46 protein-coding genes and 2 CRISPR repeat arrays (2 of these 48 cut by a window edge) are annotated in these 57671 nt (G+C 72.9%); of the genes, 25 read left to right on the forward strand and 21 right to left on the reverse strand.

All coding sequences use genetic code 11. The features are described from left to right. Positions 1–238 carry the end of a helix-turn-helix domain-containing protein gene (locus ACWDCZ_RS01015; RefSeq protein ID WP_449814869.1) on the forward strand. Its footprint begins 803 nt before the window's first position, so 238 of the gene's 1041 nt are visible here — the last part of the coding sequence; its start codon lies beyond the left edge, outside the window; the stop codon is at positions 236–238. Between the two features lie 45 nt (positions 239–283). Here the strand turns inward: ACWDCZ_RS01015 and ACWDCZ_RS01020 are convergent, their stop codons facing one another. The 3 genes from ACWDCZ_RS01020 to ACWDCZ_RS01030 all read right to left on the reverse strand — a co-directional run bounded on the left by ACWDCZ_RS01020 (position 284) and on the right by ACWDCZ_RS01030 (position 2686). Beyond that, positions 284–682 carry a hypothetical protein gene (locus ACWDCZ_RS01020; protein ID WP_375873604.1) on the reverse strand — a complete coding sequence of 133 codons (399 nt, stop codon included), beginning with the start codon at positions 680–682 and terminating at the stop codon, positions 284–286. A 609-nt stretch (positions 683–1291) separates the two neighbouring features. Further along, positions 1292–1930: a hypothetical protein gene (locus ACWDCZ_RS01025; RefSeq protein ID WP_449814870.1), complete on the reverse strand. Its 639-nt coding sequence runs from the start codon at positions 1928–1930 to the stop codon at positions 1292–1294. 132 nt (positions 1931–2062) lie between these two features. Continuing rightward, positions 2063–2686 (reverse strand): helix-turn-helix domain-containing protein, encoded by a 624-nt coding sequence (locus tag ACWDCZ_RS01030; RefSeq protein ID WP_074003770.1) that lies wholly within the window; start codon positions 2684–2686, stop codon positions 2063–2065. 112 nt (positions 2687–2798) lie between these two features. Between ACWDCZ_RS01030 and ACWDCZ_RS01035 the strand changes: the two genes are divergently transcribed. Then, a complete protein-coding gene (locus tag ACWDCZ_RS01035; protein ID WP_449814871.1) occupies positions 2799–4253 on the forward strand; it encodes an aminopeptidase P family protein in 1455 nt (484 codons plus the stop codon). Between the two features lie 69 nt (positions 4254–4322). Here ACWDCZ_RS01035 and ACWDCZ_RS01040 read toward each other — a convergent pair whose 3' ends face one another. From ACWDCZ_RS01040 to paaK, 3 genes are all read right to left on the reverse strand, one after another. Beyond that, entirely contained in the window at positions 4323–5729 is a 1407-nt protein-coding gene (locus ACWDCZ_RS01040; protein WP_449814872.1) for a pyridoxal phosphate-dependent aminotransferase, read from the reverse strand. 243 nt (positions 5730–5972) lie between these two features. Next, the gene (locus tag ACWDCZ_RS01045) at positions 5973–6692 is read right to left on the reverse strand and encodes a class I SAM-dependent methyltransferase (protein WP_449814873.1); all 720 of its coding nucleotides are present in this window, start codon (positions 6690–6692) and stop codon (positions 5973–5975) included. Positions 6693–6803: 111 nt separating this feature from the next. Then, positions 6804–8138: a phenylacetate--CoA ligase PaaK gene (paaK, locus tag ACWDCZ_RS01050; RefSeq protein ID WP_449814874.1), complete on the reverse strand. Its 1335-nt coding sequence runs from the start codon at positions 8136–8138 to the stop codon at positions 6804–6806. A gap of 318 nt (positions 8139–8456) precedes the next feature. Between paaK and ACWDCZ_RS01055 the strand changes: the two genes are divergently transcribed. The 3 genes from ACWDCZ_RS01055 to ACWDCZ_RS01065 all read left to right on the forward strand — a co-directional run bounded on the left by ACWDCZ_RS01055 (position 8457) and on the right by ACWDCZ_RS01065 (position 11878). Then, complete coding sequence (locus ACWDCZ_RS01055; RefSeq protein WP_449814875.1) at positions 8457–10052, forward strand: hypothetical protein; 1596 nt, start codon at positions 8457–8459, stop codon at positions 10050–10052. A 38-nt stretch (positions 10053–10090) separates the two neighbouring features. Further along, positions 10091–10468, forward strand: a complete 378-nt coding sequence (locus ACWDCZ_RS01060; protein ID WP_449814876.1) for a hypothetical protein — start codon at positions 10091–10093, stop codon at positions 10466–10468. 246 nt (positions 10469–10714) lie between these two features. Next, on the forward strand, positions 10715–11878 hold the full coding sequence (locus tag ACWDCZ_RS01065; protein ID WP_049649337.1) for an ROK family protein: 1164 nt from the start codon (positions 10715–10717) through the stop codon (positions 11876–11878). A 27-nt stretch (positions 11879–11905) separates the two neighbouring features. On the opposite strand, the gene ACWDCZ_RS01070 is transcribed toward ACWDCZ_RS01065, so the two are convergent. Both ACWDCZ_RS01070 and ACWDCZ_RS01075 read right to left on the reverse strand, forming a co-directional pair. Further along, on the reverse strand, positions 11906–12331 hold the full coding sequence (locus ACWDCZ_RS01070) for a hypothetical protein (RefSeq protein ID WP_375873598.1): 426 nt from the start codon (positions 12329–12331) through the stop codon (positions 11906–11908). Between the two features lie 193 nt (positions 12332–12524). Beyond that, entirely contained in the window at positions 12525–13298 is a 774-nt protein-coding gene (locus ACWDCZ_RS01075) for a GntR family transcriptional regulator (protein ID WP_380744369.1), read from the reverse strand. A 324-nt stretch (positions 13299–13622) separates the two neighbouring features. On the opposite strand from ACWDCZ_RS01075, the gene ACWDCZ_RS01080 reads away from it, so the two are divergent. Beyond that, positions 13623–14426 (forward strand): exodeoxyribonuclease III, encoded by an 804-nt coding sequence (locus tag ACWDCZ_RS01080; RefSeq protein WP_449814877.1) that lies wholly within the window; start codon positions 13623–13625, stop codon positions 14424–14426. A 300-nt stretch (positions 14427–14726) separates the two neighbouring features. Next, a CRISPR array of direct repeats spans positions 14727–17623; the repeat unit is 28 nt; unit sequence GTCGGCCCCGCGCTCGCGGGGGTTGCTC. A 237-nt stretch (positions 17624–17860) separates the two neighbouring features. On the opposite strand, the gene ACWDCZ_RS01085 is transcribed toward ACWDCZ_RS01080, so the two are convergent. Next, on the reverse strand, positions 17861–18124 hold the full coding sequence (locus ACWDCZ_RS01085) for a hypothetical protein (RefSeq protein ID WP_143204726.1): 264 nt from the start codon (positions 18122–18124) through the stop codon (positions 17861–17863). Then, entirely contained in the window at positions 18088–18276 is a 189-nt protein-coding gene (locus tag ACWDCZ_RS01090) for an eL43 family ribosomal protein (RefSeq protein ID WP_074006003.1), read from the reverse strand. The genes ACWDCZ_RS01085 and ACWDCZ_RS01090 overlap by 37 nt, the downstream gene beginning before the upstream one ends. A 203-nt stretch (positions 18277–18479) precedes the next feature. Here ACWDCZ_RS01090 and ACWDCZ_RS01095 point away from each other — a divergent pair, with 203 nt between their 5' ends. Then, positions 18480–19757 (forward strand): helix-turn-helix domain-containing protein, encoded by a 1278-nt coding sequence (locus ACWDCZ_RS01095; RefSeq protein ID WP_449814878.1) that lies wholly within the window; start codon positions 18480–18482, stop codon positions 19755–19757. Between the two features lie 352 nt (positions 19758–20109). Here ACWDCZ_RS01095 and cas2e read toward each other — a convergent pair whose 3' ends face one another. The 11 genes from cas2e to ACWDCZ_RS01150 form a co-directional block, all read right to left on the reverse strand. After that, positions 20110–20388 carry a type I-E CRISPR-associated endoribonuclease Cas2e gene (gene cas2e / locus ACWDCZ_RS01100; protein WP_117486717.1) on the reverse strand — a complete coding sequence of 93 codons (279 nt, stop codon included), beginning with the start codon at positions 20386–20388 and terminating at the stop codon, positions 20110–20112. Further along, the gene (cas1e, locus tag ACWDCZ_RS01105; protein WP_449814879.1) at positions 20385–21407 is read right to left on the reverse strand and encodes a type I-E CRISPR-associated endonuclease Cas1e; all 1023 of its coding nucleotides are present in this window, start codon (positions 21405–21407) and stop codon (positions 20385–20387) included. Before cas1e ends, cas2e begins: the two co-directional genes overlap by 4 nt. Before the next feature lie 3 nt (positions 21408–21410). Beyond that, positions 21411–22184 carry a type I-E CRISPR-associated protein Cas6/Cse3/CasE gene (cas6e, locus tag ACWDCZ_RS01110; protein WP_449814880.1) on the reverse strand — a complete coding sequence of 258 codons (774 nt, stop codon included), beginning with the start codon at positions 22182–22184 and terminating at the stop codon, positions 21411–21413. 4 nt (positions 22185–22188) lie between these two features. Continuing rightward, complete coding sequence (cas5e, locus tag ACWDCZ_RS01115) at positions 22189–23043, reverse strand: type I-E CRISPR-associated protein Cas5/CasD (RefSeq protein ID WP_449814881.1); 855 nt, start codon at positions 23041–23043, stop codon at positions 22189–22191. Beyond that, complete coding sequence (gene cas7e / locus ACWDCZ_RS01120; protein ID WP_449814882.1) at positions 23043–24185, reverse strand: type I-E CRISPR-associated protein Cas7/Cse4/CasC; 1143 nt, start codon at positions 24183–24185, stop codon at positions 23043–23045. Before cas7e ends, cas5e begins: the two co-directional genes overlap by 1 nt. Positions 24186–24322: 137 nt before the next feature. Then, positions 24323–24925 carry a type I-E CRISPR-associated protein Cse2/CasB gene (casB, locus tag ACWDCZ_RS01125; protein ID WP_449814883.1) on the reverse strand — a complete coding sequence of 201 codons (603 nt, stop codon included), beginning with the start codon at positions 24923–24925 and terminating at the stop codon, positions 24323–24325. Further along, positions 24915–26645 carry a type I-E CRISPR-associated protein Cse1/CasA gene (gene casA / locus ACWDCZ_RS01130; RefSeq protein WP_449814884.1) on the reverse strand — a complete coding sequence of 577 codons (1731 nt, stop codon included), beginning with the start codon at positions 26643–26645 and terminating at the stop codon, positions 24915–24917. The genes casB and casA overlap by 11 nt, the downstream gene beginning before the upstream one ends. A gap of 232 nt (positions 26646–26877) precedes the next feature. Next, on the reverse strand, positions 26878–29787 hold the full coding sequence (gene cas3, locus ACWDCZ_RS01135) for a CRISPR-associated helicase Cas3' (protein WP_449814885.1): 2910 nt from the start codon (positions 29785–29787) through the stop codon (positions 26878–26880). Between the two features lie 158 nt (positions 29788–29945). After that, a CRISPR array of direct repeats spans positions 29946–30705; the repeat unit is 28 nt; unit sequence GTCGGCCCCGCGCTCGCGGGGATTGCTC. 158 nt (positions 30706–30863) lie between these two features. Then, positions 30864–32003 carry a nucleotide disphospho-sugar-binding domain-containing protein gene (locus tag ACWDCZ_RS01140; RefSeq protein WP_449814886.1) on the reverse strand — a complete coding sequence of 380 codons (1140 nt, stop codon included), beginning with the start codon at positions 32001–32003 and terminating at the stop codon, positions 30864–30866. Positions 32004–32054: 51 nt separating this feature from the next. Further along, the gene (locus ACWDCZ_RS01145) at positions 32055–33410 is read right to left on the reverse strand and encodes an ATP-grasp domain-containing protein (protein ID WP_449814887.1); all 1356 of its coding nucleotides are present in this window, start codon (positions 33408–33410) and stop codon (positions 32055–32057) included. A gap of 131 nt (positions 33411–33541) precedes the next feature. Continuing rightward, a complete protein-coding gene (locus ACWDCZ_RS01150) occupies positions 33542–35602 on the reverse strand; it encodes a PEP/pyruvate-binding domain-containing protein (protein ID WP_449814888.1) in 2061 nt (686 codons plus the stop codon). Positions 35603–36190: 588 nt separating this feature from the next. Between ACWDCZ_RS01150 and ACWDCZ_RS01155 the strand changes: the two genes are divergently transcribed. The 18 genes from ACWDCZ_RS01155 to ACWDCZ_RS01240 all read left to right on the forward strand — a co-directional run. Beyond that, positions 36191–37930 (forward strand): peptidoglycan-binding protein, encoded by a 1740-nt coding sequence (locus ACWDCZ_RS01155; protein ID WP_449814889.1) that lies wholly within the window; start codon positions 36191–36193, stop codon positions 37928–37930. Positions 37931–38039: 109 nt separating this feature from the next. Then, entirely contained in the window at positions 38040–38420 is a 381-nt protein-coding gene (locus tag ACWDCZ_RS01160; RefSeq protein ID WP_234348186.1) for a hypothetical protein, read from the forward strand. Between the two features lie 192 nt (positions 38421–38612). After that, positions 38613–40460 (forward strand): phage tail sheath family protein, encoded by a 1848-nt coding sequence (locus tag ACWDCZ_RS01165; RefSeq protein ID WP_449814890.1) that lies wholly within the window; start codon positions 38613–38615, stop codon positions 40458–40460. 7 nt (positions 40461–40467) lie between these two features. Then, positions 40468–40992: a phage tail protein gene (locus ACWDCZ_RS01170; protein WP_049649365.1), complete on the forward strand. Its 525-nt coding sequence runs from the start codon at positions 40468–40470 to the stop codon at positions 40990–40992. A gap of 14 nt (positions 40993–41006) precedes the next feature. Continuing rightward, positions 41007–41738, forward strand: a complete 732-nt coding sequence (locus tag ACWDCZ_RS01175; protein ID WP_449814891.1) for a T4 family baseplate hub assembly chaperone — start codon at positions 41007–41009, stop codon at positions 41736–41738. Continuing rightward, entirely contained in the window at positions 41731–42417 is a 687-nt protein-coding gene (locus ACWDCZ_RS01180; protein ID WP_449814892.1) for a hypothetical protein, read from the forward strand. The genes ACWDCZ_RS01175 and ACWDCZ_RS01180 overlap by 8 nt, the downstream gene beginning before the upstream one ends. Positions 42418–42493: 76 nt before the next feature. Further along, on the forward strand, positions 42494–43762 hold the full coding sequence (locus ACWDCZ_RS01185) for a DUF4255 domain-containing protein (protein WP_449814893.1): 1269 nt from the start codon (positions 42494–42496) through the stop codon (positions 43760–43762). 41 nt (positions 43763–43803) lie between these two features. After that, positions 43804–45813, forward strand: coding sequence for an AAA family ATPase (locus ACWDCZ_RS01190; RefSeq protein WP_449814894.1), 2010 nt, complete (start codon positions 43804–43806; stop codon positions 45811–45813). Next, positions 45804–46157: a hypothetical protein gene (locus ACWDCZ_RS01195; RefSeq protein ID WP_449814895.1), complete on the forward strand. Its 354-nt coding sequence runs from the start codon at positions 45804–45806 to the stop codon at positions 46155–46157. The genes ACWDCZ_RS01190 and ACWDCZ_RS01195 overlap by 10 nt, the downstream gene beginning before the upstream one ends. Further along, positions 46154–52501: an eCIS core domain-containing protein gene (locus ACWDCZ_RS01200; protein WP_449814896.1), complete on the forward strand. Its 6348-nt coding sequence runs from the start codon at positions 46154–46156 to the stop codon at positions 52499–52501. The genes ACWDCZ_RS01195 and ACWDCZ_RS01200 overlap by 4 nt, the downstream gene beginning before the upstream one ends. Beyond that, positions 52498–53112, forward strand: a complete 615-nt coding sequence (locus ACWDCZ_RS01205; RefSeq protein ID WP_449814897.1) for a hypothetical protein — start codon at positions 52498–52500, stop codon at positions 53110–53112. The genes ACWDCZ_RS01200 and ACWDCZ_RS01205 overlap by 4 nt, the downstream gene beginning before the upstream one ends. Further along, entirely contained in the window at positions 53109–53756 is a 648-nt protein-coding gene (locus ACWDCZ_RS01210) for a CIS tube protein (protein WP_375873555.1), read from the forward strand. The genes ACWDCZ_RS01205 and ACWDCZ_RS01210 overlap by 4 nt, the downstream gene beginning before the upstream one ends. Continuing rightward, positions 53753–54115: a hypothetical protein gene (locus ACWDCZ_RS01215; RefSeq protein WP_449814898.1), complete on the forward strand. Its 363-nt coding sequence runs from the start codon at positions 53753–53755 to the stop codon at positions 54113–54115. The genes ACWDCZ_RS01210 and ACWDCZ_RS01215 overlap by 4 nt, the downstream gene beginning before the upstream one ends. Further along, positions 54108–55265: a hypothetical protein gene (locus ACWDCZ_RS01220; protein WP_074006029.1), complete on the forward strand. Its 1158-nt coding sequence runs from the start codon at positions 54108–54110 to the stop codon at positions 55263–55265. Before ACWDCZ_RS01215 ends, ACWDCZ_RS01220 begins: the two co-directional genes overlap by 8 nt. A gap of 119 nt (positions 55266–55384) precedes the next feature. Beyond that, positions 55385–55894, forward strand: a complete 510-nt coding sequence (locus ACWDCZ_RS01225; RefSeq protein ID WP_049657827.1) for a phage baseplate assembly protein V — start codon at positions 55385–55387, stop codon at positions 55892–55894. A 15-nt stretch (positions 55895–55909) separates the two neighbouring features. Beyond that, complete coding sequence (locus ACWDCZ_RS01230) at positions 55910–56242, forward strand: hypothetical protein (RefSeq protein ID WP_074006030.1); 333 nt, start codon at positions 55910–55912, stop codon at positions 56240–56242. A gap of 44 nt (positions 56243–56286) precedes the next feature. Further along, a complete protein-coding gene (locus ACWDCZ_RS01235; RefSeq protein WP_049657840.1) occupies positions 56287–56676 on the forward strand; it encodes a GPW/gp25 family protein in 390 nt (129 codons plus the stop codon). After that, positions 56673–57671: the 5' end (the start) of a putative baseplate assembly protein gene (locus ACWDCZ_RS01240; RefSeq protein ID WP_449814899.1), read on the forward strand. 2289 nt of this gene lie beyond the right edge of the window; the window shows 999 of its 3288 coding nt (coding positions 1–999); the start codon lies at positions 56673–56675; its stop codon lies beyond the right edge, outside the window. The genes ACWDCZ_RS01235 and ACWDCZ_RS01240 overlap by 4 nt, the downstream gene beginning before the upstream one ends.

The following is a 57671-nucleotide window of genomic DNA, read 5'->3' on the forward strand; positions in this document are numbered from 1 at the left end:
CACCCGCCTCAAGGAGATCCAAGCCATGTTCCCCATCGCGACGGTCAAGCCCGCCTCCTGGTTGAAGTCCTCGTACAGCGACGGCGGCGGCCAGTGCATCGAGGTCGCCCCCGGCCTCCCGGGCATCCTCCCCGTCCGCGACAGCAAGGACCCTGACGGCCCGCAGCTCGCCTTCGGTACGGACGCCTGGCAGTCCTTCATCGCGGGCGTCAAGTCCGGCGAGTTCGGGAGCGTCTGACTCCCTCGCCGCCCTGCCGCTTCGGCAGGGCGGCGGCACCACTGCTCAGCGGGCCCCGGCGACGAGGAAGCGGCCGGAGCGCCAGTGCAGTCGGGCCGGGCCGCCGGTGGGCCAGTCGTGGTTCAGGTGGCGGCGGTCGCGGCCGAGGGCGCCGAGGGCGTGGGGGCGCAGGGTGCCGCTCCTCAGGCCGGTGGCCTCCTCAGGGGTCACCGGCATGATCGTCACGTACTGGGCGTCGTCCCCGCCCATCCAGTCGACGACCTCGGTGAAGATCCACACGAACCGCTGCGAACACCCCAGGCAGCGCCGCAGGTTGACGGCGAAGCGCGAGCCGTCCACCACTTCCGCCTCGTGCTCGAAGCCCTCCCGCTGCCGCCCCCACACCGCCCGTTCGTCCTCGCCGTAGCACTTCGCGCAACCGAACTCCGCCATCGGCCTACCCATCGGTCGACTCCCTGTTCCGCGACGTCCCGTGTCGCGGCCCATGATGCCCGCAGGGCCCCACCGACCGGCCGCACCGTCACCCGACCGGGGAACAATTCACGGGCCGTTCCCGCGCAGTTCGCGCCCCAGGGCGGACATCCGCACGGCGGGTTGACGCACCCGGGGCCCGGCTCGGCCCGGTTCGTCCCGGCCCGAGCCGGTTCGCCCCGGTTCACCCCGGCTCGGGCTTCGGGCCGCACACCTCGGAGTCCAGGCCGACTGCCCTCGCGCCCGAACGGGCCTTCACGGCGAAGGGTGGCACGGACATGTCCCAGATTTCTGGGATTCTCCTCGCCCACCGACCTCGCGCAGAATCGGCGTCAGGCACCCCGGTGAGCACGGGAGCCCGCCAAGTCACCCGTCGGAGAGGGGAGTTGATCAGCGATGTCACGCTCCTTCAAGCGCGCCGATGACAAGGCCTGGCGGACCCGCTCCCGGTCGCTGACGCTCGGCTGACGAACGGCTCTGACCCCGCACCCCACCCCGCCCGGCGCGCCGCCTCCGCGGCCGCCGGGGGATCAGGGTCAGGGCAGGGGGCGCGCCGGCCGGAGCCTCGGCCGGCCACCCCCGTCAGTCGGTCTCCAGCAGGAGGGCCGGGAGGGCTTCCTCCCGCACCAGGTCGCGCGGCAGGGTGAGGCCGAAGTGGCGGCCGAGCACCTCCAGGCAGGTGCGGTGGAGGTCGTCGCCCGCGCGGTCGTGGTCGGGCAGGCCGACGGCGGCCAGCTCGGCCGTCAGGGCGGCGGCGGTGGCCGGCTCGCCCTGGACGTCGCCGGGGCCCCAGGAGGGGTCCAGGTGGAGGTTGAGGGAGCAGACCTCCCGCCCCTCCCGGTGGGCGCTGAAGAACGGCGGCACCGGCTTGCCGTTCTCCTCCTCGAACTCCAGGTGGTAGACCTCGGCGCCGCCGCGCGAGACCTCCGGCCGGACGCTCAGCTCCCCCTGCCAGTAGCCGTACGCCACCGCGAAGGCGAGGTCGCCGCTGCGCCCGTGGTGCAGCGCGATGTCCTCGATGCCGCCGGCGAACTCCAGCTCGTACTCCTCCACCAGGTCCTCGGCGGTGAGCTCGTCGAGCGGCCGCGCCGTGCGCTCCGGGAGCCCTTCGGCGAGCCGGGCCGCCAGTTCCTCCGGCTCCAGGCCGCGGGCGAGCACGACGCTGTAACCTCCGTAGGCGATCGATTCGGGTTCGGCGAGCCAGGTGAGTGCGTCCGTCATGATGATCATCCTGCCGCACCCACCCGCTCGTTCGGTATTCCGAACGATCCGACCGTCCATCGAACCGCCCGCCGAGCCGGCCACCGAACCGCCCGTCAGGCCGTCCGATACCGGAGCCCCGGCGCCGGAGCGTCAGTGCCAGAGCCCCCACGCGGCCGGCCGGACCGGCGAGGCCTCGGCGAGGTGGCCGTGCTGCTCGGCCCGGTACTGCAGCACCAGCACCGAGCGGACCGGCTCGCCGTCCAGCGCGGTGTAGGCGTGCGGGAGCGCGGCGTCGAAGCCGATGTAGTCGCCCGGGCCGAGCTCGATCTCGCGGCCGTCCACCCGCACGCCCAGCCGGCCGGCCTGGACGACGGTGTGCTCGGTGCCGGTGTGGCCGCCGGACTCCTGCGCGGCGCCGGTGCGCACCACCTGGTCGTAGAGCTCGAACACGGTGTCCCCGGACTCGATCCGGCGCAGCGGCCGCAGGTCGACGCCCCGCCCGCTGAGCACCTCGGCCTCGGCCGCCCGCACCACCGTCACCTCGCCGGCCGGCCGGGCCTCGACCAGGTCGGAGATCGGCACGCCGAGCACCCGGGACAGCCCGAGCACCGTCTCCAGCGTCGGGTTGCCGGCCCCGGACTCCAGCTGGGAGAGCGTCGCCTTGCCGACCCCGGCCCGCCGGGACAGCTCGGACAGCGACAGTCCGCGCTGGGCCCGCACCCGCTTCAGGTTGGCGGCGAGGACGCCCCGGACGGATTCCTCGGCGTCGTTCACGCTGGGCCTCTTCTCTTGCGGCAGTGTTCGATATACCGTACGGGACGCACACCGACGGACGGGGCAGCGTAGCGAAACACCCCGCTGCCCTCACCCTCACCAGGAGACCGCAGTGACCGAGCCCGCCGAGACCACCGAGCCCGCCGAGACCATCAAGTACCGGAAGAACGGCCTGACCCGCGGGGTCACGGACGAGCTCGCGGAGAGCATGAAGCAGGGCTGGGCCGACACCGAGCGCACCGCCCTGGAGCCCGTCCCGCAGGCCGCGCACACCGCCCGCCGCCGCGCCGCGCTGTCCGCCGCCTACCCCGGCGAGCTGCTGGTCGTCCCGGCCGGCAACCCCAAGGTTCGGGCCAACGACACCGACTACCCGTTCCGCCCCTCCTCCGACTACGCCTACCTGACCGGCGACCAGTCCGAGGACGGCGTCCTGGTGCTCGCCCCGACCGGGGACAGCGGCCACGAGGCCGTGCTCTACCTGCGCGACCGCTCCCGCACCGACAACGGCGAGTTCTGGCTGGACGGCCACGGCGAGCTGTGGGACGGCCGCCGCAACAGCCTGACCGAGAGCGAGCGGCTGTTCGGCCTGCCCTGCCGGGACGTGCGCACCGCCCGCGCGGACCTGCGCGCCGCCACCGGCCCGGCGCGCGTGCTGCGCCGCCACGACGCGGGCGTCGAGGAGGCCCTCGCGGACCGGATCACCGCCGAGCGGGACGAGGAGTTCGAGGTCTTCCTGTCCGGGCTGCGCCTGGTCAAGGACGCGTTCGAGATCGAGGAGCTGCGCTTCGCCTGCGCCGCCACCGCCCGCGGCTTCGAGGACGTGGTCCGCGTCCTCGGCACCGACTCCGACACCGCCGAGCGGCTGATCGAGGGCACCTTCTTCGTCCGCGCCCGGGTCGAGGGCAACAGCGTGGGCTACAGCACCATCGCCGCGGCCGGCCCGCACGCCACCACCCTGCACTGGGTGCGCAACAACGGCCACGCCCGCCCCGGCGACCTCCTGTTGCTCGACGCCGGCGTGGAGACCAACCACCTCTACACCGCCGACGTCACCCGCACCCTCCCGGTCAGCGGCCGCTTCACCGAGCTCCAGCGCAAGGTCTACGACGCCGTGTACGCGGCCCAGGAGGCCGGCATCGCGGCCGTCCGGCCGGGCGGGCGGTTCCGCGACTTCCACCACGCCGCCCAGCGCGAGCTCGCCGAACACCTCACCGCCTGGGGCCTGTTCGGCGACCTGAGCGCCGACAAGGTGTACGAGCTGGGCCTGCACCGCCGCTTCACCCTGGCGGGCACCGGCCACATGCTGGGCATCGACGTCCACGACTGCGCCCACTCCCGCACCGAGGAGCACGTCGACGGCCCGCTGGAGCCGGGCATGGTGCTCACCGTCGAGCCGGGCATCTACTTCCAGGAGAACGACCTGACGGTGCCGGAGGAGTACCGGGGCATCGGGGTGCGGATCGAGGACGACATCCTGGTCACCGAGGACGGCAACGAGAACCTCTCCGCCGACCTCCCGCGCCGCTCCGACGAGGTCGAGGCCTGGCTGGCCCGGCTGCGCGGCTGAGCAGCGGAAGAGCGGCACCGGGGCGTACCCGGTGCCGCTCGCGCCGTACGACTACCTGAGCCGCTCCGGCTACTTCAGCTGCTGCAGCGCCACGCCCACCCGCCGCACGGCGGCCTCGACGTCGTCGGGCATCCGGCTGGTGAAACAGAGCCGGAAGAAGCCCGGCTCCGCGTTGTGCATGGTCCCGCCGGGCAGCAGGGAGACCTCGGTGGGCTTGGCGGCGAGGTAGCGGAACAGCCACTCCTCGTTCGGGTCGAGCCCGTCCGGCCCGATGGCCGGCAGCCCGTTCACGTGCTCGCCGGGCGCGCGCTTGCCGAGGTACCTGGTGAGGTCGAGCCAGAAGAACATCGCGGCGTTGTCGCCGTCCTGGTGGACGCACTCGATCCCGGCGGCGTCCAGGGCGTCCTTGGTCCTGCGGAAGCTCGCGCTCAGCAGCGTGCGGTACTCGCGCATCGCGTACACCGGGTAGGGCTCCCCGTCGACGGTGGCCTTGAACAGCTCCCCGATGACGTAGGTCTTCAGCGAGTCGAACGGGGTGAACCAGGGCAGCGCGCGGGTCTGTTCGGCCGGGTCGTCGCTGCCGAGCATGGCGCGGTGCACGGCCTCGTTCTTGGAGATGACGAACCCCGTGCGGAAGCCGGACAGCCCGAAGTCCTTGGCGAAGCCCCAGACCACGTGGACCCGGTCGGTGTGCTCCTGGTACGCGTCCAGGGCCACCGCGCTGGTGAACGGCGTCGTCCCGGTGTCGAGTTGGGAGTGGCAGTAGATCTCGTCGGAGATGATGTGGAGGTCGGTGTGCGCGAGCGCCCAGCCGTAGATCTCGTCGAGCAGTTCCTTCGGGTAGTTGACGCCCAGCGGGTTGTGCGGATTGGTGAGGACGAGCAGCCGCGGGTTGTGCCCGGCCTCCTTCCGCGCCTCGTAGGCGTTCACGATCAGGTTCAGGGTGAGCCGGTAGCGGTCCTCCCCGTGGGTGGGCAGGTGCACCGGGACGCACTTCAGCTTGGGCCGTTCCTGGAACGACCAGTTGAAGCCCTGCCAGTACGGCGCCGGGATCAGCACCTCGTCCCCCGGCTTGAGCGGCACGCCGCCCGTCCCCTGCCGCCGCATGAGCCCGTAGGCGATGCACTCCAGCGCGGAGGAGACCCCGGCGCAGCCGAAGACGTCCTCCATCACGACCGTGCGGCCGAACGCCCGGGTGAGCAGGTCCGCCGCCTGCTGACGGAGCCACGGGATGCCGACCGGGGCCATGTACTTGATGTTCAGCTCGGGGATCAGCCGGATCTTCTCGAAGACGTCCCGCTGCATCGAGTCGTGGTAGAGCAGGACGTTCTCCGCGACGGACAGGTCGACAGCGGTGTCCGGCGCCAGGTGCTGGTGGTAGAAGGCGAGGGCCTGCTCGAAGTCGGGCAGGCCGGCGTGCAGGTCGGCGATCGCCTGGGGCGAGGCGATCCTGAGTCCGTTCTCGGTGATGGTCATGGTGGGTCCCCTGTCGGGTGGGCGGGTCCGGCAGCGCGCCAGCAAGGGTGCCGGAAGGGTGCCGAACGGCGCCGGACACGGCCGGACGATGCCGTTCGCACACGCATCGGCCCCAGCCGACCACGCCCCGGAAGCGGCCGCCAGCGCTCGGCGGCCGTCCGGACGGCGGGCGCGCCCCGGCCCGCCGTCCGGACCGGGGACCCGCTTCAGCCCGCCGTCCGTGATGCCGGTGCCCTTGGCCGGTCAGCCCAGTCGCCACACCGTCGTGGTCTTGACCGCGGTGTCCTCCAGGTCCGCGACCACCGGCACCTGGTACGCCGCCACCGCGGTGAACCGGTCCCGGGGCAGGTAGGCCCGGCCCGGGTCGCCGACGACGACGGTCGCGCCGCGCGCCACGGCCCGCTCCAGGAAGGGCAGGAAGCGGGCGGCCATGGCCCGTTCGTAGAAGACGTCACCCGCGAGCACCACCTCGGCGGGCCCGCCGTCGCCGTCCACCAGGTCCACCAGGGCGCCGTCCACCCGGACCCCGTTGGCCTCGGCGTTCAGCCCGATCGCGGCCACCGCGTAGGCGTCGATCTCGGCGGCGCGCACCTCCGTCGCCCCGCGCAGCGCGGCGGCCACCCCGACCAGCCCGGAGCCGGCCGCGACGTCCAACACCGTACGGCCGTCGACCAGTTCGGGGTGGTCCAGCACGTAGCGGGCGACCGCCACCCCGCCCGCCCAGGCGAAGGCCCAGAACGGCGGCGGCAGCCCGGCCCGCCCGCGCGCCCGTTCGGTGGTCTCCCACAGGGCGATGGCGTCCTCGGCCATGTGGAGGCTGATCTCGGGCACGAAGGGGACGGGCTTCAGCTCGGTCTCCCGCCGGATGAAGGCGAGGTCCTCGGCGGTCCGAGGACCGGACTGAGGATCGGGCTGAAGGGCGGGCGGGAGAGCGGATCGGAGAGTGCGCAGCTCACTCGGCATGTCCGCAGCATAGGGCCCGCGCGGGGGTGCTCCCCGCCACCCGCCCGGCGGGACGCCCCCGCCCGTGTGCCCGACGGCCGGGTTCACCACCGCTCGTTCACCTCCGCTCGTTCAACCCCGCTCGTCCACCACCCGCTTGATCTTCCCGACCGACCGCTCCAGCGTGTACGGGTCCACCACCTCGGCCGCGACGGTGATCCCGACCCCGTCCTTCACCGCCCGGACGATCTCCGCCCGCGCCGCCTCCCGCCGCTCCGCGGAGGCCTCCGGCCGGGCCTCCACCCGGACGGTCATGGTGTCCAGCCGCCCCTGCCGGCCGAGCCGCAGCTGGAAGTGCGGCGCGACGCCCGGGGTGCGCAGCAGGATCTCCTCGATCTGGGTCGGGAAGACGTTCACCCCGCGCAGGATGATCATGTCGTCGCTGCGCCCGGTGACCTTCTCCATCCGCCGGAACGCCGGCCGCGCGGTGCCGGGCAGCAGTCGGCTGAGGTCGCGGGTGCGGTAGCGGATGATCGGCAGCGCCTCCTTGGTGAGCGAGGTGAAGACCAGTTCGCCGCCCTCCCCCTCGGGCAGCACCTCGTCGGTGAACGGGTCGACGACCTCCGGGTAGAAGTGGTCCTCCCAGATGTGCAGCCCGTCCTTGGTCTCCACGCACTCCTGCGCGATGCCCGGGCCGACCACCTCGGAGAGGCCGTAGATGTCGACGGCGTGCAGGTCGAGCCGCTCCTCGATCTCGCGCCGCATCTCCTCCGTCCACGGCTCGGCCCCGAAGATGCCGATCCGCAGCGAGGTGCTCCGCGGGTCGACGCCCTGCCGCTCGAACTCGTCGAGCAGGGTCAGCAGGTAGGACGGGGTGATCATGATGATCTCGGGCTCGAAGTCGAGGATCAGCCGCACCTGGCGGGCCGTCATGCCGCCGGAGGCCGGGATGACGGTGCAGCCGGCCCGCTCGGCGCCGTAGTGCGCGCCCAGGCCGCCGGTGAACAGGCCGTAGCCGTACGCGATGTGCGCCTTGTGGCCGGGCCGGCCGCCGGCCGCGCGGATCGAGCGGGCGACCACGTCGGCCCACATGGAGAGGTCGTTGTCGGTGTAGCCGACCACGGTCGGCAGTCCGGTGGTGCCGCTGGAGGCGTGGATCCGGCGGACCCGCTCCATCGGGACGGCGAACATGCCGAAGGGGTAGCCCTCGCGCAGGTCTGCCTTGGTGGTGAAGGGGAAACGGGCGAGGTCGTCCAGGGTGCGGCAGTCCTCGGGGCGGACGCCGGCCGCGTCGAACTTGCGGCGGTAGAGCTCGACGTTGTCGTAGGCGTGCCGCAGGGTGGCCCGCAGCCGGGTGAGCTGGTGGGCGCGCAGCTCGTCCGGACCCATCCGCTCGCCGGCGTCCAGGAGCTCGGGCGGTAGTGGCTCCCCGAGGTGTCGGCGCGGGACGGGTGCGGTGCCGGTCATCGTCGCTCCTTCGCTGCTCTGCCGATTTCGCTGCTCTGCCGAGGTTCGCCCGCATCGAGGACGCCCAGGCCGAGATCACCGACCGATCGTTCGGTCAGCCCCCTGCGCTCCATTGATCCAGTACCCGAACCACCTGTCAAGGGATCGCGCGGACCTTCCGGAATGTGAAGTTCCGACCGCTTCGCGGCGACTTCGTGTCGAGAGCTTGGCTAGCCGATATGAAAATCATTACAGAAGTTTGACTTGCTTCCGCCCTTCACCGCCCCGCCCCCATGGTTCAGTAGTGCGGTTTCTGTCCCGCACCCCGGAGTGATCACCGTGCCCACGACTCCCGCCCTGGTCAGCGCGCTGCGCGAACTCGGCGACCGACCCGCCGTCGTCGCCGACGGGCGCGCGATCAGCGGCATCGGCCTGCTGCTCGGCGTCTCCCCGCCGGGCGGACTCCCCCAGGCCCTCGCCCGCCGCATAGCCGAGCACGCCGCCCTGCCGCCCTCCGCCGCCCGGGCCGCCGAACAGCGGCTGCGCTACTGGGCCGGCGTCCTCGGCGCGCCCCCGATCCGGCACACCGTGCTGCACCCCGTCACCGACCTCGCCGTCGACCTCGCCCTCGCCACCCTCCTGGCCGGCGGCACCGTACACTGCGGCGACCCCGACCAGCGGCCCGAGCAGCAGCTCGAAGCCGTCGCCACCGCCCGGGCCACCCACCTCAGCCTGCCCTCCGCCCTGCTCTGGCGGCTCAGCGGACAGCCCGGCCTCGCCGCCCACGACCTCGCCGCGCTGCGCCTGGTCCTGCACGTCGGCCCCGAACCCCGGCAGGAGGACGTGTACGCCGCCGTCGACGCGCTCGGCGCCGTCCTCGCCCACGTCCGCGCCCCGGACAGCAACGCCGAGGCCGCCGACCGCCGACTGCGCGCCGACGCCGCCAACGCCGCGGCCGCCGCCTGGAAGTACGGCATCGGCGTCACCGCCGAGCAGGTCCACGACTTCGGGGCCCAGCTCGACCGGGCCGTACTCGCCGCCCTCCTGCACACCCTCCAGCAGAACGGCGTGCTCACCGACCCCGCCCGCGGCTACCCCGAGGCCGAGGTCCTCGCCGCCGCCATGGTCACCCCCGCCCAGCGCCCCCGGGTCGTCCGCTGGCTGGACGCACTCGCCCGGCACGGCCTGCTCACCCGGCGGGACGGCGGGGCCCAGGGCCCGGTCTTCCACGGCCGGCCCGGGCCGGACGCCGCCGAGGTCCGGGAGGCCTGGCGCCCCGCCGCCGAGACCTGGGCCGACGGGCTCGGCCCGGCCGCCGCCCTGGACCGGGTCCGGCGCGGCGCCCTGCGGCTGCCCCGGCTGATCACCGGCCAGGAGGCCCCCCGGCCGGACGCCTCCCCCGTCCGCTGGGCCGCCTCCCGCGGCTTCCTCGGCGCCGCCCTCGGCGCGCTGGTGCGCGGCACCGCCGAGGCCCACCAGGGGCCCGGGCCGCTGCGCGTCCTCGAACTGGACGCGGAGGGCGGCGAGCCCGCCGTCGCCCGCGCCCTCGCCACCCGGCCCCGGCCGAACACCGAGCACCACTCGGCCCCCGACGGCGGCCGCTACGACGTCGTCATCGCGAGCGCGGGCGGGGGCGGGGGCGCGGTGGCGGGCGCGGTGGCGGGCGCGGGCGGGCTGGCGGTGGAACCGGTGCAGGACGTCCCGGCGCTGGTCCGGCTGCTCACCCCCGGCGGCCGGCTCCTGCTGCTCGCCCCCACCACCGAACAGCTCGACCTGCTGATCACCGGCGACGCCCACGGCCTCACCGCCCGCCCGGCCGAGCAGTGGCGGGCGGCGCTCACCGCCGCGGGCTGCCCGACGGTGCTGACCCTGCCGGAGGACGGACACCCGATGGGGTTGCTGGGGCAGCGACTGTTCGCGGCCCGGGTGGACTGACGGGCGGGCGGGGGTGTGGCTGGCTACGCTCAAAAGTCATGACCACTTCCGCGCGTCCGGTCCGACCCGCCCGCGGGTCCACCGACTCCCTCCGTTCCCTCCGCTCGATCCGCTCGATCGTGTCCGTCCGGTCGATCGACTCGATCGGGTCGATGCTGTCGACCGGCTCGATCGGATCCGCCCTCTCCATCGGCTCGATCGGCTCGGTGCTGTCCATCGGCTCGATCGGGTCGGTGCTGTCCATCGGCTCGATCGGCTCCGTCCTCTCCCTCGGCTCGATCGGCTCGGCCTGCTCGACCCTCGGCGTCCTGTCGGCCAGCTCCCGGCGCGGCCTCGGCCCGCTGCTGTCGGAACGTTCCCTCCGGTCGGTGCTGTCCCGGCGGCTCCCCTACCGGCCCGCCGTGGCCGGGCGGTGAAGTCCGGATCACGCACCGCCACCCGATCCGTACCATTTCGATACCGAAGCCTGGATGAGCTGCGGAGATCCTCGCCGCCCGGGCCCGTCCCCGGGTAGGCTCCGCTTGTCCTCCGGCCCTCGCGCAGGCGGCCCCCTGCCGCCCTGCCGCGTTCTCCGGGGGCGCACCCCCGCGGGCCATTCGGTGGGCACCGCGCACTCGACACCGCGCGCCAGGGCAGTCGCGCGAACGGCGAAGGGCATCGCATTGGCGGATCGGCTCACCGGAGGAGACTCCTCGCTGCTGCGGCGGATCAACGCGGCGGTCACGCTTCGGGCGCTGCGGAACGGCCACTCCGTGACCCTCACTCAGCTCGTCGGCGAGACCGGGCTCTCCCGCCCGACGGTCGAGGGCGTGATCGAGGGCCTGGTCGAGACCGGACTGGTCGCCGAGGTCGAGCAGCCGAGGGAGGACGGCCAGCCGGGCACCGGCCGCCGCGGCCGCCCCGCCCGCTGGTTCCGCTTCCGCGCCGAGGCCGGGCACATCCTCGGCATCGAGATCGGCGTGCACGACATCCGGGTCATCCTCGCCGACCTCACCGGCGAGGTGGTGGGCAGTCACTTCAAGCCGGTGGACGAGACCCTCGACGCCGAGGACCGGCTCGCCGCCGTCCGCACCGCCGTCGCCGAGGTGCTGCGCAAGGCCGGCATCTCCCGCGACAACCTGTGGGCGGTCGGCATCGGCACCCCCGGCATCGTCGACCGCGAGGGCACCGTCCAACTGGGCACCGCGATGCCCGGCTGGACCGGCCTCGACCTCGGCGCCAAGCTGCGGCGCTCGTTCCGCTGCCCGGTCCTGATCGAGAACGACGCCAACCTGGCCGCCATCGCCGAGCACTGGCAGGGATCGGCGGTCGGCGCCGACGACGTCGTCTTCGTGATGGCCGGCCTCAGCCCGGGCGCCGGCTCCCTCATCGGCGGCAGGCTGCACCGCGGCTTCGGCGGCGCGGCAGGCGAGATCGGCGCCCTGCACCTGCTCGGCCAGGAGGTCACCCCCGAGCGCCTGCTGTCCACCACCGGAAAGCCCCTCAACCCGCTGGACGAGGCCGCCGTGGCCCGCGTACTGCGGCTGGCCCGGGAGGGCGACGAGGTCGCCAAGGTCGCCATGGACCGCTTCCTCACCCGCCTCGTCCAGGGCGTCGCCGCACTCGTCCTGGCCATCGACCCCCAGCTGGTGGTCATCGGCGGCTGGGCGGCCGGCCTCGACGGCGTCCTGGACCCGCTGCGCGAACGCCTGGCCCAGTTCACCCTGCGCGCCCCCGAAGTCGCCCTGGCGGCCCTCGGCTCGGAGGTCGTGGCGATGGGCGCCCTGCGCGTCGCCCTCGACCACGTCGAGGAGCAGCTCTTCGCCGTCGACCCGCCCCGGGCCTGACGCCGCGCTCAAGGAGCGGGGGTCAGCTCAGGGCGCGAAGTCCGGGTCGGTCAGGTCGAGGGTGAGCGTGCTGCCCCAGTCGTTGACGAAGTGCGCCAGCGGCCAGTCGACGGACGCCCCGACGAACGGGTTGCCGGTCGACGTGGTCAGGAGCCACCGCAGTCCGCGGTCCGGTCCGAGCCGACCGATGAAGCCAAGGTGCCCGAGGCCGCTGTCACCGTGGACCACGTAGCCCAGCCCGTCCGGCAGTTCGACCTCGTCGATGACCTCGACGCTGCCCGCGTCCCACGGCGGATCGGCCACCAGGGCCGCCACGTCCACCGGCCCGCCCAGCTCCAGCCGGAGGTGCTCCGGCCCGTCGATCTCCGCCTCCCGGGCCGTGCCGTCCGCCCGGAACAGGCAGTCGAAGGCCAGCACCTCCGACCTCGCCCACGATGCGAGGACCGCGTTCACCGGTCGCCCCCGTCCTCACCCATTGCGTGGCTGTGCCACTGCCACGCGGGACGCTACCAGGCGACCCGGCCCGGTTGACGGCAGGGCCCCAACGGCAAAGGCCCGGACGCCAGTTGGCGCCCGGGCCTCGACCTGAGGGTTTCCGGAAAATGGTTCAGGGGCTTCAGGGGTTCAGGGATTCACGGGCGGTGCGTCAGGAGGCGGTACGGACCTCGGCCGTCGCACCGACCGGGGTGACCTCGACGAGTCCGGCCTCGCCGAAGGTCAGCTTGCAGGTGTCCGCCCGGTAGGTGGCCACCGCCAGCGCCACCAGCCGGCCGGCCGAGGCGTACTGGGTGGTCATGACCAGGACGGGCGCGCCCGGCGGGCGCTCCAGCAGGGCGGCCTGCTCGGCCTCGGCGACACCCAGCTCGACCGAGCGGGACTCGCCGTCCACCTCCAGGCGCTCCAGCTGGCGCAGCACCGAACGGGCGCGGTCGCTCTCGGCACGGAAGCCCGGCAGGTGCGGCAGCGCGGCGGCCGGGACGTGCAGCGACTCGCTGGCCACCGCGCGGCCCTCCACCAGGCGGACCCGGCGCACGGTGTGCACGGTGGCGCCCTCGGCGATGCCGAGGCCCTTCGCCAGCTGCGCGGAGGCGGGGGCGGTGGTGCAGTCGACCGTCCGCCAGGACTGGCTGCGCGCGGCGCCGGGCCAGCCCTCCTCCTGCCGGTTGACCGGGACGCCGACCCGCGGGGCGGCGATCAGGGTGCCGATCCCCCGGCGGCGCACCAGGCGGCCCTCCAGCTCCAGCTGGTCGAGCGCCTGACGCAGCGTGGCCCGGGCGACGCCGAAGCGGGCCGAGAGCTCGCGCTCGTTGGGCAGCACCTGACCGGTGGAGAACTCCGAGTCGATGGCCCGCAGCAGCACCGTGCGCAGGTGCCAGTACTTCGGCTCCGGCACCGCCGAAAGCTGTCCTGTCGTCCCCACCGCGTCCTCCACCCGTGAGTTTGTCCGCCCTGCGACAAGGAGGGCGGATCCCGAGCCCACTGTCCGCAGTCGCGGCAGGTGGGAGAGCGGGCCTTTATCCGTCCTTCTTTATTAAAGGTCCTTGCAGTAAGTGACCCTAGGTGCTCCGTCCGGAGATGGTCAAGACCAATGGCGGGGCTCGATGGGACTGCCGCACATCTTCATGCCGCGTTCACGACAGCTCCTGTCAGCCGCTGCCACCACCATCGACACCCTCCGACGGGACCCGCCCGACCCCGCGCGTCACGGTTCGGGCCGGGAACGCCCAGTCGGTAGGCTGCTCGGGTGATCGTGGTGACGAGTGTGAACGTGAACGGAATCCGGGCGGCGGCCAGGAAGGGCTTCGTCGAATGGCTGGCCGGCACCGAGGCGGACGTGGTCTGCCTCCAGGAGGTGCGCTCCGAACCCGAGCAGCTACCCGTCGAACTGCGCGACCTGGACGGCTGGCACGCCGTCTGGGCCCCCGCCGCCACCAAGGGCCGGGCCGGCGTCGCCATCCTCTCCCGCGCGGAACCGCAGCGAACGGCGATCGGATTCGGCTCGGACGAATTCGACAATTCGGGCAGGTACGTCGAAATCGACCTGCCCGGCCTGACCATCGCCAGCCTCTACCTCCCCTCCGGCAAAGTCGGCACCGAGCGCCAGGAGGAGAAGGAACGCTTCATGGCGGAATTCCTCGTCCACCTCACCGCCCTGCGCGCCCGCGCCGCCGCCGACGGCCGCGAGGTCGTCGTCTGCGGCGACTGGAACATCGCCCACCGCCCCGAGGACCTCAAGAACTGGAAGGCCAACCAGAAGTCCGCCGGCTTCCTCCCCGAAGAACGCGCCTGGCTCTCCCGCGTCTACGACGAGGCCGGCTACGTCGACGTCGTCCGCGCCCTCCACCCCGACCGCACCGGCCCCTACTCCTGGTGGTCCTACCGCGGCCGCGCCTTCGACAACGACTCCGGCTGGCGCATCGACCTCCAGGTCACCACCCCCACGCTGGCCACCCGCGCCACCGACGCCCGCGTCGAGCGCGCCGACACCCACGCCGAGCGGTGGTCCGACCACGCCCCGGTCACCGTGGCCTACGACGTGGACAACTGACCGACGCATAGCACCACTTGGGCAGGCTGGAGGTGCCCCGGTGCGCGGTTGTACCGCACACCGGGGCACCTCCTCGCCCCGCCGTCCCCAAGCGTCTTCGACCCGGGAACCTCCACCGTGCCCCTGGTCAGCGTCAGCCCGCCTGCGAAGTCCCGCTCGCCACTTGCCATCCAGTCCACCATCACCACAAAGCCAGCCGGCTCCACCACCAACAACCCATGAGCTCTACTATGGATAGCCAACCGAATCGAACTGAATCAAATAGCGCTCGCTGAAGCGAATCACCGCAGGTCAGCAAGCGTCGGCCCCGCGCTCGCGGGGGTTGCTCAGCACGTCGGCGGCCAGGCCATGGTCATGGACTGTCGGCCCCGCGCTCGCGGGGGTTGCTCCTGCGGTCGCTGCGGGCAGTCCTTCCGCAAGGCGTCGGCCCCGCGCTCGCGGGGGTTGCTCTGCGTCGACCTCTACCGGCAGGCCCTCACCGGGGTCGGCCCCGCGCTCGCGGGGGTTGCTCAAGGCCGGCGCCCCTCCCGTCGAGTGGAAGGGGGTCGGCCCCGCGCTCGCGGGGGTTGCTCGGTGAGGAAGCGCTTCTCGCTCATCCCCGACCCGTCGGCCCCGCGCTCGCGGGGGTTGCTCCTTGCTGCCGGTCACCGGACGATCCGCCGCTCGGTCGGCCCCGCGCTCGCGGGGGTTGCTCCGCCCTCGGCGAGGACTGGCCCCGGATCGGCCCGTCGGCCCCGCGCTCGCGGGGGTTGCTCCAGCGCGGCGTCGCGCTGCGGGCCGGGCGGCAGGTCGGCCCCGCGCTCGCGGGGGTTGCTCTGAGGCTGCTGGGGTTGTCGCGCCCCCTGTCGCGTCGGCCCCGCGCTCGCGGGGGTTGCTCCGTCCAGTCCCTGGTCGAGGGGCACGGCCAGTACGTCGGCCCCGCGCTCGCGGGGGTTGCTCCTCCCGCAGACGGCAAGCCAGTTGGCGCAGGGCGTCGGCCCCGCGCTCGCGGGGGTTGCTCCCGGGTGTTGGCGAGAGCGCCGGCAGGGTGGACGTCGGCCCCGCGCTCGCGGGGGTTGCTCTCCCCCGCCCCGTGTCCCCCGTTTTGGCAGGGGGTCGGCCCCGCGCTCGCGGGGGTTGCTCGCCGTCCACCCCGCCGGCCCCGCCCTCCCCCACGTCGGCCCCGCGCTCGCGGGGGTTGCTCCTCACCGAGCGCACCGGCGCGGCGAGAGGCACCGGTCGGCCCCGCGCTCGCGGGGGTTGCTCCGCCCACATCGCCGCGACGCCCGCGAGCTGCGGGTCGGCCCCGCGCTCGCGGGGGTTGCTCCCATGGACATCAACGTCCTGTTCACCGAGCCCGGTCGGCCCCGCGCTCGCGGGGGTTGCTCCTCGTCGCTGCGGGTGGAGAGTTCGCCGACGAGGTCGGCCCCGCGCTCGCGGGGGTTGCTCGCCCGGATTCTTCCGCCGCTGACCGCCACACACGTCGGCCCCGCGCTCGCGGGGGTTGCTCCGGGATCATGGTCTCCAGGACGTGGTAGCCCTCGTCGGCCCCGCGCTCGCGGGGGTTGCTCCGGGATCATGGTCTCCAGGACGTGGTAGCCCTCGTCGGCCCCGCGCTCGCGGGGGTTGCTCCGGGCGTCCGACCGTCGGATCCGCGGCCCGGACGTCGGCCCCGCGCTCGCGGGGGTTGCTCCCTGAGCGTCACCGTGCTGCACGCCGGCCAGGAGTCGGCCCCGCGCTCGCGGGGGTTGCTCGCGATTCGTGGTTGTCCCACGTGGACGTAGACGGTCGGCCCCGCGCTCGCGGGGGTTGCTCGGCGAGCCCGCCAGATAGTCGAAGCGTCGCCGTGTCGGCCCCGCGCTCGCGGGGGTTGCTCCGCCCGCATCGGCCAGCTCCCGCAGGACGCCCTGTCGGCCCCGCGCTCGCGGGGGTTGCTCCGGGGTGCCGGCCGGGCAGCAGCCGCCGGCCAGGGTCGGCCCCGCGCTCGCGGGGGTTGCTCTCGGCTCTGCAGAAAGTGACATGACAGGGCGACGTCGGCCCCGCGCTCGCGGGGGTTGCTCTGCACGGTGCCGACCAGGGCGTGCAGGTCCCGGGTCGGCCCCGCGCTCGCGGGGGTTGCTCCGTCGCCGAAGCCATCGAGCAGATGGCCGACAAGTCGGCCCCGCGCTCGCGGGGGTTGCTCCCTGTACCGGGAGTTCCGGAAGGGCATCCTCGAGTCGGCCCCGCGCTCGCGGGGGTTGCTCTCCCTCTTCCCCGTGTCCAGTGGTGGGGAGGAAGTCGGCCCCGCGCTCGCGGGGGTTGCTCGGCGTAGCGGCTGCGCCGTCGACCGAGCCGGCCGTCGGCCCCGCGCTCGCGGGGGTTGCTCCCTGAACGACTCCTACTTCCCGCTGGGCATCGTGTCGGCCCCGCGCTCGCGGGGGTTGTTCCAGCAGCGGGTCGTCCGGCGGGACGCCGAGCCAGTCGGCCCCGCGCTCGCGGGGGTTGCTCCGGCCCCGTGGCATCCGCGGCGGGGTGGAAGCCGTCGGCCCCGCGCTCGCGGGGGTTGCTCCCCCAGCCACCGCAATTCCGACCCGAATTCAGGTCGGCCCCGCGCTCGCGGGGGTTGCTCCAGGAGCGTCGGGCGCAGCACCTCCGCCTGCCGGTCGGCCCCGCGCTCGCGGGGGTTGCTCCATCGCCCAGCTCGGCATCCACACCTTCCGGCGGTCGGCCCCGCGCTCGCGGGGGTTGCTCCTACGGTGACGACTTCTGGCTTGCCGGGGCCGTGTCGGCCCCGCGCTCGCGGGGGTTGCTCCTACGGTGACGACTTCTGGCTTGCCGGGGCCGTGTCGGCCCCGCGCTCGCGGGGGTTGCTCGACCCGTGGTTGGGCACTCGGCATCGACGTGCGGTCGGCCCCGCGCTCGCGGGGGTTGCTCCGGGTAGTCGTGTCCGCGTCGGTAGGCGAGGTCGTCGGCCCCGCGCTCGCGGGGGTTGCTCCGGGTAGTCGTGTCCGCGTCGGTAGGCGAGGTCGTCGGCCCCGCGCTCGCGGGGGTTGCTCCGACAGCGCGACCGTGCACCGCCCGGTGATCCAGTCGGCCCCGCGCTCGCGGGGGTTGCTCCTCCTCCGGGCCGCGCCGCTGGACCAGCAGGCGGTCGGCCCCGCGCTCGCGGGGGTTGCTCCGGCCGCCATGGGGTGGTGCGGTGGAGCGGGCGGTCGGCCCCGCGCTCGCGGGGGTTGCTCCACAGGACCCACGCTCGCCGACCAAGAGGGCACCCGGTCAAGGGTGAGCGGGTCCCGGACTGCCGCCGAGGAAGTGTGGCAGCCGGACAGGTGCAGCCGGTGTTCTCCGTCGTCGGGATCATCTCGGGCTACTGGCCGCGCTGGTGGCTGTCCTCGCTGGGCTCCGCCTCTGAACTACCGCGCCCCCGCTCGGCTTCGGCCGGGCGGGGACGCGTTCGTCGTGTGGTCGGTCGGCGGCTACCCGAACGGCAACGTCGCAGTGCTTCGGGCGGTCAGGGTACGCGAGTAGTCGGCTGCCGAGGCCGTCAGGGCCCGGTAGTTGATCACCGGGTCACCTGCGGCGACCAGGGCGGTGGCGCACCCCAGGCACCACGGCCGAGGGGGGTCCACGTCCAGGTCCTCGATGACTGCATCCGCTGTGCAGCACTCGGCGCAGATCGGCATGCTGCCGTCCTCCTGCTTGCTCAGGCCCAGGTCGAGCCGCACTGGGTGCAGCCCCACCGGCCGTCCATGGTCTGGTAGGTGGCGCCCGACCCGCACATCGGGCAGGCCATGGCGGCCGCGGGCTGGTCGCTGTGCGGCAGGCTACCGGGCTGCGAGGTGTCGTGGGCCGGATTCTGCACCTCGGGGCGGTCGAGCAGGGCTGCACTCATGACGCACTCTCCTCTGGGTGAGAGGTGGATGGGGAGGCGCCCGGCCGGGGCACTCACCAGGCTTCCCGTCCGTCAGCCGCTCAGGGAGGCATGGAGGCGGCTCCCGCACGCCGTGTGCGTGCTCCGCACACCCTGTGCACGCCCTGCCTGTGGGCGCGGTCCTGCCGATACGGTGGCGGCCCCGCGTAGTCGGAGGGGGCGTCGTGTCGCGTCAGCGCCAACGTCAGCTCGGGACGGCCATCAGGTCCGCCCGGTGCGCACAGCGGATGACTCAGGCTCAACTGGGCCAGGCCTGCGGCTACTCGGCGTCCGCGATCAGCCGGGTGGAGGCGGGCCTGCTGCGGCCGGCCGACCACTCGCTCGCCGTGATCGTCCAGGTGTTGGGTCTGCAGCTTGACGCCCTTGGCCTGGGTGGAGCGGCTACTCTGGCGCGAGATGTGACCCCGGATCAGGAGGACGTCATGCTCCGCAGGCAGCTGCTCGTGGCCGGTATGGCAGCCGCCGGAGCCTCGGCACTCCCGGCGACGGCCGCGGCCCGGCCGGATGCGTCGAACCGGATCGTCGGGGCGCTCTACGAGCCGACAGCTTCGGTGCCTGTGTCGCTGCAGGAGCTCGGCCGAGCGCTGGCCGCAGCGCGCTCGCAGTTCACGGCGGCCCGGTACGAGGATCTCGGTGCCGCTCTGCCTGGCCTGCTGAGCACGGCCCAGGCGACCCGGGACGCGTCGGCCGGCCGGGCCCGGGAGGACGCGCATGCGTACGTGGCCCGTGCCTGGGTGCTGGCGACGGAACTCGCGTTGAAGGGCCATTCGGACGTCGCCTGGCCAGCGGCGGACCGGGCTCTCGCTGCGGCCCAGGCCAGCGGTGACCCCGTGGTTCAGGGAGAGGCGGCCCGCGTCCTGGCGATCACGATGCGGCGCGCCGGCCGCCCGGCCGCCGCGGTCGACCTCCTGCGCCGCACTGCCGGATCGCTTGGCCAGGGCCCGGGCGACACCTCCCGGGCGGTGGCGGCGACGCTGCTCATGACAGCGGCCTACACGGCGGCGTGCGGGCACCGCCGCACGGACGCCCTCGATCTGATGGCGGGCGCCGAGGACGCGGTCGGCCGCTTGGCGGACGCCACCACTCGGCCGCGATCCCAGCTGTTCACGGTCGACGCCACCACCGCGCAGGCCGACCTGTACTGGATCGGCGTGCACACAGCGCTGGGCACCCCGGATGAGGGCGTCCCGTACGCGGCACGGATCACCCCGGGACGGCTGCCGACAGCAGAGCGCCGGGCCCGGTACGGCACGGACTGCGCGCGCATGTGGCACCACCTCGGCGACCACCGCCGCACGGTCGCAGCCCTGATTTTCACCGAGCAGGTCGCCCCGGAGGAGGTCCGCCGACCAGCACTGCGAGCACTGACGGCAGACCTCCTGTATGCACCCGTGACGGTGGCAGGCGTGAGGGAACTGGCCGCGCGTACCGGCGTCTCGTAGAGAGCCATCCCCGCGCGTGCAGGGCCGACGGCGAAGGCCGCCCGGTCGGGCACCCAATCACGGAGCCATCCCCGCGTGTGCGGGGCCGATCTCGTGGTCAACAACGGTGGTGGCGGCGGCCAGGAGCCATCCCCGCGTGTGCGGGGCCGATCCGTTGACGCCCATGCCGATGGCGTGCTCGACGGAGCCATCCCCGCGCGTGCGGGGCCGATTACCTGCAGGGGCTCCGCCCCACGCAGACGACGGAGCCATCCCCGCGCGTGCGGGGCCGATCGCAGTCGCGAGCGCCGACACCGCCTGCGCGGCGAGCCATCCCCGCGTGTGCGGGGCCGATGCTTCGTGACCTGCGGGTCTATCGGCGGGAGCGGGCCGAGAGGATCAGTCCGTCGAAGTCGACGGGTTTCCAGCGGTCCTTGCCTGCGGTACGAACGGTCCAGCCTTGTTCGTTGGTGGCGGGCTCTACGAGGACGGCTTGGCCGTCGCCGATGCGGGTGGCGAGGAGGTCCCAGAGGCGGTCGCGGATGCGGCGGCTGGGGGTGCCGACGAAGACACCGGCGCTGACTTCGACCATCCAGCGGGTGAGGTGGCCGCGGAGGCCTTCGGGGGCGGCGATGAGGAGGATGACGGTCATGGGCTGCTCGTGTCCCGAGTGAACTCCGGGCCGATGATGGCCAGGTGGTCGTCGCCCATGCCCGGGTCGGAGGCGGCGGGCACCGGCGGGCCTTCGGTGCCGGACCAGTTGACGCCGCCTTGGACGGTGCCGACGCGTTCGTCCCAGAGTTCGTTGACCTCGACGTCGGGCATCTCGGTGCCCTCCGGGCTGAGGAGGGTCTTGACGTCGTTCACGATGCGGCCCAGCAGCTTGTCCTGGGCGATGCGGTCGCGCAGGCCGAGGCGGGCGTCGCGTTCCTCGGTGTGGCCCTGCTGGGCGAGGTCGAAGGCGAGGGGGATCGTGTACTCGGCCTTGTAGAGGTCGGCGATGTCGAGGACGAACGAGGTGGCCAGGCCGGTGTGGACGAAGCCGAGTCCGGGGCTGGCGCCCAGGCCGGTGATGACCGCGTGGCAGATCCCGTAGAGCGCGGCGTTGGCCGCCGACAGGAGGCGGTTGAGGTCGTCGCCCGCGGCGTACGCGTCGCCGGCCTTGTAGACCCGTCCGTTCCAGGGGACGCCGGTTCGGCGGGCTTCGGCCTGGTAGAGCTTGCGGATGCGGGCGCCCTCGCGGCCGCGCAGTTGCTGCATGGTGGCGGTGCTGACGTCCTCGCCGGGGAACCGCATGCGGTACATGGTCCGTGCGACGGCCAGGCGTTCCTTCGTCCGACTCACCAGCCAGGCCTGCCGGTTGAGGAGGGCCGCGCCGCGGCTGGGGCCGAGGCCGGCGGCGTACATGCGCACGCCCTGCTCGCCGACCCAGCACACGGTGGTGCCGGAGTCGGCGAGGAGGTTGACGGCGCCGTGGGTGATGCGGGTGCCCGGGCCGAGGAGCATGACGGCGACCATCGCCGCCGGGACGCGGACGGTCTCGCGCTTGTTGATGACGACGACGGCGTTCTCGTCGCGGTCGATGTGGCTGCGCTCGACGTAGACGCTGGAGACCCGGTCGGCGAGGCGGTGCAGGTCGTGGGGGTGGGCTTTCCACCAGATGTCGGCCATCGGTCAGCGGGCTCCGGCGGGCAGCGGCGCGAGGGTGAGCAGGCCGCAGCCGTAGGCCTTGGACGGGCCGATGCCGCCGAGGAGCGCCGTCTGCAGGAGGGCGGGGTCGCTGATGCGCAGGCGGCCTTCGAAGGTGGCCGTGGTGAGCGTGACGGCGGTGCGGGTGCCGGGTTTGGTGAAGCTGCTGCGGCTGCGGTCGGTGATCCGCACCTCACGGGCGGGCCGCGCGTCGGCGGGGGTGTCGGGGTCCGACGGTTCGAGGCCCGGTGCCGGGTGGTCGGTGCGGGCCTCGGGGACGGTGAAGCCCCAGCGCTCGGTGCGGTCCAGGAACCAGGCGAGCTGCTGGGCGGCGGTGCGGTGGGCCAAGCGGTAGGAGCGGTGGTGGAGTTCGGCGGCGGTCTTGGTGTGGTGAGCGCTGGGCTTCTCGGGCTTGGAGGTGTTCTGGACGGGGCTGGCCTTGAGGCGGAAGGCGAACTCGCGGCCGACGGCGAGTTGGCCGAGCAGCGGGCTGTAGTCGCGGATCGCGTAGTGCTCGCCGTCGGCGTCCGGCCATCCCGCTTGTTCGACGATGTGGGTCCAGTCCGGCTTGGAGGGGGTGAGGACCAGCAGCATCGGGCGGCGCGGGTGGTCGGCGTCCAGGCGCCACAGGATCCGGTCGCCGGGCTCGGTGTCGGGGATGCCGGCCGTCACGGCGCCGTGCAGGGCGCGGGGGTTGGCGAGCAGGGTGCGGCTGGCGGCGCGCAGTGGGTTGATGCGGACGCGGGAGAGGTAGGTCATCGGGTCACCAGCCCAGCAGGGCGAACGGGTCGTGGCCGGCGGAGGCAGCGGACGGTTGCGCGGTCGTGGTGGTCGGGGCGAGGCCGGTGGGGACGGTGAGCCAGGCGTGGCGGATCCGCCGGGTGGAGAAGCCGCGTTCGCGGGGGTCGAAGGAGCGCGGGACGTCCTGGAGGGTGTCGTCGCCCGACGGGTCGTCGAAGGTCGCGGCCAGGTCGATCCGGTGCGGCGAGAACGGCTCCGCGGCTCGCTCGGCCCGCCGCCGGTAGGCGCTCTTGGCCGCGTCGCCCGCCTGCCAGGGCTCGTCGGCGAGGACGTCCTCCAGGGTGCCGTCGCGCACGGCGCCGAGGGCGAGCGGCTGGGTGGGCGCGCAGGAGCGCCGACCGAGGGCGAGCGGGAAGGCGGGGCGGCGGATCGCCTCGGCGAGCGTCTCGACGAGGGCGGCCGGGCCCTGGACGGCCGCGACGAACACCGCGTCCTGGAGGTAGTAGCGGTGGGTGACGTGGGTGTCCTTGGCCGGGGAGGTCGGCTTCTGCACGCCCTTGGCGTTCACCCCGGCCTGCGGCAGCGCCCGGCCCCGGTAGTCGCTGACGGTGTGGTAGTCGCGCAGCAGGGTGCCGGGCTGGTCGATGCGCACGCCCAGGCGCAGGCCGACCAGGTCGGTGATGTCCGCTTCGCGCGGGCGGCCCGCGGCGGCCGCGAGCAGGCCGACGACGCCGGACTTGGTCGGCTGGGGCCGGCTGTCGCGGCGGTTGAACGCGCTGCGGTCACCCCAGGACTGGAGCGGCCCGGCCAGGCGCAGCACGAGGACCGCCTGCGCCTCGTCCTTCGGGACCGTAATGGGGGTGGGGTCGGCGGGCATCAGTTGTCGTTCACCCGCTCGATGAGCGCGGTGCGCAGGCCCTCGCGCAGCTCGGGGAAGGTGCGGTTCGCGCCGAAGGCCTCCGCCAGCTGCTGCCCGGTCTCGTCGGCGTCGGCGGTGCCGAGGGTGTGGCAGATGCCGACGTACAGCGGGGTGTCGCCCCACTGCTCTGTGGCGGTGGTGAACTCCCCCGCGAGGCGGCGCGCGGACTCCGCGACGATGCCCCGGCTCGCCGGGACCGGGTTCTCGTACGCGGAGACGAGGTTCACCGGCTGGTCGGCGCGCACGACGACGGCGACCAGGCTCGGGCGGGTGCGGTGGGCGAAGGAGTTGCCGTAACCGGTCGGCATGGAACGGGCGAAGGAGTCGACGAACAGGTCGACGGCGTCGACGGTGGCCTTGTCGTCGCCGAGGTTCTCCCGCAGCTGGTGCAGGCCGACGGTCGCATAGCGGTAGAGCGTGGCCGAGTTGAAGCCGATGGTGCCGATCATCCCGGCGCCCGTCTCGTCGGCCGCGTTCTCGTCGTCGACCGCCGTGTAGTAGTCGAACTCGAGCTCGGCGGCGTGGGTCGAGATCGCGTGCGCGACCTGCGTCGCGGCGTCCACGTTCAGCCCCGGGATGTCCGCGACCATACGGCCGAAGAGCGCGACGTCGGCCGGGTGGCCCGTCTGCAGCTGCTCCTTGACCGGCAGGGCCTTGACCGCCTCGTCGAGGGCCTTGGCGTCGAGGGCGGCGAGGTCGGCGGCCGTGTCGGCGACCAGGGCGGCGATGGCGTCCAGCTGGCGGCGCCCGTAGAAGAGCAGGTAGGCGGTGTCGCCCTCCTTCTTGCCCGCGGAGATCCCGGTCGACTTGATCAGCGCGTCGGCGATCCGCTGCGCATCCTCGGCGGCGAGGCCGGTGCGCTCGGCGATGGCCTTGGCGAGCTGGGCGGCGATCCGCTTGGTGCGGGTGGCGAGGTCCTGCCGGTCGCGGCTCTCGGCGAAGTGGATGCGGGTCGCGCGCTTCCAGGCCTGGGAGGAGACGCGGGAGCGGCGCTTGCCGCCGAAGTAGGCCTCCTTCGGGTTGCCGTTGTCGTCCCGGTTGAGGTTCGCCGGCGGGACGGTCTGCAGGATGTGCACGTCGATGTAGAGGCGGTCGGTCATGCGCTGCTCCTCGAAGGGTGGTGGTCCGGGCGTAGGTCGGCGGGCGATTGGGCGGCGGGTGATTAGGCGGCGGGTGATTAGGCGGCGGGTGACCGATCAGCGTGCGATTGAGCGACGTGCGATCGGTCGGCGGGCGATCAGTCGGCGGGTGCCTTGTCCTTCCAAGCCTGGTAGCCGACGGCCCACTTGAGGCGGACCTGCGGGCGCCGGTCGGTGTGGTGCCAGGCCTGGATGTCGGCCATCAGGTGGTCGTAGTCCAGCGGCTGTCCGACGGTGCGCAGCTGGGTGACCAGGCCGCGCAGGTGGACCAGCAGCGCGGAGACGCTGGTGGCGCCGGCGAGTTGGGCGACGCGGGTGTCGAGTGCCTCCTCGCTGAACTTGCCGCTGCGGCGCAGCGCCCGCAGGGCCTCGCCGAGCTTGACGCCGCGGCGGTGCATCGGCCTGGACTGGCTCTGCTGGTGCAGGCCGTAGAGGGCGAGGGCGGCGTGCTCGGCCTTCTGCTCGTCGGAGACCTCGTCGCGCAGGGCGAGGGTGTCGTTGACCTCGCAGCTGTAGAGCGGCCACATCTTGGGGCTGTCCATGACGGGGCGGCCGAGGCCGGAGCGCATGGCCGCGAGGTCCTCGCCGGGGGGCCGGCGCGGCTGCTTGGTGCGGGGGTCGAGACGCCAGGTGTGGTCGGGGGCGGTGTGCTCGTCCCAGTACCGGCGCTGCTTGGCGGTGGTGGTGTGCTCAGTCGTCAAGGTCCGCTCCAGGGGCGGGATCGGGTTCGAGGGCGCGTCCGGTCCCGGCGGCGCGGGCGGCGGCCGCTTCCCGGACGGCGTCGGCGTACCGGGGAAGGATCTCGTCGAGCCGGTGCCGGAAGTTGGCGCCGGCGGTGCCGAGCTTGTAGGTCTGCGACTTGCCCGCCTTGCCCGACGTGCCTGCCGGGGTGACGGTGCGGCCCGTGAAGGTGGTGGCCGGGGCGGCCAGCAGGAGTTCGTTCGCCGCGTCCCGTGCGCGGTGGTGGGCGACTTCCTCCCAAGCGAGCCTGCCCCGCTCCAGGACCTCGTCGTCGGCTCCGGCGTCGCGGACGCCGGCGAGCAGGCGGCGCACCAGGGGGTCGAGGGTGTGCAGGAGGAGGTCGCCGGGGCGCTGGCCCTTGTCCCAGGGGATGGGGTCGGCGCCGGCGGCCCGGCGCAGGTCTGCGGAGAGGTTGTTGACGGCCCTCGCGAGCTGCTCCGCCTGCTCGGCCACGTCCAGGAGGAGCTGGTGGGCCTCGCTGTCCTGGTGGAGGGCGAGCAGGGGCAGGGGGATGGCGTCGTGGATGACATCCTCGACGATGGCGGACTGGGTGCCGTAGACCATGCCGAAGGTCTCGACCTGCAGCGGGTAGTCGGCGGGGAGCCGGCCGTCCTCCCGCAGGGCGCTGACCTCGTCGAGCAGGACGCTGGTCTCGAAGGCGCCGTCGGAGCTCTGGCGGGTGGGCGCGAGGAGGGCGTCCAGGCCGCGCCAGGCGGCCTTGCCCTGGGTGTGGCGGCGCGGCCTGCGCTCGGGCAGGGCGGCGGCGGACTTCTTGGCGGGCGCGGTGAACGTCCAGGCGGTGTGCGGCTCTTGCTCGGACATCGGCGTGAGCCGGTCACCGGCACTGACGACCACCCGCGCGACCCTCGGCCGACCGGTCTCGTCCTGGTGCGGGATGAGGCGGATCCGCCGCGCCTGCCACGTCCACAGGTCGAGGAGGCCCTCGGCTTTACGGGGCTTCCAGGCGGGTTCGTGCGGGCCGCGCATCCACTGCGGAACGCCGAGGACCTCGGGCGGGGTGACGGGGAGGTTCAGCAGGAGGGTCTCGTACAGGGTGCGCCCGGTGGGGACGATGACGCCGAGCTGGCCGAGCGGGCCGGTCGGGTTGCCCGTGGTCTTGCCCGCCTTGACCTGGTCGTCACCGACGACGCCGGTCTTGATGGCGGCGGTGTCCCAGCAGTGGGCGTGCAGGAGCCAGTGGGCGGCCTGGGCCGGTGTCAGGTCGAGCGGGTCCGCGTCGCTGCGGTTGGCGAACAGCGGGACGTTGTTGCCGCTCGCCGCGGTCGCCACCAGGGCGGCGGAGCCCTTCGTCTCGTCCTTGGCGGTCCGCAGTCCGGCGACCTGCGCGAAGGGATCGACCGGGTCGAAGAGGTCGAACTTCGCATGGTGCTTGTCGAGGTAGATCCGGAGGCTGCCCAGCTCTGCCTTCGTGAACCCGCCCTTCCGGGTGAGCCGTTCGCCTTTCTCCGCGAAGTCCCGGGGTGTTCCGGTGGCGTGGGCGACGACGGGCAAGAGAACCTGGCGCAGGACGGCCGGCAGCTGGGTGGAGAACTCAACGACGAGGCACTCCAGTTCGTGGGCCCGGGCCAGGGCCTCGGCGATCCCCAGCTTCATGGGAGGCCCGCCGACGACGGGGCGCACCGCCAGCCATGGTTCGTCGACAAGGTTGTACCCAGGCACGCGCTGATCTCCCAACTGGCCCTGTTTAGCTTGTTGTTGCTTCATCGTGGCACTGGTGGAGGACCGTTGGGGTGCGAATGCTTGAATTGCCCATCGGCCTCGCGAACTTCGTACGCGGGGATGGCTCCTGGCCGTGTTTCCGGCCTCGTGCCGACCGTATGTCGGCCCCGCGCTCGCGGGGTTGGGGGCGTGTGGGCGGGGCGGCATTGCGTCCGCTGCGCCCACACGGCCCCTACCGCCATGGTCTGCCTCCGCTCACCACGAGGCCGAGCAGGTCGTCGTAGCGCAGCCGGAAGTCACCGAGGACCGCTTCGCCCTGTCTGTCGAGCTCCAGGGCCAGGCTGTGGCGCAGCCAGGGATGGTCCCGCCAGCCCGACAGCGGACCGAGCGCCTGCTCGGCCGCTTCGGTCAGCCTGGCGGGAAGGCGTACCGTGCCGGAGAGCACGTCGTCCACCACCTCGGCCGCGACCTCGCCGTTCGGGCCGAGGCTGCGGCCCGTCACTGCACGGAAGTCGTCCTCCCCGAGGCGGCGCACCAGGACGACCTCCGCGCTACGGTCCCCGTCCCGGACGAGCGCCTCGAACTGGCCCTCGGTGAGCTTGCTTCGGGTTCCGTAGTGGAGGCCGGCCAGGGTCTGCGAGCCGTGCTCCCCGGCGCGGGTGAGCAGGTATTCGCCAGCTGCGTCGCGGCGCTCGTTCTGCCGTTTCTCCCATGCCTGCTGGGCATCGTCCTGCGCTTCGGTCCAGGAGGCGGGGACAAGGGCGTCAGTACCGTAGACCCGGGCAACCAGGTCCGGCACCCGGCCGGGGATGCTCCACGTGCCTCCGCCGGCTGTCGCCGCCCGCTCGACCTCGGCGGCCGTGCGCAGCAGGAGGTAGCGGCCGTAGATCCCCTCGGAGGCCCGCAGGATGTACGGCGCCTTGTCGTCATCGAGGCCGATGCCGGTGACGACGACCGTGGGCCGGGACAGCGCGTGGGGGCGCTTGACGCCGTCGTGGCGATGGAGGCGGCCGATGCGCTGGAGGAGCAGGTCCATGGGCGCGAGGTCGGTGATCAGCAGGTCGGCGTCGACGTCGAAGGACTGCTCCGCGAGTTGGGTGGCGACGACGATCAGCCTGCCGGGGCGGTCGGATCCTTCTCTCGGCGGGCCGAGGAGTTCCAGCACCTCCTGGGTGCGGTCCGCCCGGTGGCCTGCGTGCAGACGGGCGTGCAGGAGCCGCACGTCGGCGCCGTACTCCTTGTGGAGGGCGTCGAACGTGGCCTGGGCGCGGGCCACGGTGTTGCGGATGATCAGCACGCATCCGCCGTCGGCGAGCCGCTCCCGCAGGTAGTCGGTCACGGCGGCATCCGCCGGCCCGGCGCCGTCGTCCGCGGCCCGGGCATCCGTCTCCGCCGGCTGCTCGTGGAGCACTTCGACCCGTACCTGGAGATCGTGGCGCCACGACTCGGTGCTCTCCACGAGAACCTCCGGCTGCCCGTCCCGCCCCGGCCAGACCGCCGTCACGCTCGGATAGCCCTGCGGCCCGGGAAGCTCCGGCGCCGCCGGGGCCTCCGCGGACTGCGTGCCGGCCAGGTAGGCAGCGGCCAGGTCACGCCGCTGCTCGGGCGGCAGAGTCGCCGAGAGCAGCACTACTGGCACGCCGGCCTGCCCGAGCCACCACAGGCCCTCCAGCAGGAACTGCGACATGTAGACGTCGGCAGCATGGACCTCGTCGAGGATCACGACCTTGCCCATCAGGCCGGCCGTACGCAGCATCACGTGCTTGGTGCGGGTCGCGGCGTACAGGAGCTGGTCGATGGTGCCGACCGCGAACGGGCTCAGCAGACCTCGGCGACGGCCCAGGAACCACTCGGCGGGGACCCTGCGCTCCCCGCCCTCGCAGCCATCGAAGCAGTCGGCCGACATCCCGAACTCGTCTTCCCCCACGGACGAGTAGTAGGAGTCGGCCTCCTGCCCCCACTCACCGGTGCCCTCCAGCAGACGGCGCCACTCCGCGTTGACCATCCGCTTGCCGTGCAGCAGCGCGACCTGGTCCTCCAGGCCGTCGCCGACCTCGCGCAGCCACGACCGGACCTGGGTGAACATCGGGTCCGCAGTCGCCTGGGTCGGCATACCCAGGAACACTCCGTCCGCGCCATGACGGGCGGCCATCAGCTCGGCCGCCGCCAGCGCCGCCTTCGTCTTCCCCTCCCCCATCGGCGCCTCGACGATCACCAGGCCCGGCCCGCCCATCCGGCACACCACGTCGAGGACCAACTCCTGCGAAGGCCTGGGCCCGTGGCCGAAACGGTCCCGGAACGCCTCCGGACCGGGCAGTGGCAGCGCTCCCCACCCACCGCGCAGGCCGAGCCGCGCCCACGCTGCCGCAGCCCGCTGCCGCGCCTGCGGCATCGTCACCGCCGCCAGGTCCGACACTCCCTGGAAGTGCCGCTCGTCGCTGGCGATCCAGTCCGCCATCACCACGAAGCCGGCCAGTTGGAGCTGCATCGCTCGGCTCGGCACCATTGCGGGCTCCACCTCAGCCAGCGGCGACTCCTCCTGGTAGCCCAACTCCCGGGAGAACACCTCCACCAGCGCCGACTGCGCCAGCCTCCAGGACGGCCCCTTGCCCTGGAAGTCCTCCCTCTGCGGAGGCAAGTTTCCCAACGTGGGGAACAAGCCGTGATGACCGGCAACCAACGGCCAGACCCAGGCGATCTGTTGCTCCGGCCAGCGGGAGCCCTCCAGCAGTACGCGCAGGACACGCGCGCCCGCCCTGTCGTGCCGCCAGTCCGCCCCCTTGAGTGCGTACTTGTTCCAGTCAAGCCCGGAGCGGCGCACCGCGGCCCCACCAACAGGATCGATGGACTGGAAGACGGGCGTGGCTTTGCCACAGTCATGGATCCCGCACAACCAGGCGAACAGCCGTCGCCCTCTCCCCAGTCCGCCCGCGACAGCGTCCAGACGCCGCCGCGTCACCGGCGGCAGGTATCGGTCCCAGACGATCTCCGCCACCGCCGCCGTGTCCAGCATGTGCGACAGCAGGAGGTTGACCGTCCCTCCGGCCCGCCCGGCAGACTTGCCCCACAGGGCACCCAACCATCCCTCTACCTCAGGCGGGTACCACTGCCAGCGGTCACCGACCATCGCCTCGACCTCCATGTCCGAGTACGCTTCGGAGCGTAGGTCGGGGCACTGACAATCCACCCTGGATTCACGAAGAGACAACGATCGGCGCGTGAGGTCTGCTATGGGAAGCCAACCGAATCGAACTGAATCAACCGGCGCCAGTTGACGCAGATCACCGCAGGTCAGGAAGTGTCGGCCCCGCGCTCGCGGGGATTGCTCCTGCCCGCTACTTCACAACTCCACAGTGAGCCAGTCGGCCCCGCGCTCGCGGGGATTGCTCGGTGCGCGACATCGGGGCCGCGTGACCGTGCGTGTCGGCCCCGCGCTCGCGGGGATTGCTCCCAGCGCCTGGAACAGCGGCTCCGGTCCGGTCTGTCGGCCCCGCGCTCGCGGGGATTGCTCTAGCAGCGCGCCGACGAAGAGCGCCGTGAGTGCGTCGGCCCCGCGCTCGCGGGGATTGCTCCGAGTACCTGGCCGAAGTCCAGATCACGAGCGGGTCGGCCCCGCGCTCGCGGGGATTGCTCCGCGCCAAGGTCGTAGTCGTCGGCCAGCCGGAAGTCGGCCCCGCGCTCGCGGGGATTGCTCCCCATGTGTACGGGGATGTTGAAAACGTGTTGAATCGGCCTCGCGCTCGCGGGGATTGCTCCCACACGGTTCGCCAGCCGTCAGCCTTGGCGGTATCGGCCCCGCGCTCGCGGGGGTTGCTCCGCCCTCGCGTTCGGCGCCAGCTTGGCCAGCGCGTCGGCCCCGCGCTCGCGGGGGTTGCTCCAGATACGCGCACGCGCCGGTGTCGCCGCCGCCGTCGGCCCCGCGCTCACGGGGGTTGCTCCTGAGCAGGCGGATGGGCGAGTTCGGCAACTTCGTCGGCCCCGCGCTCGCGGGGGTTGCTCCCCCAGTTCCCAGTCCGCGGCGCCGTACAGCAGGTCGGCCCCGCGCTCGCGGGGGTTGCTCCCCTGCATGGTAGGCCCGCGCAGAAGGGAGCCCCCCGGCGCGTGCCGGGGGCTCTCATTGTGGCGTCTCGGTGCTGACCGAGTGGGCCCCTGTCGCACGGCGGCCAACTGGTGTGGGGATCTCGGGGCAGGCTCTCGGGAGTTGCCGGGTGGGGTCGCTCAGGGGGTGGGGTGGGCGAGGGTGGTGAGGTGCTTCGCCACTGTGGTCGGGCTGGGCATCGCCGCGATTTCGGTGCTGACCTCGCGGGCGGCGCGCGTCAGGGTGTCGTCGGTGAGGAGGCGGTGGAGCAGGGCCGGGGTGATCTCCTCGGCGGTCGCGCTGAGGCCGGCTCCGCGCTGGTGGACGGCGGCCGCGGTGATGAAGCGGTCGGAGCCGTCGGGCAGGACCAGCTGGGGGATGCCCGCGTCGAGTGCGCCGAGGGCGGTGCTGCTGCCGCCGTGGTGGATGGCGGCGGCGCAGGTCGACAGCAGGGCCTGCCAGGGGACCCAGCCGTACGGGCGGACGTTGTCCGGCAGGCTGCCGAGCGTACCGAGGTCGAGGTCGCCGGTGGCGAGGATGAACTCGGCGTCGATGTCGGCGGCTGCCGCGATGACGCGCTCGATCCTGGTGAGGCCGTCGGTCTTGGGCGGGACGGTGCCCAGCGTCACCGCGATGCGCGGGCGGTCGGCGGGTGCGGCCAGCCGGGCGGGGAGTTCGCCTTCGCCGTTGTAGGCGACGGGCCGCATCGAGGTGCCGTACCGCTCGTCGCCGGCCATGCTGGGCGGCGCGAGGTCGATGGTGTCCGCCGGGTCGGGCAGCCGGTCGATTCCGTGCCGGGCGAAGGTGTCCGCCATTTCGGCGAGCATCAGCGCGCGCAGCTTCGGGGTGCGGGCGAATCCGAGGTCGTGCTGGACGGCGGGCACGCCGAGGCGGGTCGCCGCGAGCAGGGCCACCGGGAACTGGTACTCGTACACCACCAGGTCCGGCCGCCACTGCGCGGCGAGTTCGACCGTCTCGTCGGCGACCCGGCTGTTGACGTGGGCGGCCAGCGGGACGAAGGCCTCGCGGTCGGCCGAGTTGCTCTCGACCACCCGCCGCATCAGGTCGGGCCGCCGGGTGCGGCCGGCCTCCCTGATCTCCTTGCGCCAGTCGACCCCGGGCGCGATGGGCAGGTACGGCAGCCCGGACGCGGCGACCCCTTCGCCGCCGTCCATCGAGGCCACCGCGACCTCGTGGCCGAGCTCGCGCATCGCCCTGGCCAGTGGGACCAGCGGGAAGAGGTGGCCCAGGCCGGGTGCGCCGGCGAACAGTACACGCATGATGGAACCTCGGGGAGAAAGAGAAAGAGAAAGAGGGAGGAGGAAAGGGGGTCAGGAGGCGGCCCGGTGCAGGGCGGCTTCCATGCCGTTCAGCACGGCGTTGCAGTCGCGCTGCAGGGTGGCGGCGTCGACGGCGCTGAGCAGGTAGACCCCGAGCCAGTTGCGCGAGCCGGCGGACGGGTCGAAGGCGGGGACGGGCCGGCCGGCGGGCATCGCGAAGGCGGGGACGGCTTCGATGGTGCTGCCCGGGGAGAGCAGGCTCTGCCATTCGACGGCCTGCGGGTTCCAGAGCGGGGTGCTCTGCCAGGGCACGCCCGAGGCGTCGGCCGGGACGACGGCCAGTGACGCGGCGGCCCGGGTACCGGTGGTGGGCATGGCCTCGGGGTAGTCGACGCGCTCGCCGAGCAGTTGGCGGACCAGCATGCCGATCGGGTCGAGTCCGAAGACCTCGTGGACCTGCCTGGTGGTGAGCAGGCCGCCGAACCTGGCCGCGGTCTCGATGACGACCAGTTCGCCGTCCTTCATCAGCTTCAGCTCGGTGTGGGTGCCGCAGTTCTCCAGCCCGAGCGCGTCGACGGCCTGTCGGGAGACCTCCTCGATCCGGCGCTGGACCGGCACCGTCATGACGGAGGGCGAGGTGCTGGCGACCTCGACGAAGGACGGTACGGTCGGCAGCTTGGCGGTGATGGCCAGGGGGCGGTAGACGCCGTCCGCGACGATCCCCTCCACGCTGACGTAGTCGCCGTAGCCGGGCTCCTCGTACCAGCCTTCGGTGGAGCCCTGGGCGATCTCCTCGACGAGGCGGTCGTGGTCGGTGTCGGCGGCGTAGAGCTCGTTCATGCCGACCCGGCTGCCGGCCTGGAGTCCGCGCTCGATCTCGGCCCACGCCGGGGCGGCGTCCTCGGGCTTGTCCAGCACGATCTGGGCGACCGAGCCGGCGCCCCAGGCCGGCTTGAGCAGCAGCGGGGGCGTGAACTCGGCCAGCGCGGTGTCCAGGTCGGCGAGGCTGTCGACCCGGCGGAACGCGGGTATCGGGACCCCGGCGGCGGCCCAGGCCTCGCGCATCAGCCGCTTGTCCCTGGCGCGGACGATCCCCTCGCCGGGGCCGGCCAGGTTGAGGCGGATCGCGGCCTGGGCGACGGCGAGGACCGCGAACTCGGAGAGGGTCAGCACCGCGTCGGCTCCGATGGCCTTCGCGTACTCGACGATCAGCTCGACCAGGTCGTCCCCGCGCGGCGCCTCGGGCACCAGCTCGATGCTGGTGCAGCTGGGCCGCCACACGTCCTCGCCGGACGCGGGCAGCGGCGCCAGTGCGAGGACGTGCAGCTCCCCGCAGGCGGCGATGCGCGGGAAGGCGTACTCCAGCGGGGCGCCGCCCTTGACGTAGACGTACAGAATCCGGTTCAACGTACTTGCTCCTGAGGGAAGTTCACTCGTGGGCGGCCGCGGGAAAGGGCGCGGAGGGGCACACGGGCGCGCTCGTGCGCGGGCCCGTGCGGTGTTCCGGCGACATCAGCCGACGGTGTCGGCCGGCCGCGTCAGCCGGCGGTGCGGAAGGGGCGCAGCTGCAGCAGGCTGATCTGGTCGCCCTCGATCGCCCACTCGATGTCGACCGGGGTTGCGTACGTCTCGTCGGGCGAGAAGTGCGACTGCAACAGCCTGCTGATCAGGGCCAGTCGGCGTACGAGGTCCTTGGTCCCGGCGTCCAGGTCGGTGCCGGCGGTGCCGAGCGAGACGGTGCGGCTGCCGCCTTCCATGGTGTTGCACAGGTACTGGAGCGGGGCGCCCCGGCCGGAGACCACGTCGGTCACGGAGCGCGGCGAGATGTTGAGGTAGACGTTGCGGAAGTCCTGCGGGCTCAGCGGGTTGCAGGTGACCAGGACGCCGCCGACGGTGGCTCCGACCTGTTCCTGGACGATCACGGCCATCCGGCAGTGGTCCAGGGGGATGCCCGCCTGGCGGCGCAGCAGGACCGCGCGGGGTGAGAACAGCGAGGCCCAGACCTCGCGGACCGCGTCGAGGACGGCGTCCGTGCCGCTGGCGTCGGCCACCGATTCGTAGAGTCCGGCGGCGGAGAAGCCGGCCAGGTCCTCGGCGTTGGAGGAGCTGCGGACGACCTGGACGCGGGCGCCGTACAGGTGCCGGTCGATCGCCCGGTCGATCTCGGTGCGGATCGGGTCGGGCAGCGGGGTGTCGCGGATCAGCCGCTGGGCTTCGAGGCAGAGGGCCTCGATGCGCTCCTCGATGCGTTCCTCGATCCGCCTCCCCTCGTGGAGCGAAGTCCCGTCCCGGAGGGCGGAGTCCAGCCGGTCGACGGCGGTGCGGAGCTCCGCCGAGGAGTCGAGGAAGCGCTGCTGGAGGGAGAACGGCAGCACGATGCCGCGCGGCACGTGGGCGTACTCCTTCACCAGGAGCTGCGCGGCGGCGTCCAGTTCGGCCGTGTCCGCGTCCTCCGGGAGGCCGAGTTGCCGGGCGAGGTAGCGCAGCAGGTTGTCCCGGGGCGGCCGGGGCACGCTGTAGAAGCCGAGCCAGCGCGGTGAGCCGTGCTGGAGCAGGTGGGTGAGTTCGCCGAGGTTGGCGGCCTTGGTGCCGAACCGGACGTGGTCCCCTTCGCGCAGTGCGGACAGCGGGGTGACCGGCGTGGGCGTGAGGTCGGGCAGGTCCACGGCGACGCGGTCGGCCGGCGGGGTCGGCGGGGCTTCCTCGCGGTCGCCGGGCCGGGCGGCTTCGAGGAGGAGCTCTCCGCCGTCGGCTTCGACGCGGTAGTGCACCCAACATCGGTCGTGCAGCCCGGCGCGGTCGATGCGCTCGACGGCTTCGACGCCGACGGCGTTGGGGATGCGCCATCCGGCGGCCATCACGTTGATGTGGGAGAGCGGTGTGGTGTGCTCGGTGTGGATGATGCCGGAGACCCGGGGGATGTCCTCGGGCACCCGGGGCATCACCACGATGTCGTGCCACTCCAGCGGCTCGGGGTCGGCCCGGTACTCCTCCTCCGAGCCGAACACGCGCAGCCGACCGTGGGCGGTCCCGGCGTTCAGCGGTACGTAGGAGGCCGCGGAGTAGAGCTCGTGGGACAGGACGCGCGGTATCTCGGTCTCCGGTATGCGGGCGAGATAGCCCTCCTGCTCGTGGCCGGCCGGCTTGAGGACGAGCGGCAGCAAGGGGTCGATGTGCTCGCGCACCCGGTGGTAGAAGAACCGGAGCATGTCCTGGGACATGGTGTCGACGTCGACGGTTTCCAGGGACAGGAAGGTGTCGGCCTCGCCGTTTTCCGCGGCGCGGCGGGTGTGGCGGGCGAGGGTGCCGAGATAGAAGCGACGGTCGGGATTCCGGTACACGTCGTCATTGAACGAATCGAGTCCGCGCGCCAGTTCGTCGATCGACATGCCGAGGATCTCGCACGCGATGTAGCGGACGTGGAGGGTGCCGTCGGCGCTGTCGATGAAGTGGAGCACCGACTCGTCGCGGTCGAGTACGACTTTCACATAGGGATAGCCCCCGACCTGGCCGGCGAGCTCGGAGAACTCCTCCAGGGTGAGCTTTTCGCCGGCGAGGCGGGGCCGCGTGGTCGCGTCGTTGCGATCCGAACGGGTCATGCGCACAGTTCAGCCATTCTTCGTCGTGTACACGATCAGTACACCTGGTGCAGAAGGGTCGGTACGACGGCGCCCACATTGCCATTCGATTTCAATGTTTGACGAATGGTCATGTCACATCAGGCCATCATGGAACGATCCGGCCACGGGAATCCGATAGGGGAATCCGCCCCGCCGCATCAAGCTGTGGTAAAGGTCACAACAAGGGGTGACCGGTGCTTGGTGAGCGATCGAGCATTTCCGGAATCATTGATTCCTGTACGACCTCAGGAGGGCGCGCGCACTCCTCGCGCACCCTCCCCGCGCACCCCGATCGGAGCCGGCCGACGGATCCGGCGGCCCCGGCGGCCTCGGCGGCACACCGGGGCAGGACAGGGCGTACGACCCTCCAGTGCCAGTGGCATATTGCCCGGAACGGCCCACTCCCGGATGCGGCGAAAGTGCGTAGATCCCTTGTATTTCAAGGGAGTTGACGCATACCGGGGGGTACGGTGAGGTGGGCATGACGCTCCGGTCGGCGTCGCGTCCCGGGCTCGGGCCCGGGCGGGTCGGCCGTAGCTGCCATCGGCGCGAAGGGGGAGCTTCCTGATGGCATACGCGAAGGGTTATGACGTCTCCGACTTCCAGTCGGGCATTCCGGGGGACGCGGAGTTCGTCTTCATCAAGGCCACCGAGGGCGGCCGCACCGGCCAGTCGGGGTACACCGACAAGCTGGCGGACGCCCGGGGGCGGGGACTGGTGGTCGGGCACTACCACTTCCTGCACGCGGAGAACCCGGTCGACGGCGAGATCGAGCACTTCTGCCGGGTCGTCGGGCAGGTGCCCGCGGGCGAGCTGCTGGTGCTGGACTTCGAGCCGTACGGGCAGTCCGTCGCCGACGGCGACGCGACCGCGGCGAAGAACCAGTGGCTGGCGGCGGTCAAACAGCGCTACCCGGACCACCTGGTCGGCCTCTACACCAACCGGGACTACTGGTTCCGGACGGACGACAACGCGGGCGACTTCCTGTGGATCGCGGACTACGTGTCCCCGGGTTCGCCGCGCGTCCAGGCCTCCTGGCGCTTCCACCAGTACAGCGACGACCCGCTCGACGCGGACGTCTTCAACGGCTCGCTGGACGAGTTGAGGGCGTGGGCCGGCAGCGGCCAGGCCCCGGCCCCCGACACACCCGCGCCGACGCCGACGCCGAATCCCACGCCCTCGGTGCCCGACTGGCCGGGGCTGCAGCTGGTGAGCCGGGACCAGTGGGGCGCGCGGGCATGGCGCGAGCCCAACGGTTCGATCCCGTACGCCGGTGCGCGCGCCGGGGTGAAGGTGCACTACCTGGGCACCCGGTACGCCTTCGACACCCACGACACCTGCCCGGCCTACGTGCGGCGCCTCCAGGCCTCGCACATGAACGACGACGGCTGGTCGGACATCGGCTACAGCTTCGTGGTCTGCGAGCACGGCTTCGTGTACGAGGGCCGCGGCCTGAACCGGCGCAACAGCGCCAACGGCGACGTCCCGCTCAACGAGGCCCACTACGCGGTGTGCGGGCTGGTCGGCTCCTCCGGGTCGACGGAGCCGACCCCGGAGCAGCTCAACGGGCTGCGGGACGCGATCGAGTACTGCGAGCAGCAGGGCCCGGCGGGCCCGGAGATCAAGGGGCACCAGGACGGCTACTCGACCGACTGCCCCGGCCCGGCGCTGTACGCCTGGGTGCGGTCCGGTGCGCCGCGCCCGTCCGGGACGGTGGTCACCCCGCCGTCCGAGCCCGCGCCGCAGCCCGACCCGACGCCGGCCCGCTACCAGAGCAGCGTCGGCGGCCTGCCGTACGGCTACGGCGCGCACGGTCCGCAGGTCACCATCGTCGGCGAGGCGCTGGTGGCGGCGAACTTCGGCTCGCACTACACCCAGGGCCCCGGCCCGGACTGGACCGACGCCGACACCCTCAACTACGCCGACTACCAGCGCAGTCTGGGGTACTCGGGCGGGGACGCGGACGGCGTGCCCGGCGAGGCCTCGCTGCGCCGGCTGCTGGGCGGGGCGGTCCCGCTGGCCGAGGTGTCGAAGTCCCGGGTGGTCGCGGCCGCCCGCCAGGACCCGGACGCGGCCCAGGGCGCCACCACGTACCCGGACGACGTGTACACGGTGGAGCAGGCGCTCCGCGCCGAGGGGCTGCTCGACGGGCAGTGGGTCGACGGCTCGTTCGGCACCAGCACCATCGACGCCTACGCCGCCCTGCAGCGCCGGTACGGGTACAGCGGGCAGCAGGCGGACGGCATCCCCGGCATCGACTCGCTGACGCGGCTCGGCCAGGCGCACGGCTTCACGGTCACCGGCTGATCGACGGCCACCGGCTGATCCACAGTCACTGGCTGATCCACGGCCACCGGCCGATCCGCGGTCGCCGGCTGTTCCGCAGTCACCGGCCGACGTCGTCCGAGGAGGATCGATGTACCAAATCGCCCTGTCCCTGTGGCGCACCTGTGTGCCCTACATCGTGGCGTTCCTGGCGGTGCAGGCGGCGCGGCTCGGCCTCCACCTGGACAACGCCTCCGTCACCTCCGCCCTGGTCACCGGCTTCGGTACGGCCTACTACGCGGTGTTCCGCTTCCTGGAGCACCGGTTCGGCGCGGCCTGGGGCTGGTTCCTGGGGGCCGCCAGGCCGCCGTCCTACCAGCCGCCGGCGGCCACCCCGCCGGCGGCCGCCAAGCCGGTAGCGGCCACGCCGACCACGGCGGCCACCACACCAGCCGCACCGACGGCGACCGAGCCGCCCACGCCGCCGACGACCACCCGCCCCGACTACCGGAACCTGCCCGAAGGCGGCTGACCGGCCGGACGGGAGACCGACCCGGGGTTGCGGAATTCCCTGCTCCGCAACCCCACGAAATAGGCGCAGTAATACAATTAAGTTTCTCAGTTCAGGTCTTGACGAATAGTCACCCGATTATGAAACTGAGCCTGCCACCACTGCATCGGGCACCATCGGTCCCTTGATGCACGAAGTGAACGGAGGGGGAATTTGCCGACGATACCGACCTACCCCGGCGTCTACATCGAAGAACTTCCCAGCAGCGTCCGTACCATCACCGCGGTGAGCACCTCGGTGACCGCCTTCGTCGGGGCCACCCGGCGCGGCCCGCTCGACCAGCCGGTCACCATCACCAGCTTCGCGGACTTCGAACGCCGTTTCGGCGGGCTCGCGGCGCAGAGCCCGGTCAGCTACGCCGTCCAGCAGTTCTTCCTGAACGGGGGCTCGGTCGCGGTCGTCGTCCGGGTCGCGGCGGCCGGCACCGGCGCCGCCGCGGCCGCCACGCTCACCTCGACGCAGACCTCCACCGCGACCCCGGTCCTGGACGTCACGGCCGTCGAGCCGGGGCTCTGGGGCGGGACGCTGCGGGTCGCCGTGGACTACCGGACGCCCACGCCCGGCGACACGTTCAACCTCCAGGTGTTCGACACCTCGGGCGCGGTCCGGGAGTCCTTCGCGGACCTGTCGGTCCAGGACGGCAGCCCGCGGTTCGCCGAGACGGTGGTGAACAGCGGCTCGGCGGTGGTCCGGGTGAAGGTCCGGGCGGCGAGCCGGCCGGACCCGGTGGGCACCGTGTCCAAGCCGTTCGCGGCCGCCCTGCCCGACCTCACCCACGAAGTGCAGGTCAAGATCGGCGACGTCACGCGGACGGTCAGGATCTACGACCCGGCCGTGGACGGCGCCGCGCCGACCACCGTCACCGAGCTCGCCCTGCTGCTCGAACGCAAGCTCCGCGCACTGCCCGACGCCCCGGGCAAACGCGTCTTCGCGGGCACCCGGGTGACGGCGTTCGGCCGGCAGCTCCAGGCCGTCGCCGGCTCCACCGACCCGGCCGACGTGGTCCGTTTCCTCGGCGAGGCGGCCAACAACCTCGGCCTGGAGGGCTCGGTCAGCCCGCCGGTCTTCGCGCTCGCCGGCGGCCAGGACGGCGGGGCCCCCGGGCTGACCGACCTGATCGGCAGCGAGGCGGGCAAGACCGGCATCCAGGCGCTGCGCGACGTGCAGGACGTCAACCTGCTGGTGCTGCCCGAACTGGCCGGCTACGCCGACGTGGACGACGCCGTCACGGTGGTCTCGGCCGCCCAGGCGCTCTGCGTGGAGAAGCGGATGTTCCTGATCGTCGACTCGCCGCAGGCGTGGACGACGCTGGACGCCGCCCGGGCCGGCCTGTCCGCCTTCGACTCGGTGCGCGGCGACCACGCGGCGCTGTACTTCCCGCACCTGGAGCTGGTCGACCCGCTCACCGGGCGGCTGCGCGCCTTCCCGCCGTCCGGCACCGTCGCCGGGGTGATCGCGCGCACCGACGGCCAGCGGGGCGTGTGGAAGGCCCCGGCGGGCACGGAGGCCGGCCTGCCCGGGGTGCGCGCCCTGACCGTCCCGATGACGGACCGGGAGAACGGCCTGCTGAACCCGCTCGCGGTGAACTGCCTGCGGACGTTCCCCGTGGTGGGCCCCGTGGTGTGGGGGGCCAGGACCCTGGCCGGCGCCGACGTGCTCGGCTCGCAGTGGAAGTACGTGCCGGTGCGGCGCCTCGCGCTGATGCTGGAGGAGAGCCTCTACCGCGGCACGAAGTGGGTCGTGTTCGAGCCCAACGACGAGCGGCTGTGGGCGCAGATCCGGCTGAACGTGGGCACGTTCCTGCACTCGCTGTTCCAGCAGGGCGCGTTCCAGGGCACGTCCGCGCGCTCGGCCTACTTCGTCAAGTGCGACCGGGACACCACCACCCAGGACGACGTCAACCGCGGCGTGGTGAACGTCGTGGTCGGGTTCGCGCCGCTCAAGCCCGCGGAATTCGTGATCGTCAAAATCGAGCAACTCGCCGGACAGTTCGAGGTTTAGGATCTCCATGGTCGAGTTCACCGTCAATCCGCACCGGTTCGATCCGTACAAGAACTTCAAGTTCCTGGTCGTCTGGGACGGACGGGTCGTCGCCGGAATCAGCAAGATCAGCCCGCTCAAGCGCACCACCGAGGTGGTGAAGCACCGCAGCGGGGGCGATCCGAGCGCGCCGCGCAAGTCACCGGGCCGCACCGACTTCGAGGCGGTCACCCTGGAGCGCGGGGTCACCCACGACCCGGAGTTCGACCGCTGGGCCAACAAGGTCTGGATGGTCGGCGCGGGCCGCGGGGCGGAGGTCTCGCTCCGGGACTTCCGCAAGGACCTGGTGATCCAGGTGCTCAACGAGGCCGGCCAGGTGGCGGTCGCCCACAAGCTGTACCGGGCCTGGCCGAGCGAGTACCAGGTGCTGGGCGAACTGGACGCCAACGCCAACGCGGTGGCCATCCAGAGCCTCAAGCTGGAGGTCGAGGGCTGGGAACGGGACGAGGAGACGCCCGAGCCGGAAGAGCCCTCGTTCCAGCAGCCGGCCTGAGGGGCCTGAGCGCGATGGAACTCGCGGGGGAGGCGGCCCTGTTGGCCACCTGGGAGGCCGGGGTGGCGGCCGGCCGCAGCGGGCGGGCCCTGCTGCTGCACGCCGTCGCCCGGCCCGCCGCCGGGCCGGAGGAGCTGCTGGCCGTACCGGTCGGCGAGCGGGACGCCGAACTGTTCGGCCTGCGCGGCGAGTTGTTCGGCGAACAGCTCACCGTACGGGTGGGCTGCCCGGGGTGCGCCGAGGAGATGGAGTTCGACTTCGACGCCGGACAGGTGGTCGGTGCCGGTCGACCGGCCGCCGGGCCGCTGCGGGTGGAGTCGGACGGCTGGCGGGTCGGCTTCCGGCTGCCCACCACCGGCGACCTGGCCGCCGCCGAACAGGCCCCCGCGGGCGAGGCCAGGACCGTCCTGCTGGAGCGGTGCGTCCTGAGCGTCGAGCACGACGGGGAGCCGGTGCCCGCCCGGCGGCTCCCCGAGCCGGTCCAGCGGCAGGTGGCCGAGGCCGCCGCCGCGGCCGACCCCTGCGCGGACGTCCGGCTGAACCTCGGCTGCCCCGAGTGCGGCCGGCAGGCCCTCGCCGAACTGGACATCGCCTCCTACCTCTGGGAGGAGCTGGACGCCTGGGCCCGCGCGACCCTGCTCGACGTCCACCTGCTGGCCACCGCCTACGGCTGGAGCGAGCCGGAGGTCCTGGCGCTCAGCCCGCTGCGGCGCCGCTACTACCTGGAGCTGTGCGCAGATGCCTGACTACTTCGACCGCCTGGTCGCGAAGGGCGGCCCCGGCGGGGACACCGTCCGCGTCCGGCCGCGCCTGCCGGGGCCGTTCGAACGGATCGAGACGCTCGGGGCGGCGCCGCCGCCCGTCGGGGAGGCCGCCGCGTCGGGCCGGGAGGTCGGACAGCCCGGGCCCGCGCCACTCCCCCGGCCGTCGGCGGCACCGCGTCCGCTGCCGTCCGCGGGGCCGCTCCGGCCGGCGCTCCGCGAGGCGCCGCCGACTCCTCCGGCCGCGCTCCCGCTGCCGCGCACGCCGCTGCTGGTCACGCCCCCGCTCGCGCCCGCTCGCGTCGCGCCGGCCGCACCCGCCGGGCCCGGGGCGGAGGGTGCGGCCGCCCGCCCGGCGGCCGTACCGGCGGTCACCGCACCCGTCCGGCCGCCGGGCCCGGAACAGGCGGCGACCCCGCCACCGGCCACGGGACGGCTCGGCGTCGCGCCCGCCGTCCGGCGCCCGGCCGCCGCGGGCGCTCGGGCCGCCGCTCAGGCGGCGCGTGGCCGGCAGCGGCCGGCCGAGCGGGTGGTCCGGGTCCAGATCGGGCGGGTGGAGGTCAGGGCCGCGGAGCGCGCCCCGGCCGGTCCGCGCCGGGCGGCGGCCGCCCGCCCCTCCCCCGCGCTCGACCTGGGCGCGTACCTCGACCGGGAGCGGCCATGACCAGGCGAGTGGGCCTGCGGGCCGTCACACGTCGCGCACGGGCAGATGCCACCGCCGAGCGAAACGGGGAGGGCGCATGAGCAACCACCTCGCGATCGCCACCGTGACCGAGGCGCTGCGGCTGCTCGTCTCCCGCGCGCTCTCGCCCGACATCCCGTTCGCGGTCGAGGTCGGCACCCGCAAGCCGCCGACCGAGCCGCCGGCCGACCCGACCATCACCGTGTTCCTCTACCAGGTCACGCCCAACGCCTCGCTGCGCAACCACGACGCGCCCACCCGCGCGACGGACGGCACCGTGCTGACCCGGCCGGCCGCCGCCCTCGACCTGCACTACCTGATCAGCTGCTACGGCGAGGAGGCCCAGCTGGTGGGCCAGCGGCTGCTCGGCTGCGTGGTCCGGACGCTGACCGAACAGCCCGCGCTCTCCCGGCAGTTGATCGAGGAGGCGGCCGCCCAGCCGTACCTCGTGGGGACGGACCTGGCCGCCTCGCCGCAGCGGGTGCGCTTCACCCCCACCACGATGGACGTCGACGAGATGTCCAAGCTGTGGAGCACGCTGCTCCAGACCCCCTACGCGCTGTCCGTGACCTACCAGGCCACCGCCGTGTTCGTGGAGGGCAAGGTCGATCCGGTGGCGGGCAAGCCGGTGCTGCGCCGCACCGTACGGGCCGTGCCGTCCCGCGGGCCGGTCGTCGAGCGGGTGCTGTCCCGCCCGGCCGGGTCCACCGGCGCGCCCGAGGAGGGGCCGGTGACCAGGGACCGGGAGCTGGTGGTGGTCGGCTCCGGTCTGCGCGCGGAGCTGGTCGTGGCCCGGCTGGGCGGGCGCCGGGTGCCGGTCGCCCCGGGCGGTGTGCGGGACGACCGGCTGGTGGTCGCCGTCCCGGCGGACCTGCCGCCCGGCGTGTACCAGCTGCAGGTGCTGCACGGCCTGGCGCTGGACGGCCGGCCCGCCGCGGAGCACCTCGCCGTGGAGTCCAACGCGCAGACCTTCGCCCGGCAGCCGCGGATCGCCGCGCCGATCGGTACGGCGGACCGTACCGACGGACCGGCCGGGGTCTCGGCCCAGGTGGACGTCCGGCTGGACCTCCCGCTCCGGGACGACCAGCAGGTCCTGCTGCTGCTGGACGAGGTGAGCCCGCCGACCGGGCGCGCCGGGGCGAGCTACCAGTTCCGCGCGCCCGTGCCGTCGCAGCCGCGCAGCGACCCGTACGCGGTCCGGGTGCCGGTCACCGGCGTCCGGCCGACGGTGTACCTGGCCCGGGTCCAAGTGGACGGCGTGCCGAGCGAGTTGACGGTGTCCGGCGACGGGGCCTTCACCGGCCCCGTGGTGGACCTGACGCACTGACCACAGGACGCACCGACACAACGGACGGGACGGGGGGAGAGATGGCAACGCGCCGCAGGCAGGACCGCGAAGGCCTGGCGGACGAGTCGCACCGGCAGTCGCTGTCGGCCGCGATCGCCGCCGTGCTCGCGCGGGTCGACGCGCACGCGGCCGGCCGTACCGCCGAGCCGGCCCCGCCGTCGACCCCGGAGACGACCCGTACCGCCGAGCCGCCCGCCCCCGGCACCCGCCGCACCGGGCGTCGGCAGCCCGCCACCGCCCTGGACGCGCTCGCCGCCTCCTTCGGGCTCACCCCCTTCGAGCGGGACGTCCTCGTACTGGCCGCCGCCCCCGAGATCGACCCCACCGCCGCCGCCCGGTGCGCCGCGGCCGGCGGCGACCCCGGGCGCGGGTACCCGACCTTCTCGCTCGCCCTCGCCGCCCTGGACCGGCCGCACTGGAGCGCGCTCACCCCGGTGGGCCCGCTGCGCCGCTTCCGGCTGGTCGAGCTGGACGACGAGACGGCGCTCACCGCCTCCCGGCTGCGGATCGACGAGCGGGTGCTGCACTTCCTGGTCGGCGTGCCCTACCTGGACGTACGGCTGCACGGCCTGCTCACCCGGGTCGGACCGCCCGGCGAACTGCCCGAACCCCACGAGCGGTGCGCGGCCGAGCTGGCCCAGGGGTGGTCCGCGGCCGGGCTGACCGGCCCGCCGCACGCCGAGCTGAGCGGCGCCGACCGCCGCACCCGCTGGGAGATCGCCTCGGCGGCCGCCCACCGCTCCGGTCTCGGCCTCTACGTCGCGCACCGCGAAGACCTGCCCACCGAGCCCGCCGAGCGCGAGCAGCTCGCCCGGCTGTGGCAGCGGGAGGCGATCCTGATCCCGGCCGCGCTGCTGGTCGAGGACGGGGAGCCGATCCGGGAGCAGCCGCGGTCCCCGAACGGCGCGGAGGCCTTCCTCGCCAGCCTGGCGGTGCCGCTGGTGGTGTCCGGCGACGAGCCGCGGCCGGCCGGGGCCTCCGACCGCGCCCGGCTGACGGTGCCCACGCTCGGCCCCGAGGAGCAGCTGGGCATCTGGACCGAGGCGCTGGACGGCGCGCCGGGCATCGCCGAGGACGAACTCCGAGCGCTGGCCGCGCAGTTCTCCCTGCCCGGCCATGTGATCCGGTCGGCCGCCGCAACGGCCCGGCGGGCGGCCGAGAAGGACCAGGACGTCGGCGAACTGGCCTGGCACGCCGGGCTGGTGGAGGCCCGGATGTCCCTGGACGAGCTGGGCCGGCGGGTCGAGCCGCGCGCCGACTGGGAGGACCTGGTCCTGGAGGAGCGCCAGCGCGCGACGCTGCGCGAGATCGTCGCCCACGTCCGCCGGCGCGGCACGGTCTACCAGGAGTGGGGCTTCGAAGCGGTGCTGCGGCGCGGCCTGGGGGTGACCGCGCTGTTCGCCGGCGGATCGGGCACCGGAAAGACGCTGGCGGCCGAGGTCGTCGCCGGGCGGCTCGGGGTGGACCTGTTCGTCATCGACCTCTCCCAGGTCGTCAGCAAGTACATCGGCGAGACCGAGAAGAACCTCCGGCGGGTCTTCGACGCCGCCGAACGCGGCGGCGCGCTGCTGCTGTTCGACGAGGCCGACGCGCTGTTCGGCAAGCGCAGCGAGATCAAGGACAGCCACGACCGCTACGCCAACCTGGAGGTCAGCTACCTGCTGATGCGCATGGAGGCCTACCGGGGCCTGGCCGTGCTCACCACCAACATGAAGAAGGCGCTGGACCCGGCGTTCATGCGGCGGATCAGGTTCGTGGTCGACTTCCCGTTCCCCGGGGTGCCGGAACGCGCCGAGATCTGGCGGCGGGTCATCCCCCTGCGGACCCCCAGCGAGGGCCTCGACCCCGAGCGGCTCGCCCAACTGACCGTGGCCGGCGGCTCGATCCGCAACATCGCGCTGTCCGCGGCCTTCCTGGCCGCCGACGAGGGCTGCCCGGTGCAGATGCGGCACATGCTGGCCGCCGCGCGCACCGAGTACCTGAAGCTGGAGCGCTCGCTGTCACCCTCGGAGGTCGGCGGATGGGTGTGAACGCGCGGGACGGAGGCGGGCCGGGCGCCCCCGGGCACGCGGGCGCCGGGCGGATCGAGGTCGAGATCGGCGAGCTGGTCCTCGACGGCTTCGACCGGATCGACCACGAGCGGCTGACGACGGCGTTCCGCGGCGAGCTGGCCCGCCTGGTCGAGACGCGCGGCGTACCGCTCGCGGCGGGCGGCGACCGCGCGCTGGACCTGCTCTCCGGCCTGCCGCCGCTGCCGGCGGGCGCCTCACCGCAGCGGCTCGGCGAGGCGCTCGCCCGCGCCGTGCACGCCGGGCTGTCGGGTGGTGGTCAGCGCTCGGGTACCGGGCGGCACGTGGAACGGGGGCGGACATGACCCAACTCAAGGCCCCCGCACGGGACTCCGCGCAGGACGCCAAGCAGGGCGGCCAGGCCCGGCGCAAGACCCGGGCCCCGAAGGCCCGCACCCCCGAGCCGAAGGAGATCGTCTCCGGCGCCGGCCAACCGCTCGACCCGGGCGTGCGCCGGGAGTTGGAGGCGCGGCTCGGCCACGACCTCAGCCGGGTCCGGGTGCACACCGACCGGGACTCCGCCGCGCTGACGGAGCTGATCGGCGCGGACGCCGTCGCGGTCGGCCCGGACCTCTTCTTCCGCGAGGGCAAGTACCGGCCGGCCGCCGAGGACGGCCGCCGGCTGCTCACCCACGAGCTGCTGCACACCATCCAGGCCCCGAACCCGCTCGGCGCGCTGCGGGCCGGCCGCGACCTGGGCGCGGTGAGCCTGCCGCAGGACGCCGTCGAACGCGAGGCGGAGCAGGGCGCGATCGGGGACCGGCCGACGACGGCGACGCCCAGCGCCACACCGGGCTGGCTCCGCTACGCGACCGTCGACGCCGACCGCTTCCGCACCGAACGGCTCGACCCGGCCACCCTGGTCGACCGGCTGGCGTCCGGCATCCTGCGCTCGCTGCGCGGCGACCCGACCGACTCCTCCGGCCGGGTGCGCCTCCAACTCGCCAGATTCGCGCCCGAGTTGCAGTCCTCTGTACTGGACCGGCTGGCAGTCCTGCTGCCCTCCTCCGACTACACCCGGGTGCTGGAACTGGTCGAGGCCGCCGAGCACCGCCCGGCCGACGTGGACGCCGCCCAGACCCCCGAGCCGGTGACCGATGCCGCCGACCGGACCACCGACGACCGCGACCGGACCGACCAGGAGGACCGCGAGGAGCGGGACCGGCAACAACAACTCGACGACGAGGCAAGGCAGTCGGCCGACCCGAGGGCTCGCCGCAAGCACCGGAAGCACCGCAAGGGCCACGGCGGCAAGGAGGGCAGGGACGACAAGGACGGCGACGAGGAACGCCCGGACCAGCAGGACGGGCAGCAGGCGCCACCCGCGGAGGGCGAGGCCGCTCAGACCGAACCGGCCGCACAGCCCGCCGCACAGCCGGAGACCGGTCAGGCCCAACTCCCCACGGAGGCGCAGCCGTCGACTGTCGAGGAGGCACCCGCGGCAGGCCCGGAACAGGCGCCCGTACCGGCCGAGGAGGGCGCCGCCCAGCCGGTCGCCGCCACCGTACCCGGCTCGCCCGAGGCCGAGCAGCAGGGCATCGGCACCCGGCCCTCGGCCGGTACGAAGCCGCAGGAGCCCGCCGCCGGGCTTCTGCCGCAGACCGCGCCGGTCAAGCCCGAGCGCCTGGACGCGATCGCGCGGGCCGAGGACAGCCCGCTGGCCCGGCACGGGCTGCTGGAGGGCGACCACCAGCGCGGCGAAGTCACAGACGAGGAACGGCCGTTGGGCATGGAGCCCGGCGCCGAATCCGAGGTCCACGACGCGCCCGCCGCGAGCGAGGACCGGCAGTCGTCGGCCGTCCCCGGGCCCGAGCTCAAGCCCGGGGACTTCCTGCCCTCCGCCGACCTCGACGTGTCGGCCGTCCCTACAGCCGATCAGCTCACCCTGTCGGCGGACGGCACGCCCCCCGCGCAGGCCGAGGCGCCCGCGTTCCCCGAGCCGCCCGCGACCAAGGCCGAGCAGGTGCAGGCCGAGCGGGACAGCCGGCCGGAGGACGACGCGGAGGCGGCCCCGGCTCCGCCCGAGCAGGCGGAGCCCGGGGCGGCACCGCAGCCCGCCCCCGAGCCGACCCCCGCCACCGAGGCCGAGGACCGGAGCGCCCGCGACCTCCAGCCGGAGCAGCCGGTCGAGCAGGAGATCGGCCCCGAACCCACCGCGAACCCGGCCGCGGCCCCGGCGCCGGCCCCTGCCGAGCCCACGCAGCCGGAGGCGCCGCAGCCCGAAGCCCCCGCCGAGGCGGCGCGCGAGGCCGAACCCGCACCCGAGGCGGCCCCCGAAGCGGCTGCCTCGCCCGAGCCGAGCGGCCCGGACCGTACCGCCCCCGTGGCGCCGGGGCCGGTCGGCGGCAGCGGGCCGGTCGGCGGGGACGGCGCCGTCCTCGACAGCGCTCCCGGGGCAGCGCCCGGTGCCACCCCCGACACCGCCCTGGACGCCGCCCCCGGCCCGGCCGCCGAGCAGGCCGACGCGCCCGGCGGACTCACCGCCCAGGCCGCCCCCGACGCCTCGCTGGAGGCGGGCGGCGGCGCCTGCGCGGGCCCCCAGCAGCCCACCACCGAGGCGGAGCAGGACGGCACCGGCGGCGCCGGCGGCGGCTGTGCGGCCGGGGGCGGAGGCGCGGCCGCCGCCGGGGGCGCCCAGGGCGGGCAGGAGCAGCAGCAGAAACCGGCCGCGCCCGACGTCTCCGGCCAGGACCCGCAGAGCGCGCTGGCCACCGCCGCGAGCCTGCCGCCCGATCAGCTGGCCACCACCCTGGACGGCGTTGACGGCTCGGTGGGCCGTACGGTCGGCGAGCAGCACGCCCGGCTGCAGGCCGCCCCGCCGACCACCCAGCGGCCCTCCGGCGCACCGCAGACCCAGTCCGGCGCACCCGAGGCCGCACCGCCCGCCGAAGCCGTGACGGAGCGGCTGGAGCGGGTCGGCCCGGAAGGCGCGGACGGCGGGCAGCAGACGGCCGACCAGAAGAAGGTCGAGGGCCGGAACCCCGGCGACCGGGTCGCCCCGCCCAATGTCGCCGACGACGCGGGCAACCAGGTCTCGGCGCAGGAGGTGCAGCAGGCCCAGGTCGCCGTCGACGGCGTCCCCTCGACCGACCCGGCCCTGAACACCACCGTCGGCGCCGCCCCCAAGGTCGAACTGACCGGGGAGAGCGACCCGGCACGCACCGACCGGCAGGCCGCGAAGCTCAAGGAGAGCTCCGGCAGGATCCTCGGCGTCGGCCGGGAGGACACCGCCAAGCCGATGGGCGAGGACCGGATCTACCCGGACGTCCCGAAGGAGACCCTCACCGCCTCCGTCCCCGGCGGCGGCAAGCGCGGGGGTGCCAGGGCAGGCGGCGCCGTCGACACCAAGCCGGGCATCGGCATCGTCACCCAGCAGGAACGCGGCCCGCAGATCCAGGCCGCGGTCGGCGAGGGCCAGGGCCGGCTGGGCTCCGAACAGGCCAAGCAGAAGCAGGGCGAGGCCGACGCCCGGCGGCAGAACCAGGCCGAGGTCGACCAGGCGGTCGCCGACAACGCCCAGGCCCAGGCCGGGGAACGGGGCGACGCCGCCGAGAAGGTCAAGGCCGAACGCGAGCAGTGGCGCACCGAGCAGGACGGGAAGATCACCACCGCGGACCAGGACGCCGGTGCCGAACACACCGACAAGACCGGCCAGATCGACAAGAAGCGCGCCGGGGCCGACAAGGACGTCCAGGACCGTCAGCAGCAGGACAACCAGAAGATCCAGGACAAGCGGAAGGAGGCCGAGGAGAAGGCCCAGAAGGAGAAGGACCGCAAGAAGGAGGAGTCCGAAGGCTGGTGGGGCTGGGTCAAGTCCAAGGTCAAGGCGGCCTTCGACGCGCTGGTCGAGGCCGTCACCAAGGTCTTCGACTTCTTCCGCGGCCTGATCAACGACATCATCGACGGCTTCCGGAAGTTCGCGAACTGGGCGATCGACCAGGCCCGGAAGTTCGCCGTCGAGCTGATCGACAAGCTCGCGGACGCGCTCATCAAGATCTGCGACGTCCTGCTGGCGGCCTTCCCCGAACTGCGGGACAAGTTCCGCAAGAAGATCGAGGAATGGCGCGACAAGGCCATCGCCAAGGTCAACGAGTGGGCGGACCGGCTCAAGAACGCCGTCAACAAGCTCCTCGACGCACTCGCCGCCGGGCTGAACGCACTGCTGGACGCGCTGGAGGCAGGACTCAAGGCCGCCATCGAGGCGGTCCGCAAGGCCGTCATGGACGCGATCGACTTCGTCCAGAAGGCGATCGCCGTCTTCGGCGAGTTCGCGGCCCTGATCGGCGACATCGCCCCCGACCCGGGCGGCTGGCTGAAGAAGCTCGGCACCGCCGCGGTCGACGGCATCCAGCACTACCTGTGGGGCGCGATCAAGAGCGCGGTACGGACCTGGTTCAACGAGAAGGTCGAGTCGGTCGTCGGGCTGACGTCCACGATCGTCAACGTCCTGGTCAAGGGCTGCATCTCGATGGCCCAGATCGGACGGATGGCCTGGCAGGCGATCGTCGCGGCGCTGCCCGGGATGATCGTGTCGATCGTCGTCGAGAAACTGGTCTCGATGATCGTGCCGGCGGCCGGTGCGATCATGACGATCATCCAGGGGCTGATGGCGGCCTGGAACACCATCAGCAAGATCATCGCGGCGATCGGGAAGTTCGTCGCCTTCCTCAAGGCCGTCAAATCCGGATCGGCCGCCTGCCTCTTCGCCGACGCCGTCGCGGCGGGCGTGGTCGCGCTGCTCGACTTCATCTCCAACTTCCTGCTCAGCAAGCTCAAAGGGGCCGGCAAGGCGGTCGGCACCAAGCTCAAGGGGATCGCCCAGCGGATCCTCAAGGGCCTGGCCAGGGCGGGTCGCGGTGCCCGCAAGGCGGCGGGCCGGGCCGTCAACAAGGCCCGCGCGAGCCTGCGCCGGGCCACCCAGTCCCTGCGGCGCCGACCCGGCCCCGGCCGTCCCGCCCGGCCCGCCCGGCACACCGTGCAGCACGCGGAGCGCCCCGCCCAGCACCGCCCGACCGCCACCCGCCCCAAGCCCACCACCCCGCGCCGCCCCACCTCCCCCGTCGGCCGCGCCCTCAACTCCTCCCGCCAGACCGTCAAGGCCGCCCTCAACCGGGTACGGACGGCCGCCCGCACCCTCGGCCGCAAGGTCCTCAACAGCAAGCTGGGCCGCGCCCTCACCAACGGCGCCCACAGGATCCGCGACGCCTACCGCAAGCAACGCGACCGCCTCCGCACCTGGCACCAAAAGCGCCAGCAGCAACGCGCCCAACGCCGCGCCCACGAGAACTCGCCCCAGGCGAAGCAGCAACGCCTCGACCTGATCGTCGCCAGGATCAAGCCGAGGCTTCAGCGCTTGCTGGGCCGGGGCGTCGGCCACCGGGTGCACAAGGCGGTGCTGGCCAGCCTACGGGTGTGGTACCGCCTGACCGAACTGGCTTCGAGCGGCACCGGATCTTTTGCCGACATCGCCAGGATCAACCCGCAGAAACTGGTGCTGAACGGGGTCTCCCTGGACCCCGAGCCTGTTCTGGTATTTATTCGCGCCGTCGAGCAGGACATACGCGGTCAAGTGAAGGCCGGGCGTACCGCCAAAACGAACACCGAGGGCGAGCTCACGATTGGCGAAAACGAGCACATGATGCAGGTGAGCGATTCCCTGACCGAGAGTTTGGGTCGGCCCTTCCAACAAAATATCATCAGGTTTGAGGGGGATGGCGGCGGACGGGTCGAGCACCGAAAGCTGAGCGGTCTCCCGAGTGATCAGGGACGCCACTTCCTGACCAAGATGAACGAGAACGGCACGACGGACGATAGCGGGCGCTATGCCGATTCCGTGGAGAGGGTCATAGCCAGCGGAAAGTCCCGGGAGACCGCGCGAGCTCTTTCGACGTTCCAGAGCTCACGCGCCGAGGACTTCGGGGCCGACCCGGGGGAGGTTGCACTGTTCGGATTCCTCGCTCACGATATCGAGGGGAGGAGGAATCCCGGCACGAGCGTTCTTTCCGTTCTCCACTCGGATTTCTACAAGCTGGTCGCACAGGAGCCGGACAAAGAGAAGCGGGACCGCCTTTTCCGGGAAGTGGTCAATATGCACAACATGGTGCCGGAGGGCTCGTCGAGTGCGGCCACCGCATTGAAGAAGGAACTGAAAAGGAAGCCGGGCGCACTGGACTCGTCAATAGCAAGGAGAATCAATAAACTGACGAGCCAGGGAGCACCTCCCGAGTTCCTGCAGGGCAACTTGCGGGAAAATCAAGCCTGGCGAAAAAGAGAGGAGGAGGCGAACAATGCCAAGAAGCCGCTGGATCAAGCCGGGATTGCACTCTACAAGGCAAGGAAGGCCGAGGACCCGGACGCAGAATCGAGCGCCCGGGAACAGCTCAAGAGCGCCCGGGCAACGTACCGGAAGGAACACGGCACGACGGAGTTCAACTCCCTCCAGCAGCTTCAGCGGCAGCAGGATGCGAACAACTTGGCCGATCGCGAGATAGAACTCATACGACGATGGGTCTCCACATTCGGAGAAATCGATCTCGAAGAATCTCAGGGGAATGCCGAGGCGACGCGCCGGAAAATTTATGAGAGCATCGTGCGGCGCTTGCAGCAGGAACTGCCCTGGTGGAATCCTGACAAAGGACTCGTGAAATGAACGTGATCAAGCGACCCGGCGGTCACCGGTCTCGGCGCTACATCTTCCGGAAACAGAATTCGCTGCCGGTCATGGAGCTGATCACAGAATGGCCCTCGTGGGACCAGGTGGCGTACCGGCCGGCGGATGCCGAGCGCGGCACCCCTTTGCAGGCCACCTGGGAGATCCTCCCCGGATTGACTGTCACCTACATCGAGGAGGACACGATCCGCAGTTCCTTCGCCATGGTGACGAGTCGCCTCGGTCCTGAGACCGCCGGCATGGCAGTGGCAGTCTTCGAGGTTCATCCCGAGGTCGTCACAGTCGACGAACTGATCGCGGAGCTGGATTCGGCGCGTGGGACGGACGACGAGGCCGTGGCAGTGGCCCGTGCAGGTCTCGGTGCACCGCTCGAACCGGACGAGCGTCTGGTCCAGCGGATCTCGAGCTCCTTGCGGTCCGCCGACGACGTGGTCCGCGAAGGGGCACTGTGGGCGGTTTCGTATTCTGAATGGCCAATTTTCCGGAAGGCTGTTCGACAGCTAGCAGAAAGCGATCCCAACACTTTCATCAAGGAATTCGCGGCGGGTGTTCTCGACGCATTCGATCGATTCGGCCTGGAGGATTCGTGACGGGATACACGGATGCGCCGAAGCCGATCAGGGCCGGGCTGGTCGTCGTCGATCCGCTGCGCGGCACTCCGCAGCGGGTCGTGGTGCTGCAGTTCAATCCGGACAGTCTGGAGCGCTCGTTGGCGCCGCAGGTGGCGGGGGCCGATGGCAGTGGGGACCGGACGGAGGCGTTGCGGTTGAAGGGGCCGGCTGTCGAGACCTGGAAGTTCACGGCGGAGTTGGACGCGACCGACCAGCTGGACCTTCCGGCACCGAACGGGATTCATCCGCAGTTGGCGACGCTCGAGCTGCTGGTGCAGCCGACCAGTGACCAGGTGCGGGCGAACCAGGCGTTGGCCTCGCTCGGGACCTTGGAGGTGACGCCGATCGAGGCGCCGCTGACGCTCTTCACCTGGGGTGGGAAGCGGATCCTGCCGGTGCGGCTGACCGAACTGACCATCACCGAGGAGGCGTTCGACATCGATCTGAACCCGATCAGGGCCGCTGTCGCGATCGGGCTGCGTGTCCTGACCGTCAGTGATCTGCCGACCGGGCACCGCGGGGCGGAGCTGTACCTCGCGCACCTGGCGCAGAAGGAGCGGCTGGGCGGTGCCGCGGCCGACGGCCGGTTGGGCGCGCTCGGGGTGGGAGGGGGGTTCCAGTGACCGTCGACCCGCTGAACGCGCTGCCGGCGCCTTCGCCGTATCCGCTGACCAGCCGGTACCACGGCGTCCCGGTCGCGTTGCACACGGAGCCGGACGGGCGCCAGGTCCCGTACCTGCGGCGGCGGTTGCTGCCGAGTGCGGAGGGGCTGACCCCGCTCGCCGAGCACACCGTCAGTGCAGGCGACCGTCCCGATCTGCTCGCCTACCGCTACCTCGGCAGCGCCGACCAGTGGTGGCGGATCGCCGACGCCAACCCGGTGCTCGATCCACGGGAGTTGACCGTGACGCCGGGGCGGCGGATCACGATCGCGCTGCCCGGCGCGGTGCCGGGAGCGGGGCCGGGGGTGGGGAATGGTTGACGCCTCGGCGGTCACGGGGGGCGGGGCGATCGGGTCGATCCACCTGAGCCTGTTGATGGGGCCGCAGATTCCGGTGCCGGTGCCGCAGCCGGTGACCGACGCGCTGCTGTCGGCGCAGGTGACGGTGGCGTCGGGGCAGCGCAGCGGGTTCCAGTTGGCCTTCGACCTGTCGAAGAACGGGCTGATCAACACCGCGCTGCTGCCGGGCGGTTTCTTCGACCCGAAGATCAGGGTCGTGCTGATGGCGGTGGTCACGGGGACGCCGGCCGTGCTGATGGACGGGGTGATCATCCGCCAGGAGGTCGGGATCAGCAACCAGCCCGGCCAGTCCACGCTGACCGTCACCGGTGAGGACCTGACGGTGCTGATGGACCTGGAGGAGCAGGCCGGTGTGCCCTTCCCCGCGATGTCCCCGGCGGCCCGGGTCGCCGCGATCATCGGCAAGTACGGGCAGTACGGCATGGTGCCGCTGGTCGTCCCGGAGCTGGTGCCGCAGACGCCGATGCCGACCCGGCGGATCGACTTCCAGAAGGGCACCGACCTCGGCTACGTCAACGAGCTGGCGAAGGCGAACGGTTACGTGTTCTACCTGGACCCCGGGCCGGTCCCGGGGATGAGCCGCGCCTACTGGGGGCCGGAGGTGCGGCTGGGCGTCCCGCAGCACGCGCTGAACGTGAACATGGACGCGCTGTCCAACGTCGACCAGCTCACCTTCGCCTTCGACGGCACCGCCCGCGAGGAGCCGGAGGCGCGCATCCAGCTGCCGGCGACCAAGGTGTCGACGATCCTGCCGGTGCCGGAGGTCAGCATCCTGCGGCCGCCGCTCGCGCTCAGGCCGGCGCCGGCGCTGAAGAAGAAGGTCATCGCCGACACCGCCAAGAAGGACACCTCGCAGGCCGTCGCCGAGACGATCGCGAAGGCGATGCAGTCGGCGGACGCCGTCTCCGGCTCGGGCCAGCTCGACGTCGTCCGGTACGGGCACGTGCTGCGGCCGCGCGAACTGGTCGGCGTCCGAGGGGCCGGGATCACCTATGACGGCCTGTACTTCGTCAAGAGCGTCACCCACAACCTCAAGCGCGGCTCGTACACCCAGAACTTCACCCTGGCCCGCGAGGGCCTGATCGCCCTCCAGCCGACCGTCGTCCCGTGACACCGAAGTCCCGCAGCACCGCACCGCCAAAGCACCGCAGCACCGCAGCACCAAAGCACCGCAGCACCGCAGAGCGTCGAAGTCCCGCAAGGCCGCCCCGACCAGCAGGAGTTGCCAGCATGGCCGAACCGACCCGCTACCTCGGCAAGTACCGGGGAACGGTGGTGACCAACACCGACCCGCTCGGGATCGGCCGCATCCAGGCCCAGGTGCCCGACGTCCTGGGCGACGCCGTGTCGACCTGGGCGATGCCGTGCTTCCCGGTGGCCGGCCCGGGCATGGGGCACTACGCCGTGCCGCCGGTCGGGGCGGGCGTGTGGCTGGAGTTCGAGCAGGGCGACCAGAGCTACCCGATCTGGACGGGCTGCTGGTACGGCTCCGCCTCGGAGGTCCCGGTGGAGGCGACGACGGGGCCGCCGGGCGTCCCGAACATGGTGCTGGAGACCTCGGGGCGGCGGGTGATCGTGCTGTCCGACGACCCGACCACGGGGATCACGCTGCGCATCCCGAGCGGGGCCTCGATCGTGATCAACGACTCGGGCATCCGGATCAGCAACGGCCAGGGCGCCTCGATCGCGCTGGTCGGCGCCACCGTGACCATCAACCAGGACGCCCTGAGCGTGACCTGACGGGGGGAGATTGTCTTGTCCGGAAAACTACTGCACGTCAATGCGACGGTGATCTGCCCGCACGGCGCCCAGGCGACGGCGGTGCCCGCCCAGGGCCGGGTGCTGGTCGCCGGGCAGGCCGTCACCAGCACGGCCGACCTGTACACCGTGACCGGCTGCCCGTTCACCGTGGCCGGGAAGCCGCAGCCCTGCGTCACGATCCGCTGGGTGCTGCCGTCCGCCCGGATCCGGGTCAACGGCTCGCCCGCGCTGCCGCAGTCCGCCACCGGGCTGTGCCAGAGCGCCGAGCAGATCCCGCAGGGGCCGCCGGTCGTCACCGTCGTCCAACAGCGGGCGGAGGGGGTATGAGCACCACGCGATCCACCCAACAGTCCGTCAGCGGCACCGAGTTGATGGCACCAACGCCAGGGCCCGCGCGGACGGACCTCGCCTTCCCGTTCCGGATCGACAGCCGAGGGCGCACCGCCGGGGCGGCGTACGACGACCATGTGCGCGACCTGATCGAGCAGTTGCTGTTCACCAGCCCCGGTGAGCGGGTCATGCACCCGGACTTCGGCTGCGGGCTGCTCGACCTGGTCTTCGCGCCGAACAGCCCGGAGCTGGCGGCCACTTTGCAGCTGTCCGTCCAGGCGGCGCTGCAGCGGTGGCTCGGCGATGTGATCGAGGTCGTCGCGCTCGACGTGGAGAGCGAGGACAACGTGGTGCGGGTCGAGCTGGCGTACGTCGTCCGCCGGACGGGCACCCGGCGGCAGGACGTGTTCGAGGGCGGGGTGGCGGCATGACCGGCCAGGCGGAATTCCCGACCTCTCAGTGCGGCACGGAACTTCGCCGGGCCGACGTGCGCGCGGCGCGGCTGCTGGGCCTGGACGGCGCCGAGCCGAGCGACGACGGGCGCACGCTGACGGTGACCTTCCTCGGCCGGGCGCCGGACGAGCTGGGCCCGGAGAACATCCGGGTCGACGGCGGCCGCCGGATCACCGGTCTGCGCGCCCTCGCGGTCGACATCGAGCGCGCGGACGACCCGGAGCTGGACGACCGGATGCTCGTCACCCTCGACCGGGCGGGCGACACCTCCCGCTACCGGCTGAGCGTGGTCCTGGCGGACGCGTACGGCCGGCCGGGCACCCGCCCGTTCCCGGGCTTCGACCCGCGGTACGCGCACACCGGGTTCTCCTTCGGCGCCGACTGCCCGTCCCCGTACGACTGCCGCACCGACGAGGGCTGTCCGCCCGCCGTCCGGCCGGCCCCGGTGATCGACTACACCGCGCGCGACTACGAGAGCCTGCGCCGGCTCGTGCTGGACCGGATGAGCCTGACCGTCCCCGGCTGGACCGAGCGGCACCTGCCCGACCTCGGCGTCACCCTGGTCGAACTGCTCGCCTACACCGCCGACCAGCTCTCCTACCAGCAGGACGCGGTGGCCACCGAGGCGTACCTCGACACGGCCCGCCGCCGGGTGTCGGTGCGCCGGCACGTCCGGCTGGTCGACTACGCGGTGCACGACGGCTGCAACGCCCGGGCGTTCGTCGCGCTGGAGGTGGACCGTTCCGTCACCCTGCGGTCCGGCACCTTCCGGTTCGCCGCCGTCGACGTCGGCCGGCTGGGCCCGCAGGAGCGTCCGGAGCTGTCCACGGTGATCCCGGACGAGGACCTGGACGTGCTCACCCGCACCGCCGCCGTGGAGGTGTTCGAGCCGCTCGGCGGGGCGGACCTGGTGCTGCACCCCGCGCACAACACCATCCGGTTCTGGACCTGGGGCGACCAGGACTGCGTCCTG

The organism is Kitasatospora sp. NPDC001225, assembly GCF_053597855.1.

Coding starts and splice junctions, on each gene's coding strand:
- ACWDCZ_RS01045 (WP_449814873.1), bottom strand. CDS start 6,692: ATGCCGAGTGAGCTGCGCACTCTCCGATCCGCTCTCCCGCCCGCCCTT.
- ACWDCZ_RS01175 (WP_449814891.1), top strand. CDS start 41,007: ATGGAACTCGCGGGGGAGGCGGCCCTGTTGGCCACCTGGGAGGCCGGG.
- ACWDCZ_RS01190 (WP_449814894.1), top strand. CDS start 43,804: ATGGCAACGCGCCGCAGGCAGGACCGCGAAGGCCTGGCGGACGAGTCG.
- ACWDCZ_RS01155 (WP_449814889.1), top strand. CDS start 36,191: ATGGCATACGCGAAGGGTTATGACGTCTCCGACTTCCAGTCGGGCATT.
- ACWDCZ_RS01225 (WP_049657827.1), top strand. CDS start 55,385: ATGGCCGAACCGACCCGCTACCTCGGCAAGTACCGGGGAACGGTGGTG.
- ACWDCZ_RS01205 (WP_449814897.1), top strand. CDS start 52,498: ATGAACGTGATCAAGCGACCCGGCGGTCACCGGTCTCGGCGCTACATC.
- ACWDCZ_RS01090 (WP_074006003.1), bottom strand. CDS start 18,276: ATGAGTGCAGCCCTGCTCGACCGCCCCGAGGTGCAGAATCCGGCCCAC.
- ACWDCZ_RS01140 (WP_449814886.1), bottom strand. CDS start 32,003: ATGCGTGTACTGTTCGCCGGCGCACCCGGCCTGGGCCACCTCTTCCCG.
- ACWDCZ_RS01020 (WP_375873604.1), bottom strand. CDS start 682: ATGGGTAGGCCGATGGCGGAGTTCGGTTGCGCGAAGTGCTACGGCGAG.
- ACWDCZ_RS01200 (WP_449814896.1), top strand. CDS start 46,154: ATGACCCAACTCAAGGCCCCCGCACGGGACTCCGCGCAGGACGCCAAG.
- ACWDCZ_RS01150 (WP_449814888.1), bottom strand. CDS start 35,602: ATGACCCGTTCGGATCGCAACGACGCGACCACGCGGCCCCGCCTCGCC.
- cas6e (WP_449814880.1), bottom strand. CDS start 22,184: ATGACCTACCTCTCCCGCGTCCGCATCAACCCACTGCGCGCCGCCAGC.
- paaK (WP_449814874.1), bottom strand. CDS start 8,138: ATGACCGGCACCGCACCCGTCCCGCGCCGACACCTCGGGGAGCCACTA.
- ACWDCZ_RS01060 (WP_449814876.1), top strand. CDS start 10,091: ATGACCACTTCCGCGCGTCCGGTCCGACCCGCCCGCGGGTCCACCGAC.
- ACWDCZ_RS01235 (WP_049657840.1), top strand. CDS start 56,287: ATGGCACCAACGCCAGGGCCCGCGCGGACGGACCTCGCCTTCCCGTTC.
- ACWDCZ_RS01195 (WP_449814895.1), top strand. CDS start 45,804: ATGGGTGTGAACGCGCGGGACGGAGGCGGGCCGGGCGCCCCCGGGCAC.
- cas7e (WP_449814882.1), bottom strand. CDS start 24,185: ATGACCGACCGCCTCTACATCGACGTGCACATCCTGCAGACCGTCCCG.
- ACWDCZ_RS01040 (WP_449814872.1), bottom strand. CDS start 5,729: ATGACCATCACCGAGAACGGACTCAGGATCGCCTCGCCCCAGGCGATC.
- ACWDCZ_RS01160 (WP_234348186.1), top strand. CDS start 38,040: ATGTACCAAATCGCCCTGTCCCTGTGGCGCACCTGTGTGCCCTACATC.
- ACWDCZ_RS01170 (WP_049649365.1), top strand. CDS start 40,468: ATGGTCGAGTTCACCGTCAATCCGCACCGGTTCGATCCGTACAAGAAC.
- ACWDCZ_RS01220 (WP_074006029.1), top strand. CDS start 54,108: ATGGTTGACGCCTCGGCGGTCACGGGGGGCGGGGCGATCGGGTCGATC.
- cas5e (WP_449814881.1), bottom strand. CDS start 23,043: ATGCCCGCCGACCCCACCCCCATTACGGTCCCGAAGGACGAGGCGCAG.
- cas3 (WP_449814885.1), bottom strand. CDS start 29,787: ATGGAGGTCGAGGCGATGGTCGGTGACCGCTGGCAGTGGTACCCGCCT.
- cas1e (WP_449814879.1), bottom strand. CDS start 21,407: ATGGCCGACATCTGGTGGAAAGCCCACCCCCACGACCTGCACCGCCTC.
- ACWDCZ_RS01185 (WP_449814893.1), top strand. CDS start 42,494: ATGAGCAACCACCTCGCGATCGCCACCGTGACCGAGGCGCTGCGGCTG.
- ACWDCZ_RS01025 (WP_449814870.1), bottom strand. CDS start 1,930: ATGACGGACGCACTCACCTGGCTCGCCGAACCCGAATCGATCGCCTAC.
- ACWDCZ_RS01180 (WP_449814892.1), top strand. CDS start 41,731: ATGCCTGACTACTTCGACCGCCTGGTCGCGAAGGGCGGCCCCGGCGGG.
- cas2e (WP_117486717.1), bottom strand. CDS start 20,388: ATGACCGTCATCCTCCTCATCGCCGCCCCCGAAGGCCTCCGCGGCCAC.